Origin of the sequence: Streptomyces telluris (genome assembly GCF_024519335.1) — a bacterium.
GTDB classification, from domain to species: Bacteria; Actinomycetota; Actinomycetes; order Streptomycetales; family Streptomycetaceae; genus Streptomyces; species Streptomyces telluris.
Genome location: NZ_JANIID010000002.1, coordinates 400329 through 456571 on the forward strand (window position 1 = coordinate 400329; position 56243 = coordinate 456571).

The following is a 56243-nucleotide window of genomic DNA, read 5'->3' on the forward strand; positions in this document are numbered from 1 at the left end:
GCGCGCGGTGCCCGACAGCGAGCGGGCCTGCTGCGGCGCCGCGCCCTTGGCGCGGGCCCCGTCGCTCTTGGCGAGGCGGTTGCCGGCGAGGTCGTGCAGGGTCGCGGCGACGGCCCGCTCGACGGCCAGCTTCTCGCTCACCTCGGCCTGCGTGGCGGCCTTGAGCCCGGTGAAGTACTTGCCGGAGGTGCCGGTGACGACGCGCTTGCCGTTCTTCTTCTCCATCCGCACGACGTACTGGCCGCCCAGGACGTCGACGCCGTGGTGCTTCTGCTGCAGCCGCACGGTCTCGGTCGCGCCCGCGTTCAGCGTCTGCACGGGCTTGAGGTCCCGGGCCGGTTCGGCGATGCGGTAGCGGTCGCGCTTGCCGGCGAGGTGGCCGCGGGCCGCGTCGGCCGCGCTGCCCGAGGAGGCGGCGGCCTCGCGGATGCCGCCCACGAGCGCCGGGGTGGCGGTCCCCTTGCCCGGGATCACCTCCGCCGGGCCGCCGTCGGCGCCGCCCGCCGCCTGCGCGGGTGCCCCGGTGACGATGAGCGCGGCGGCACCGATCAGTGCCGCCGCGCCCGGTATTCCGCTCTTGATGGTCCGTCTTCCTGCTCTGCCCGAACGTGCCTTCGTCTTGCGCAAGGTTCCCCCTCCGGACGTGACTGGTCGGTCAGCGGAGCTTGGTCGGGGACCATGCAAGCGGCGGGGTTCGCGTCCGTCAACGGGGCAAAGGGGGCAGGAGTCTCTTTACGCGCTTACGCGTCGACAGGCTCCCCCGACGCGGCCCCCGCGCCGTTGCGACCGCTACGCCGCCACCGCCACGTCCGCCCCGGCCGGCTGCAGGGCCAGTGCCAGCACCTGGCGGACGTCGGAGACCGGGTGGACGTCGAGCTCGGCCAGCACCTCGGCCGGCACGTCGTCCAGGTCGGGCTCGTTCCGCTTCGGGATGATCACCGTCGTCACGCCCGCGCGGTGCGCCGCCAGCAGCTTCTGCTTGACGCCGCCGACGGGCAGGACCCGCCCCGTGAGGGACACCTCGCCGGTCATGGCCACCTCCGGGCGCACCCGGCGGCCCGACAGCAGCGACGCCAGCGCCGTCGTCATGGTGACGCCCGCGCTCGGTCCGTCCTTCGGGACGGCGCCCGCCGGCACGTGCAGGTGCACGCCGCGCTCCTTGAAGTCGCCCACGGGAAGCTCCAGTTCCGCGCCGTGCGAGCGCAGGAAGGACAGCGCGATCTGCGCCGACTCCTTCATCACGTCGCCCAGCTGGCCGGTGAGGGTCAGGCCCGCGCCGCCCGTCTCCGGGTCGGCCAGGGAGGCCTCGACGAACAGCACGTCGCCGCCCGCGCCCGTGACCGCGAGCCCCGTCGCCACGCCCGGCACCGCCGTGCGCCGCTCGGCCGGGTCCTGGGCGGACTCCGGGGTGTGGTGCGGCCGCCCGATCAGCGGGCGCAGCTGCTCCTCGCCGATGGTGAACGGCAGCTCCTGCTCGCCCAGTTCATGCCGGGCCGCGACCTTGCGGAGCAGCCGGGCGACGGCGCGCTCCAGGTTCCGCACGCCCGCCTCCCGGGTGTACTCGCCGGCGAGCTTGCGCAGGGCGGCGTCCTCCAGGACGACCTCGCCGGGCTCCAGGCCCGCGCGCTCCAGCTGGCGGCGCAGCAGGTGGTCGCGGGCGATGACGACCTTCTCGTCCTCGGTGTAGCCGTCGAGGCGGACCAGCTCCATGCGGTCCAGCAGCGCCTCGGGGACGGCCTCCAGGACGTTGGCCGTCGCCAGGAAGACGACGTCCGACAGGTCCAGTTCGACCTCCAGGTAGTGGTCCCGGAAGGTGTGGTTCTGCGCCGGGTCCAGGACCTCCAGGAGGGCCGCCGCCGGGTCGCCGCGGAAGTCCGAGCCGACCTTGTCGATCTCGTCGAGCAGGACGACCGGGTTCATCGAGCCGGCCTCCTTGACCGCCCGCACGATCCGGCCGGGCAGCGCGCCGACGTACGTGCGCCGGTGGCCGCGGATCTCGGCCTCGTCGCGGACGCCGCCGAGGGCCACGCGGACGAACTTCCGCCCCATGGCGCGGGCGACGCTCTCGCCCAGCGAGGTCTTCCCGACTCCGGGCGGCCCGACGAGCGCGAGCACCGCGCCCCCGCGCCGGCCGCCGACCACGCCCAGCCCCCGGTCGGCGCGCCGCTTGCGCACCGCCAGGTACTCGGTGATCCGCTCCTTCACGTCCTCCAGGCCCGCGTGGTCGGCGTCGAGGACGGCCTTCGCGCCGGGGATGTCGTACGCGTCCTCGCTGCGCTCGTTCCAGGGCATCTCCAGGACGGTGTCCAGCCAGGTGCGGATCCAGCCGCCCTCGGGGCTCTGGTCGGAGGACCGCTCCAGCTTGTCGACCTCCTTCAGGGCCGCTTCGCGGACCTTTACGGGCAGGCCGGCGGCCTCGACGCGGGCGCGGTAGTCGTCCGGCTCGTTCCCCGGGTCTCCGCCCAGCTCGGCGAGCTCCTTGCGGACGGCCTCCAGCTGGCGGCGGAGCAGGAACTCGCGCTGCTGCTTGTCGACGCCCTCCTGGACGTCCTTGGCGATGGACTCGGCGACGTCCTGCTCGGCGAGGTGCTCGCCCAGCCATCCGACGGCGAGCCTGAGCCGGGCCACCGGGTCGGCGGTCTCCAGGAGCTCGACGCGCTGCTGGAGCGTCAGGAAGGGCGAGTAGCCGGAGTTGTCGGCGAGCTGGCCCACGTCCTCGATCTGCTGGACGCGGTCGACGACCTGCCAGGCGCCGCGCTTGCGCAGCCAGCTGGTGGCGAGCGCCTTGTACTCCTTGACGAGCTCGGTGACGGCGCCGGGGAGCGGGTCGGGGGTGATCTCCTCCATCGCGGTGCCCTCGACCCACAGGGCGGCTCCGGGGCCGGTCGTCCCCGCGCCGATGCGCACCCGGCGGACGCCGCGGATGAGCGCGCCGGGGTCGCCGCTGCCGGAGAGCCGCCCCACCTGGTCGACGCTGCCGAGCGTGCCGACGCCCGCGTAAGTGCCCTCGACCCGCGGCACGAGCAGCACGAGCGGCTTGTCGCCGCCCCGCGCGGCGGCCTGGGCGGCCTCGACGGCGGCCCGCACCTCGGTGTCGGACAGGTCGAGGGGCACCACCATGCCGGGCAGGACGACCTCGTCGTCGAGGGGCAGCACGGGCAGGGTGAGCGGTGTGGACGTCGAAGCCATGATCTCCCCTTAGGCAGGCAAGTTGAGCTATGCCGACTCAATGCATGCCGCTCCGCGGATGTTCCCGGCCCGCCGGGCGTTCGCTCTGAGCGATCGGGCGGGCGGCGGGGCCGGGCGGCCGCCGGTGGGGCGGGCCGGGCCCCGGAGACGCCGGATACGCCGGTGGAGTTCGCGCGCCGCAGCGGCGGGGTTTCGTCGCCGCGGCGGCGGCCCGGCGGGATCGCGGACAGGGCTCGTCCTGCCAAGCAGAGGAGCCCACCGCGTTGTTCCCGCGCCGCGGCGAGCAGCCGGAGCGGCGCTGTGCGGCGGTGCCGGGCCCGGCGGAGCCGTGAACGCCGTGCGGCAGGTCAGGCCGCGGCCGCCGGCCCCGGGAACGCCCGCCGGTAGTCCGTCGGGGTCACCCCGAAGTGCAAGGTGAAGTGGCGCCGCAGGTTGGCGGCCGTGCCCAGGCCGCTGAGCTCGCTGACGCGCTCGACGGACAGGGCCGTCGACTCCAGCAGCGACTGCGCCCGGCCGAGGCGCTGGGCGAGGAGCCACTGCAGCGGGGTCGTGCCGGTGGCGGCCTGCAGGCGGCGGAAGAAGGTGCGGGTGCTCATGCCGGCGCGGGCGGCGAGGTCGTCGACGGACAGGGGGCGGTCGAGGTGCTCGCGGGCCCAGTGCAGGACGGGGGCGATGCCCTCGTCGCCGGCCTCGGGCACGGAGGCGTCCACGTACTGGGCCTGCCCGCCGGGCCGGTGCGCGGGCACCACCAGGCGGCGGGCGAGCTGGTTGGCGACGTGGGCGCCGAGGTCGCGGCGGACGAGGTGCAGGCACAGGTCGAGGCCCGCGGTGACGCCGGCGCTGGTAAGGACGTCGCCGTCGTCGACGTAGAGGACCGAGTCGTCCACGCGCACCCGCGGGTGGCGGCGCGCGAGGGCCTCGGTGTGCATCCAGTGGGCGGTGGCGCGGCGGCCGTCGAGGATGCCGGCGGCGGCGAGGGCGAAGGCCCCGGCGCACAGGGAGACCATGCGGGCCCCGGAGTCCGCGGCCCGGCGCAGGGCCTCCAGCAGGCCGGCCGGCAGTTCGCGCCCGCCCTCGATGCACGCCTCGGGCACCGACGGCACGATCACGGTACCGGCGCCCTCCAGCCCCTCCAGGCCGTGCGAGGTGCGCAGCGTGAGCCCGAAGGGGCCGGGCTGCGGCGCGTCCCCGCCGGCCGAGCACACGCGCAGGTCGTACCAGGGGTCGGCGAGGTCGTGGTGCGGGATGCCGAAGACGGTGCAGACCACCCCCAGCTCGTACAGGTCCCACATGGGGACGTCGTCGTCGATCACGGCCACGGCCACGGTTCCGGCGCTCATGATCACCAGCCTAGGCGGGCGTGGCAGGAATTTTTCGCTTGGCGTCACTTCTGCCACTGTCGCAGTCCCCGGGCCGGTGCGAGGCTGGTCGCACTTGATCAACTTCTGTGACACACGGGGAGAAACCACCCATGAAGGTGACCGTTCTCGGCCTGGGTTCGATGGGTACGGCCCTGGCCGGCGCCCTCCTGGAGGCCGGCCACGAGACCACCGTCTGGAACCGCTCGGCGGGCAAGGACGAGGCCCTCGTCGCACGGGGCGCGGCCCGCGCGGCGACGGCGGCGGAGGCCGTCGCCGCGAGCCCGCTGGTGCTCGCCTGCCTGTCGGACTACGACGCCGTGCACGGCCTCCTCGGCCCCCTGGCCGGCGGGCTGCGCGGCCGCACGCTCGTCAACCTCACCTCCGGCACGCCGGAGCAGGCCCGCGCGAGCGCCTCCTGGGCCGCAGGCCACGGCATCGGCTACCTCGACGGGGCGATCATGTCGACGCCGCCGGGGATCGGCAGCCCGGCCGTCATGCTGCTCTACAGCGGCTCGCCGCAGGCCTTCGCCGAGCACCGGGAGACCCTGGCGAGCCTGGGCGACCCCGTCGGCCTCGGGGACGACGCCGGCGCCGCCTCCCTCTACGACACCGCGCTGCTCGGCATGATGTGGGCGACGCTCGGCGGCTGGCTGCAGGGCGTGGCGCTGACGGGCGCCGACGGGGTGGACGCGGTGACGTTCACCCCCGTAGCGATCCGCTGGACGGCCGCGGTCAACGGCTTCATGAGCACGTACGCGCCGCAGGTCGACGCGGGCGTCTACCCGGGCGACGACGCCACCCTCGACGTCCACCTCGGCGCGATCGAGCACTTCGTGCACGCGAGCGCCGCGCGCGGGCTCGACCCGGCGCTGCCGGGGCTGCTGAAGTCCTCCATCGAGCGGGCGGTCGCGGCCGGCCACGGCGGCGACGGCTACGCCCGCCTGATCGAGGCCGTCCGGGCGGGGGGCCGGGCATGAGCGCGGCCGCGCCCGTGACCCCGTCCGCCGGGGTCTCCCCCGCTCCGGCCGGCGCCGGCGCCGGCACCGCGCCCCGCACCGCCGACGCCTGGGCGGCGCTCGTCACCGACGCCGCCGACCACTGCTCCGCGGTCCTGGAGGCGGGCGCGGACCGCGACTGGTCCCGGCCGGCGGCCGGCCTGGAGTGGTCCGCGGCCGCGACGCTCGACCACCTCGCGCTCGGTCTCGTCGGCTACGCGGGCCTGCTCACGGCCCGGCCCGCCGACCGCTACATCGCCCTGTTCGCCTCGCTCGACCCCCTGGCGCCGCTACCGGCCCGCCTGGAGGGCATCCGCATCGCTGCGGCGCTGCTCGCCGCGACCGTCCGCGGCGCGCGGGAGGGGGATCGCGCCTGGCACCCGTGGGGGCACTCCGACGCGCCCGGCTTCGCCGCCATGGGCGTGACCGAGCTCGTACTCCATACGGACGACATCGCGCGCGGCCTCGGGCTCGCCCCCGCCTTCCCCGGCGGCCACGACCTGCCCGACGGGCTGTGCGCGCCCGCCGTCGAACGCCTCTTCCCGGACGCCCCGGCCGGCCGCTCCCCCGCCGAGACGCTGCTGTGGTGCACCGGCCGGGCCGCCCTGCCCGGCCTCCCGCGGCGCGCGCAGTGGGCCTGGGACGGCACCGTCCGCAGCTGACGCCTCCGCCGGGCCCTTCTCGCGCAGCAGGCCCCAGCAGGCCGTGCCGGTGAGCAGGGCTATGGGGTGGCCCCAGCTGGCGAGGGGGTCGGCGAACTCGACGAGGTCCTGGGCGCACATGAGGAAGGACAGGCCGAGCACCGTCCGCTTCCCGCGCCGCCCCAGCAGCCCGGCGAGCGCACCCGTGCAGGCCATCACGCCGAAGCTGATGCCGTAGTCGAGGCGGTGCAGCGAGGCCTCGGGCAGCCGCCCCGCGGCCACGGCGCCCGCCACGGGCAGCTCGGTGGCGAGGGTGGCCAGCACGTGGCCGAGGAGGAAGACGCCGGCGGCGCGGGCGCCGCCGACCCGGCGCTCCAGCGCGGAGACGACGAGGACGAAGAGGATCCCGTGCAGCGAGTACAGGCCGCCGGCTATCCACAGGGCGCTCGCCAGCAGGACGACGAGCGGCTGTTCGGCCAGGTGCGCGGCGTCGGTGCTGGACTCGCGCAGGAGCACGTCGACCGTGGCCTCGTCGCCGTAGTGCGTGTAGAGCGCGGTGGCCAGCAGGACCAGGCCGTAGGAGAACGTGAACGGCGTGCCGAGGGGGGTGGGCAGCGCCCGCAGGATCCGGCCGGGCGAAGGGGCCCGGAGAGTCCGCCGCCGGCGCCGCAGGAGCTCGCCGTCGGGATCCACCACACTCACTCGGCCCAGCCCCTTTCTCGCGGGGTCCGTCACGGCACCCGGCGGAGCGAAAAGCGGTCCCGCTCCGGCTCCCTCCGACATTAAGGTCCATCGAGGGCAGGCGAATCAACCACAGACCGTGACTCCTGTCACGGCTCTCAACCCCGCACCCGCCTGCCGCGTCCGCCGAGTACCGACCGACACGGAGGCCACCCGATGACCACCCTCCAGCGCGACCCGTACGGCAGCGGAGGGGGGCCGGGGCCCGTCACCCTGGACCGCCGCGAGGGCCCGTACGGCGAGGTCGTCCTGCGCCGCCGGGGCGCCGGGGACGACGCGGTCCACGAGATCATCGCGAACGGCTGCTTCCTGATGGACACCTCCGACGGGCGCTCGGAGCGGCTGCTCGTGGACGCCGCGCTGGCCGCCCTCCCCGCGGACCGCCCGGAGCCCTCCGTCCTCATCGGCGGGCTCGGCGTCGGCTTCTCCCTAGCCCGGGCCGCGGAGGAGCCAAGGTGGGGCCGGATCACGGTCGTCGAGCGGGAGCGGGCGGTGATCGACTGGCACCGGGCCGGGCCGCTGGGCGCCGTCTCGGAGCGGGCGCTGGCCGATCCGCGCACCGAGGTCGCCGAGGGCGACCTGCTGCACCACCTGCGCACCGCCCCCGAGCGCTACGACGCGCTGTGCCTGGACATCGACAACGGCCCCGGCTGGACCGTCACCGACGACAACGGCGGGCTCTACTCCCCCGCCGGTCTGGCGGGCTGCCGCGAGCGCCTGACGCCCGGCGGTGTGCTCGCCGTGTGGTCGGCCCGGCCTTCGGCCGAATTCGAGGGAGCCCTCCGGAATGCCGGTTTCGAAGGGGTACGGACCGAAGAGATCGCGGTTGCCCGGGGCGTACCGGACGTAGTGCACCTCGGGCAACGTGCCGCGTAGCCGTCGCCCGCCACCTGCCCGTACCCTGCTTGCCACAGCTGAAGAGCCGGCAGAGAACGACGCGACGGAAAGACGCTAGGGGCGGGGCGCGCATGGAGCAGACACACATCGGCCCGAACGGCGCCGCAGCCTCCGCCGGGGCGCAGCGCCGGGTGCTGGTGGTCGAGGACGACCGGACCATCGTCGACGCCATCGCGGCCCGGCTGCGGGCCGAGGGCTTCCAGGTCCGCACCGCGGGCGACGGGCCGGCGGCCGTCGACACCGCGGAGGCGTGGCAGCCCGACCTGCTCGTGCTCGACGTGATGCTGCCGGGCTTCGACGGCCTGGAGGTGTGCCGGCGGGTGCAGGCGCAGCGCCCGGTGCCCGTCCTGATGCTCACCGCGCGTGACGACGAGACGGACATGCTGGTCGGCCTCGGCGTCGGCGCCGACGACTACATGACCAAGCCGTTCTCGATGCGCGAGCTGGCGGCCCGGGTGCACGTGCTGCTGCGGCGCGTGGAGCGGGCGGCCCTCGCCGCGCACACCCCGCGCAGCGGCATCCTGCGCCTGGGCGAGCTGGAGATCGACCATGCACAGCGCCGGGTGCGGGTCAGAGGCGCCGACGTGCATCTGACGCCGACCGAGTTCGACCTGCTGGTCTGCCTGGCGAACACGCCGCGCGCCGTCCTCTCCCGCGAGCAGCTGCTCGCGGAGGTGTGGGACTGGGCCGACGCCTCGGGCACCCGCACGGTCGACAGCCACATCAAGGCGCTCCGCCGGAAGATCGGCGCGGAGCGGATCCGTACGGTGCACGGCGTCGGCTATGCACTGGAGACCCCGGCGGCATGACCGGCGGCACGGCCGGCCCTGGGGGCGGCACCGGCCAGGGCGTGGCACGGGGCGCGGGCCAGGGCAGGCGGGCCCGCGAGGCCGAGCGGAGCAGGGGCACGGCGGTGCCGGCGGGCCTGGGGGGCCGCGTCTGGGAGGCGCTGCGCCCACTGGACCCCTACCGGTCGGTGAAGGCGGCGCTGGGCGCCCTCGTCATCGGCTCGGTGGTGATAACGACCTTCCTGGTCTTCGTCGCGATCCACTCGGCGACCGAGCTCCGGGTGATCACCGTCTTCTCGATCATCGCCTCGCTGCTGATAACGCAGTTCGTGGCGCAGGGCCTGACCGCGCCGCTGGACGAGATGACCGAGGTCACCCGGGCGATGGCGCAGGGTGACTACACGCGCCGGGTGGGCGCCGGGCGGCGGGACGAGTTCGGGCACCTGGCGAACGCCTTCAACCGGATGGCGGCCGACCTGGAGGCGGTGGACACCCACCGCAAGGAGCTCGTCGCCAACGTCTCGCACGAGCTGCGGACCCCGATCGCGGGCCTGCGGGCGGTGCTGGAGAACGTGGTGGACGGGGTGTCGGCCGCGGATCCGGAGACGATGCGCACGGCGCTGCGCCAGACCGAGCGGCTCGGCCGCCTGGTGGAGCAGCTGCTGGACCTGTCCCGGCTCGACAACGGGGTCGTACCGCTGCACGCCCGGCGCTTCGAGGTGTGGCCGTACCTGGCGGGCGTCCTGAAGGAGGCGAGCATGGCCAACGGCTCCGGCTCCTCTCCGCACGCCCGCAAGGACGTGCACCTGCACCTGGACGTCTCCCCGCCGGAGCTGACGGCCCACGCGGACGCGGAGCGGCTGCACCAGGTGGTGGCGAACCTCGTGGACAACGCGGTCAAGCACAGCCCCCCGCACGGGCGGGTCACGGTGCGGGCGCGCCGGGGCGAGGGGCCGCAGTCGCTGGCCCTGGAGGTGCTGGACGAGGGCCCGGGCATCCCCGAGGCGGAGCGGCACCGGGTCTTCGAGCGGTTCAACCGGGGCGGCTCCGGGCAGCAGGGCCCGGGCACGGACGGCGGCACGGGGCTGGGGCTGGCCATCGCCCGCTGGGCGGTGGATCTGCACGGAGGGAGCATCGGCGTGGCCGAATCCCCTCATGGGTGCCGCATTCAGGTCACTCTTCCGGGCGTACCGCGCGATCACGTTTGACGTATGGTCGGTGGCGGAGGCACACATTCGAGGGAGTGTGGGGCGCGCTTGAGCGAACCCTGAGACCCCTGGGACCAGCAGAACCCCGTGTGTTTCCCGCCAAGTCATGCCCCGAAACCCCGGAGCGAATGTGACTTGCGCGACTGCTGGCCCGGGTGGCCTGCATCAACCGTGCAGACAGGCGTAGCCTTTATTCCCGCTGTCCATCACCTTGTGAAGCGGAAGAGGGCGGTTGCCGCCGTGTCGCCACAGTCCCCCAACACCTCGAGCATCTCGACCGACCAAGACGGGCAGGGTAAGAGCCCTGCCGACGTCTTCGGTCCCAATGAGTGGCTCGTCGACGAGATCTACCAGCAGTACCTCCAGGACCCGAACTCGGTCGACCGAGCCTGGTGGGACTTCTTCGCCGACTACAAGCCGGGCACCGCGGCGGCAGCGCCGCCGCAGGAGGTGATCGAAGCCGCGGGCGGCCCCGCCCCGGCCGCCACCACGCCCGCGGCGCCCGCCGCGCCGGCCCCGGCCGCTCCGGCCGCCGCCGCGCAGCCCGCCGCCGCTGCCCCGGCAGCCCCGGCCGCGCCCGCCGCCGCTGCGGCCGCTCCGGCGGCCCCCGCCCCGGCGAAGCCCGCCGTCAAGGCCGCGCCCGCCAAGCCGGCGGCCGCCGCGAAGCCGGCCGAGCCGGCCGCCGGCCCCGAGCTGGTCACCCTGCGTGGTCCCGCGGCCGCGGTCGCGAAGAACATGAACGCCTCCCTGGAGCTGCCGACGGCCACGTCCGTCCGCGCCGTCCCGGTGAAGCTGCTGTTCGACCAGCGCATCGTGATCAACAATCACCTCAAGCGCGCCCGCGGCGGCAAGGTCTCCTTCACGCACCTCATCGGCTACGCCATGGTGCAGGCGCTGAAGCTCATGCCGTCCATGAACCACTCCTTCACGGAGAAGGACGGCAAGCCGACCCTCGTCAAGCCCGAGCACGTCAACCTCGGCCTGGCGATCGACCTGGTCAAGCCGAACGGTGACCGCCAGCTCGTGGTCGCGGCCATCAAGAAGGCCGAGACGCTGAACTTCTTCGAGTTCTGGCAGGCCTACGAGGACATCGTCCGCCGCGCCCGCGTCGGCAAGCTGACGATGGACGACTTCACCGGCGTCACCGCCTCGCTGACCAACCCCGGCGGCATCGGCACCGTGCACTCCGTGCCGCGCCTGATGCCCGGCCAGGGCCTGATCCTCGGCGTCGGCGCGATGGACTACCCCGCCGAGTTCCAGGGCACCTCGCAGGACGCCCTGAACCGCATGGGCATCTCCAAGGTCATGACCCTGACCTCGACGTACGACCACCGGGTGATCCAGGGCGCCGCCTCCGGCGAGTTCCTGCGGATCATGGCCCAGCTGCTCCTCGGCGAGAACGGCTTCTACGACGAGATCTTCGAGGCGCTGCGCATCCCCTACGAGCCGGTCCGCTGGCTCAAGGACATCGACGCCTCGCACGACGACGACGTCACCAAGGCCGCCCGCGTCTTCGAGCTGATCCACTCCTACCGGGTCCGCGGCCACGTCATGGCCGACACCGACCCGCTGGAGTACCGCCAGCGCAAGCACCCCGACCTCGACATCACCGAGCACGGCCTCACCCTGTGGGACCTGGAGCGCGAGTTCGCGGTCGGCGGCTTCGCCGGCAAGTCCATGATGAAGCTGCGCGACATCCTCGGCGTGCTGCGCGACTCGTACTGCCGCACCACCGGCATCGAGTTCATGCACATCCAGGACCCCAAGCAGCGCAAGTGGATCCAGGACCGCGTCGAGCGCGGCCACTCCAAGCCCGAGCGCGAGGAGCAGCTGCGCATCCTGCGCCGGCTGAACGCCGCGGAGGCCTTCGAGACCTTCCTGCAGACGAAGTACGTCGGCCAGAAGCGCTTCTCCCTGGAGGGCGGCGAGTCCGTCATCCCGCTGCTGGACTCGGTGCTGGACGCCGCCGCCGAGGCGCGTCTGGACGAGGTCGTCATCGGCATGGCCCACCGCGGCCGCCTGAACGTCCTCGCGAACATCGTCGGCAAGTCCTACGCCCAGATCTTCCGCGAGTTCGAGGGCAACCTCGACCCGAAGTCGATGCACGGCTCCGGCGACGTGAAGTACCACCTGGGCGCCGAGGGCACCTTCACCGGCCTGGACGGCGAGCAGATCAAGGTCTCGCTGGCCGCCAACCCGTCCCACCTGGAGACGGTCGACCCGGTCGTCGAGGGCATCGCCCGCGCCAAGCAGGACATCATCGGCAAGGCGGGCACGGACTTCACCGTCCTGCCGGTCCAGCTGCACGGCGACGCGGCCTTCGCGGGCCAGGGCGTCGTCGCGGAGACGCTGAACATGTCGCAGCTGCGCGGCTACCGCACCGGCGGCACCGTGCACATCGTCATCAACAACCAGGTCGGCTTCACCGCGCCGCCGGAGTCCTCGCGCTCGTCGATGTACTGCACCGACGTCGCCCGGATGATCGAGGCGCCGATCTTCCACGTGAACGGTGACGACCCGGAGGCCGTGGTCCGCGTCGCGCGGCTCGCCTTCGAGTTCCGCCAGGCGTTCAACAAGGACGTCGTCATCGACCTGATCTGCTACCGCCGCCGCGGGCACAACGAGTCGGACAACCCCTCGTTCACCCAGCCGCTGATGTACGACCTGATCGACAAGAAGCGCTCGGTGCGCAAGCTGTACACCGAGTCGCTGATCGGCCGGGGCGACATCACCCTGGAAGAGGCCGAGCAGGCCCTGCAGGACTACCAGGGCCAGCTGGAGAAGGTCTTCGTCGAGGTCCGCGACGCGGACGCGGCGACGGCTCCGGCCGCCGTCCCGGCCCCGCTGGGCGGGTTCCCGGTCGCGGTGAACACCGCGATCTCCCAGGAGGTCCTCAAGCGGATCGCCGAGTCGCAGGTCACCACGCCCGAGAACGTCACGGTGCACCCGCGCCTGGTGCCGCAGCTGCAGCGCCGCGCCGCCAGCATCGAGGACGGCACGATCGACTGGGGCATGGGCGAGACCCTCGCCTTCGGCTCGCTGCTGATGGAGGGCACCCCGGTCCGGCTCGCCGGCCAGGACTCCCGCCGCGGCACCTTCGGCCAGCGCCACGCGGTGCTCGTCGACCGCGAGACCGGCGAGGACTACACCCCGCTGCTCTACCTGTCCGACGACCAGGCCCGCTTCAACGTCTACGACTCGCTCCTCAGCGAGTACGCGGCGATGGGCTTCGAGTACGGCTACTCGCTGGCCCGCCCGGACGCGCTGGTGCTGTGGGAGGCCCAGTTCGGTGACTTCGTCAACGGCGCCCAGAGCATCGTCGACGAGTTCATCTCCTCCTCCGAGCAGAAGTGGAACCAGACCTCTGGTGTCACCCTGCTGCTGCCGCACGGCTACGAGGGCCAGGGCCCGGACCACTCCTCGGCCCGCGTCGAGCGCTTCCTGCAGCTCTGCGCGCAGAACAACATGACGGTCGCCATGCCGACGCTGCCGTCGAACTACTTCCACCTGCTGCGCTGGCAGGTCCACAACCCGCACCACAAGCCGCTGATCGTCTTCACCCCGAAGTCGATGCTGCGTCTGAAGGCCGCGGCGTCGAAGGCGGAGGAGTTCACCAGCGGCGGGTTCCGTCCGGTCATCGGTGACGACACCGTCGCCGCGGCGGACGTCCGCAAGGTCGTCTTCTGCTCCGGCAAGGTCTACTACGACCTGGCCGCCGAGCGCGCCAAGCGCGGTGCCACGGACACGGCCATCGTCCGCATCGAGCGCCTCTACCCGCTGCCGGGCGAGGAACTCCAGGCGGAGATCGCCAAGTTCCCGAACGCCGAGAAGTACATCTGGGCGCAGGAGGAGCCGGCGAACCAGGGTGCCTGGCCGTTCATCGCGCTGAACCTGATCGACCACCTGGACCTGGCCGTCGGCGCCGACGTCCCGGCCCGCGAGCGGCTGCGGCGGATCTCCCGTCCGCACTCCTCGTCCCCGGCGGTCGGCTCGGCCAAGCGTCACCAGGTCGAGCAGCAGACGCTGATCAACGAGGTGTTCGACGCCTGACGGGCGCCGTCCCCCGTACGGACCGGGCCCCCACCGCTGCGAGGCGGTGGGGGCCCGGTCCCGTATACGGGTGCCTGCGGGTGCCCGCCCTATCCTTGGCCTGACCACAGGCCCGACCACAGGCCCGACCACACCCGGCCACACCCGACTTCATGACGGAGAGAACGTTGTACTTCACCGACCGCGGCATCGAGGAGCTGGAGAACCGGCGTGGCGAGGAGGAAGTCACGCTCGGCTGGGTGGCCGAGCAGCTGCGGACCTTCGTCGACCTGAACCCGGACTTCGAGGTCCCGGTCGAGCGCCTGGCCACGTGGCTGGCGCGCCTGGACGACGAGGACGACGAGTAGTCCTCCGCCGGAAGCGCAGGTCGCCGCGCCCCGTCGGGGGCGCGGGACCGTGTCGGCCCGCGGCTCCGCCGCTTGGGCGCGGCAAGCCCCCACGGGCCCGCGGGGGCGCTCAGGCGCGGGCCCGCCACCAGTCGTAGGCGAGCGTCAGCGCACCGTCCGCGAGGAGCGTGACCCCGGCTGCCGTCATGCCCCGCCGCCCGCTCCGCCGCCCCCACAGGGCCAGCGACGCCCCGGCCGCGATCTCCGCGGCGCCGAGGGCGCGGGCGCGCGGCCCGCGGGTCCAGGCGCCGAGCCGCCCGCTCTCCGCGTCCAGCAGCCCCGTGCGCACCGCCTCGCGCCAGCCCGGCCAGTCGACCGCCTCGGCCAGGGGGTGCGCGCCCGCGGCGGCGCGCAGGCCGTCGGCCGGGACGCCCGGGGCGAGGCCGGGCGCGAGGTCCAGACCCGTCCGGGAGAGGACGGCGATCAGCCCGAGGACCCGGGACGCGGCATCGGCGTCCGCGTCCGGGCGGGCGAGCCCGTCGAGCGCGGCTCCGTCGAGCACCGGGTCGAGTCCGGTGCGGGCCCGCAGCGCGGTCATGGCCGGCTCTTCGCCGAGCGGCGTGCCGTCGGCGAGCCATGCGTACCCCACGGTCCGCCGGAAGCCCGAGGCGACCACGAATCCCGCCCCGCGCGCATCCCACCACAGGCCCACCACGGGCCACTGCTCGGCGACGGCCAGGGCGTGCGCCCAGCCGGCGGCGGCGGTGGCGAGGTCGGTGCCCTCGGTGCGCCAGGAGTCCTTGCCGGGGATCAGCGCGCTCCAGCCCTCCCCGGCCGGGACCAGGAGGAGCGGTTCGTTCAGGAGCTGGGCGGAGGGCCGGACGCGGCCGGGCTCGGCCCGGCAGAGCAGCAGGACCCCCGCCGCGCGGCTGTGATCAGTTGCGGACATGCGACCACGCTATGCCAACCGGGGGTGCTTGACTTCGCCGGACCGCGATATATCGTGTTTCACGTAAGACGCGATAGGTTGCGTCTTGTTCCGCCGTCCTGACGCAGAAGGGGGCCCGGCATGCCCGCCGAATCCGAGTGGTCACTGTCCGCACCACGGAACATCACCTTCGAGGAGCCGGTCGTCTCGCTGGACGTGCGCCTGGTCGACGGCACGGTCAACGTCGTCGGCACGGAGGGCGGCGGCCCGGCCCGCCTGGAGCTGACGGCCGTCGACGGCCCGCCGCTGAAGGTCACCCACCAAGACGGCGTCCTGACCCTCGCGTACGAGGACATGTGGCCCCCGAAGACCTTCCAGTCCCTCCGCGGCTGGCTCTCCCGCAAGCACTGGGACCGCTCGGCGGACGTGACCCTCACCGTGCCCGCGGCGGCCGGCGTCGCGGTCGCCGTCGTCGGGGCGGGCACCGTGGTCTCCGGGATCGCGGGCAGCACCAAGGTCCAGGGCGTCTCCGGCGACACCACTCTCGTCGGCCTCACCGGAGACGTCCGCACCGAGACGGTCTCGGGCCGCGTGGAGGCCCAGCGCCTCGGCGGCGACGTCCGCTGCAACACCGTCTCCGGCGACGTCACGCTCGTCGAGCACACGGGAGGCCTGGTCAAGGCCGACTCGGTCAACGGCAACGTCGTGATCGACCTGTCGCCGGCCGCGCCGGGCACCGACCTGGCGGTCACCTCCGTCTCCGGCGAGGTCGCCGTCCGGCTGCCCGCCACGGCGGACGCGACGGTGACGGCGGGCACCACCGTCGGCCCCGTCTCCTGCGCCTTCGGCGAGCTGCAGGTCCGGGACCGGTTCGGCGCCCGGGACATCTCCGGCCGGCTCGGCAGCGGCCCCGGCCGGATCAAGATCACCACCGTCTCCGGCGCTGTCGCCCTGCTGCGCGGACCGGACGCCGACGACTGGGCCGGCGCCGCCGCCGAGGCCCCCGCCCAGGGAAAGGTCCTCTGATGCCCCCCGTCTTCGCCCACGGCCGGCTGCGCCTGTACCTGCTCAAGCTGCTCGACGAGGCGCCCCGCCACGGCTACGAGATCATCCGGCTGCTGGAGGAGCGCTTCCAGGGCCTGTACGCACCCTCCGCCGGCACCGTCTACCCGCGCCTGGCCAAGCTGGAGGCCGAGGGCCTGATCGCCCACACCACCGAGGGCGGCCGCAAGGTCTACGCCATCACCGCCGCCGGCCGCGCCGAACTCGCCGGCCGGCAGGGCGAACTGGCCGAGCTGGAACTGGAGATCCGCGAGTCCGTCGCCGCGCTCGCGGCCGACATCCGCGAGGACGTCCGGGGCGCGGCGGGCGACCTGCGGCGCCAGGTCCGCGAAGCCGCCCGGCAGAACCGGGCGGCCGCGGACGCGCCCTCCTTCGACAGCGCGAAGGAGGACTTCCGCCGGGCGAAGGAGCAGTGGAAGGAACAGGCCCGCCGCGCCAAGGAGGAGAGCCGGCGCGCCCGCCGGGACGCCCAGCAGGCCCGCCACCAGGCCTGGGAGGCCCAGCAGTGGGCCCACGAGGAGGTCCGGCGCGCCACCCGGCACGTCCAGGAACAGGTGGAGGAACACCTGCGCCGCGGCGACTGGCCGACGGGCGTCGCGGAGGGCGTCAGCGCCCTGGCGAAGGAGTTCGGCGCTTTCGCGGCGCGCGCGACGGGGGCGGCGGGAGCGGGCGGGGCGGAAGGCACGGCCGGCGCGGAAGGCACGGCCGGTGCGGCGGGCCCGAACGGCACGGCCGGCACGGCCGGCGCGACCGGCACCCGGCGCCCCGAGCCCCCCGCGGGCCCCGCCCCCGAGTGGGCCGAACCCGGCGCCACCCCCTCCGCGGACCCCGCCCGCGACCTGGACCGCCTCCTGGACCGCTTCCGCGACGACATCCGCGACGCGGCCCGCGACCACGGCGTGACCCGGACCCAACTGGACGAGTCCCGCCACCACTTGGCCGACGCCGCGGCCCGCATCACGGCCCTGCTGCGGCCGGGGGGCTGAGGTGCCGACGGGGTCCACGGCTTGGTGGCTGGCGCGGCTGTTACCGGCGACGCCCCGCCGTCACCCGGCGGCGGGCAGGGCTCCCAGCACCCGGACAGCTCCGGGAACGCACAGGCCCTCCGGCCCACGGGGAGCCCCGGCCAGCCAGTAACTACCGGGTGGCCCGCCCCGTCCCGGCGCGGGCACCCCGAGAACGCACCCCATCCCCAGCGCTTCGGTACCGGGCTCGTCCCATCCGGCCGCGGTGCCGGGCGGCACGAGGGCGTAGTACCACCGCCGCGCGGAGTCCACGACCACCGCACCACCCCTCGCCCCGGCCTCGCTGAAGGCCCGCACCACGTCTTCGCGGCGCCCGCTCCCCGCATGCTGGTGCACGGCATAGGCGGGCAACCGGACCGCGTCGAAGACGATGCCGGTACGGAGCAGAGCGGGCATGCCCCGGCCCCACACCTCACGGATCTCTTGGGGATGGCGTTCCCCTGTGGTCAGCCAATGGGTTGCAGCAATCGGCACGTTCATGCCGCCGACGGTAGGCGGGCCGCCTTCGGACGAACCGAGCCGTCAGCTCGGGTGAACTACGGGCTCGGCTCAGAGCAGCCCCAAACGCTCCGCGAGCAGCTCGGCCTTCCGGGCGTGCAAGGGGCGGCCACGCCGGATGAGGCCGAGGGTCATTTCGCGTCCCACGGCCGAGCGGGCCAGATCCTCCGGGGCCAGCCGCTCAAGCTCAAGCAGCTGCAGGAGCACAGCGGGGTCCTCGCGGCGCAGGTGGTGGCAGTGAGCCACGTCGGCAGCGAAGGTGAACGCCCTTTCGAGCGACTGCGGGGCGCTCATGTCCACGGCATCCGCCATGCGCAGGGCTTCACCTGCCTCCCCCGCCTCCATCTCGACGCGGATGCTGTGCAGTTCGACGTTGGTGGGGCCGAAAGCGGTCCACATCACATTGCCCTCTCCGACCCTCAGTGCGGCCGGTCGCGCCTGGTCGCTGATGCGCGCACGAGCCGCCCACCAGTGGCGGCGGCGGGCCGCCGCCACGGCCGCCACGGCCGCCACCAAGTGAAGAGCGCCACTCATGGCGAGAAGCTCCCGGTCCACCACTGTGTGTGCAGCCAGCCGGTCGATGGCACGGACCGCGACCTCCTGCGCCTGTTCCGCATCGCCGGACCCCAGGAGTGCGTGCCCGAGATTCCACTGGGCGGCCGGGATGCGAAGCGGGTCGTCGGCGTCTTCCGCGGCCCGGGCGGCCCGGTCCGCGGCGAGCAGGGCGAGATCGGTGCGCCCCGTACGCCGCAGATACGACCGGAGCAGGAAGAACAGATCCGCGGCTGCGCGCAGCACCTCTCGCCTGGCCGGTTCGTCCGGACCGGTGCGGTGCGCGCGTACGGAATGCTCCACGTCACCGATCAGCGCCGGCAACACCGCCGTGACCTCGGTGAACCGGGTCGGGGACGTCTGCCACCTCATCCAGGCACCGTTCACTCGTCCGCGCAGCTCGACGGGGCCGACGGCCGGCCGGCCGCTACGGGGCGGCCCGGTCCCCAGCAACGCCCTTACGACACCGGGGCAAGCGCCCCCGTCCGGCGCCGTCGCGTCCGGAGGTACATCTGCGAGCAGGGCACCTGTGGGCACCCCGAGCTCGCGGGCGATCGCGTTGAGGACTGGTACCGACGGCACCTTCAGCCCGCGCTCGATCTGGGAAAGGTAGTCGGGTGAGATGCCGACAAGGCCTGCGATAACGTCCTGGCGGCGTTGTCTCCGGTAGTGGCGGATCCTGTCACCGATCGGCAGATCCGGAGCGACCATCGCCGCCCTCCGTTCACAGAGCTCGATTCCCCCGGCCAGCCTATGCTGGAGTCCCGGCGGCAAAGGGGCGCTATGACAAAGGGACTTGTTCTCTGGGACATCGACCACACCCTCGTGGACACCCGGGGCATAGGACGGTCCCTGTTCGCCGAGGCGTTTCGGGAAGTCACCGGGCGGGCGATGGAGAGGCAGGCCCGGCCCGACGGTGCCACCGACAGGGCCATCTTCCGCGAGACCGCACAGTTGCACGGACTCGCGACCGGCCACGAGGAGTTCGGTGCCTTCGCTGCGGCCCTCGCGGAGGCTCACCACCGGCGGGCCGCCGAAGTGCGCGCAGCGGGCCGCGCCCTGCCGGGTGCCGGGGCCGTGCTCAGCGCCCTGGCACGGGTGGCGAACCTGAGGCAGTCCGTCGTCACCGGCAACATCCGCCCCACAGCCGCGGTGAAGCTGGCGGCTTTCGGCCTGGACCGTCACCTCGACCTGGCGATCGGCGCCTACGGGGAGGACGACGAGGACCGCGCCGAGCTGGTGGCGCACGCACTGCGGCGAGCGATGCATGGGGCGGCCGATGCGGTCCTGGTCGGCGACACACCTGCCGACGTACAGGCCGGTCTGCGCCAGGGAGTACGCGTGGTGGCCGTGGCCACAGGCCGGAGCTCCGAACAGGAGCTCCGGTCGGCAGGTGCCGACGCCGTCCTCCCTGACCTGACCGGCACACAGCAAGTGGTCAGCCTGCTTCTGCTCTGAAAGCCGCACAAGCGTGACGTGACCGGCCGGATGCCACCTGTCGCGTAACCTGCAGGATTCGGTGTGCGTTCTCTCAGCACATTATGTTTGTTCGTTCCGCATTCTCTGACCGGGTGACGGAACCGGGCGCTCCGGGATGGCATAGAGACATGTACTCGCACGACGCTGGACTTCTGCCCGCTCTCGTAGTGGGCGGCGTGCTGGCATTTCTTTTCCTCGCGAGTCTTCAGCATGCCATCAACAAAGGTAAGCAAAGCGAGGGCTCGGCGGAGGACAGCGATCGCCACCTCAAACAGCTGGACAGCGTCGCCCTTGCTCTTGGCTTGGCCTTCGGAGCTGCAGCCTTCTGCCTGACGTTCGCCGTACTCAACCCGCTGCTACAGCTGGAGCTGATGACGTGGCCCGAGGTGAAGCGGCAGTGGTTCGAGGGCGCGGTCACACTCCGCCTGACAACGATTTATTTCACCGCACTGCTGATGTGGCGGGCCCTCTCGTACGTGCTCGACGTCAACGGGCTCGGCGGCACCGGAAAGCCTACCGAGTTCGAGACCGAGTTTCAGACGATCAATCCAGTGTTGAACGACAAGGATCGCCGCCTGCGCGACCTTTGCCAGTCGGCTATCTTCATCGGCGCGCTGGCAACTCTTTGGGGGCTATCAGCGAAGGGTGTCAGTACACCGGAAACAGCGATCCTCTCATGGGTGTTCGGCTTCTTCAGCGATGACTGGCTCATCATGCTGAGCTATTCCCGAGAGCTCAAAGGCCGGTTGTTCAAGGCGGACCGCAGACGCCTCGTAGTGGTGAATGCGCTGCTGATCGTGCCACTCGGTGCGCTTGTCTGGAGGGAATGGGGATGGCTGATCGTCCTTTGGGTTCCCGTCATGCTGGGAATCGTGGCAGTCCGCTACCAGTGGAAGCCGTGGATCGATGCCTGATGAGGCAACACTTCGGGTCACGGGCCCCGGCGCGCGGCGCCCGCGTCAGTCCGACGTCGCCGTCACCACGACCTCGCCGCCTCCGGCGCCCGCCGTCACCCGCACCGTAGCCCGCTCCACCTCAGGAACCCGCGTGGTGTCCGCCCGGGCCGGGCCCGTCACCGTGACGTGCCAGCCGCGGGGCGCCGGCGGCAGGATCAGTTCTGTGGTGCCGTGCCGCCTCGGGGCGTATATCAGGCGGTAGGCGCCCGTCATCGGGCTGTAGAACGCGGACCGCACCGTCCCCGCCACGGCGGCCGCGTACGGCTCGGCCGTCCGGGACTTGTTGGCCTGGAAGATCCCGTCGGCGTTCATGGCGCAGTAGCCGCCGCCGTAGCACCACTGCCAGCTCGCCCAGCCGCTCGCGTAGCGGGACATGGAGGTGAGTGCGTCCTCGTAGAAGTGGCCCATGTTCGGCAGGGAGCTGTCGAGCGGGCCCCACTCGCCGATGAAGACGGGGATGCCCATGGCGCGCGGGTAGTGGACGACGGCGGCCTCGTATGCGGTCAGCCAGCCCGACGCCGGGTCGTAGTCGCGCCCGGCCTCCATGGCGGCGTTGTAGAAGTGCGGGGCGTAGACGACCTTGGGGTCGTGGATGCGGCCGAGGCCGGTGGGGACGCCCTCGCCGGCGGCGGGGGTGGGCTCGACGAACAGCCAGTGGCGGCGGTCGACGCGCCGGATCGCCTCGGCGATGCGCCGGTACATGGGGGTGATCTGCGTGGACTCGATGCGGCGGGCCGCGTCGGGGATGCTCTCGCCGGGGCGTATCCGGCCCATCGGCTCGTTGATCAGGTCGTAGCCGAACACGGCGGGGTGGCCCGCGAGCCGCCCCGCGAGGACCTGCCACATGCGGGCCTGGGCGCGGCGCAGGTCCTCGTCCTGGTAGAGGTGCTCGAAGGCGGCCTGGACGGCCGGTTCGAAGTACTCGGCGAACCAGTCGTCGGGGTGGGGCCGGTAGGGCAGGCCGTCGGTGCGGGTGGCCCAGGCGGGGATGCCGCGGTGGCTGCCGAAGGCGGGCCCGTAGACGTCCTGGTGGGCGTCGATGACGACGCGGACGCGGTACTTGTGCGCCCAGTCCAGCACGCGTTCGATCTTGCGGAGGTAGGCCGTGCTGTAGTGGCCGGGCCGTGGCTCCAGGTCGTCCCAGAAGACCGCGAGGCGGGCGAGGTTGAAGCCCTCCGCGGCCATGTCGCGCAGGGAGCGCTCCGTGATGTCCGCGAGGGCCTCGTCGCCGCGGTGCTCCTTGTCGGCGAGGTTCCAGCCGCGCAGGGTGAGGGCCCGGCCCTGCTCGTCGGTGAGCGGCGGGATGCCCGTGGCCGGGATGCCCGTGGCCGGGGCGCCCGGGCCCGCGGCACCCGGGTCCGTACGGGCCTCCGCCGGGGCCCCGGGCGTCAGAAGCAGCAGGACAGCGGCAGCGGCGAGGAACGCCGCCTTGCGCAAGCGTCTCTTCGGCGAGCACATGATCATCCGGCACCTCCGAGGAGTCCCGCCCGAGGCGGGGAGGGAATCAAACTCCGGCGCAGCAGGTCATATGAACCGGCTGCAAGGGTGGATCGATCCAGGCAGTCAACTATCCGTGAAAACTCACAAGTTGACGTGCTAGCTTGTGATTCGTGACCGTGTGCGTGAAGCGGGCCTTCAGGTACCGCTTCTATCCGACGTCCGAGCAGGCTGCTGAGCTTGCCCGGACGTTCGGGTGCGTGCGCAAGGTCTACAACATGGCGCTCGCTGCCCGCACCGAAGCATGGGCGAGAGGCGAGCGGGTCAACTACAACGCCACCTCGGCGATGCTGACGGCATGGAAGAAGGCCGAGGAACTGGCCTATCTGTCCGAGGTGTCTTCCGTGCCGCTGCAGCAGTGCCTCCGGCACCTGCAAGGGGCATTCGTAGCGTTCTGGGAGAAGCGGGCCAAGTATCCGCGCTTCAAGTCCCGGAAGAGGTCGCGGAAGTCCGCCGAGTACACCAGCTCGGCGTTCCGGTTCCGGGACGGCCGTATGTACCTGGCGAAGATGAAGGATCCGTTGAACATCGTATGGTCGCGACCTCGGCCTCTCCCTGAGGGGGCGCAGCCGACCACGGTGACGGTGTCGCAGGATGCGGCGGGTCGCTGGTTCGTCTCGATGCTGTGCGAGGACCCCGGCGTAAAGCCTCTCCCCGCCACCGATTCGGCGGTCGGGATCGATGTCGGCCTGAAACACCTGCTGACCCTCTCCACCGGCGAGAAGATCGCCAACCCGAGGCACGAACGCCGCGACCGCGGCCGCCTTGCCAAAGCACAGCGGGAGCTGTCCCGCAAGGCCAAGGGTGACGGCGCCAACCGACGCAAAGCCCGGTTGAAGGTCGCAAGGATCCACGCCAGGATCAGCGACCGCAGGCGAGATCACCTCCACAAGCTCACCACCCGACTCGTGCGTGAAAACCAAACGCTCGTCATCGAGGACCTGACCGTACGCAACATGGTCAAAAACCGGAACCTGGCCCGCGCCATCAGCGACGCCGCGTGGTCGGAGTTCCGGAGCATGCTGGAGTACAAGGCCGCCTGGTACGGGCGGGAAGTGATCGCGGTGGACCGCTTCTTTCCCTCCTCCAGACTGTGCTCCGCCTGCGGCACCTTGCAGGACAAGATGCCGCTCAGCGTCCGAACCTGGACATGCCAAAGCTGCGGGACGACCCACGACCGGGACATGAATGCAGCGAAGAACCTTCGGGCCGCCGGGCTGGCGGTGTCTGTCTGTGGAGCCGGCGTAAGACCTCAACGGAGAACTCCGGGCGGGCCATCGGCGACGAAGCAGAAATCCCTACGGCGCGAGCCGTAGGACTCCCCCTCGTTTACGAGGGGGAGGATGTCAAACCGTCAGGACGACCTTGCCGAACAGGTCGCCACCGGCCATCTTCTCGAACCCCTCGCGGGCCCGGTCCAGCGGCAGGACCGAGTCGATGACGGGCCGTACGCCGCGCGCCGCGCAGAAGCTCAGCAGGTCCGCCAGTTCCTCCTTGGAGCCCATGGTCGAGCCGACGACCTTCAGTTCCAGGAAGAAGATGCGGTTGAGCTCGGCGGCCGGCGGGTTCGGTCCACTGGTCGCGCCGGAGATCACCAGGGTGCCGCCGGGCTTGAGGGACTTGACCGAGTGCGACCAGGTGGCGGCGCCGACCGTCTCGATGACGGCGTCCACCCGGTGCGGCAGCCGCGCCCCCGGCTCGTAGGCGCCCTCGGCGCCCAGCTCCACGGCGCGCTCGCGCTTGGCCGCGTCGCGGCTGGTCGCGAAGACGCGCAGGCCGGCCGCGGCGCCGAGGACGATCGCGGCGGTGGCCACGCCGCCGCCCGCGCCCTGCACCAGGACGCTCTGGCCGGGGCGCACGTCCGCGTTGGTGAACAGCATGCGGTACGCGGTCAGCCACGCGGTCGGCAGGCAGGCGGCCTCCTCGTAGCTGAGCTCCTTGGGCTTGGGCAGCACGTTCCACGCGGGGACGGCGACGCGCTCGGCGAAGGTGCCCTGGTAGCGCTCGGTGAGGATGGAGCGCGGCTCCGTCGGGCCCACGCCGTGGCCGGTCTGGCCGATGACGGAGTGGACGACGACGTCGTTGCCGTACTCGTCGACCCCGGCGGCGTCGCAGCCGAGGATCATCGGCAGCGCCTCCTCGCCGAGGCCCACCCCGCGCAGCGACCACAGGTCGTGGTGGTTGAGGGAGGCGGCCTTGACGTGGACGACCGTCCACCCGGGAGGCGCCTCCGGCTCGGGGCGCTGCCCCAACTCGAGTCCGGTGAGCGGCTGGTCACGGTCGATGCGTGCGGCGTAGGCGGCGAACATGATCCGAACCTAGCCCCGCCGCCTGCCGGGCGAAACCACGCCGCGGTGTGACGCGCGCCGCGCCGTGCGTCCCGTCCAGTCCTTCCTGTCGCAACGGCCGTATCCGCGGCGGAGACTGCGCCTCCTCGTTGACCGGGCGTGAGACCCGGGGGTTGGCTTCGGTTGCCCCGTGCCGCGCCGGCGCGGGCCGTCCCCGAGGGGGTTCAGACGATCATGCGTCATCTCAGACGGGCCGTCGTCGCCGCGGCCGTCGCAGGAACCTGCGCGGCCCTCCTGCCCGCGGTTCTCCTGCCCACGGCCCTCCTGCCCGCAGCCGGAGCCGCCTCCGCGGCGGCCCCGCGCCCCGCCCCGCGCATCGAGCGGGTGAGCGTCGCGAGCGACGGCACCCAGGCCGACGCGGAGTCCCACGGCGCCTCGCTCAGCGCCGACGGCCGCACGGTGGTCTTCCTGTCCCGGGCCGGCACGCTCGCGCCCGGCGCCGGTCCCGCCGGGCACGTCTTCGTGAGGGACCTGCGGACCGGGAGGACCGAGCTGATCAGCGCCGCGAGCGACGGCACCCCGGCCGACAGCTGGTCCTCGTCGCCGTCGATCAGCGGCGACGGGCGGTACGTCGTCTTCGACTCGGGGGCGGACCTCGCCCCCGGCAGCAACCCCGCCGGCTCCGACGTCTTCGTCCGTGACCGCCGGACCGGGCGGACCGAGGTGCTCGTCGCGAACCGCACCGGCGGCAGCGGCTCGAACCATTCGGCCGCCATCAGCACCACCGGCCGCTACGTCGCCTTCGTCTCCGGCCGCGACGACCTCGTGCCCGGCGACACCAACCAGCGGGAGGACGTCTTCGTCCTCGACCGCCGGAGCGGCACCACGCAGCGGGTCAGCGTCACGAGCGACGGCACCCAGGCCGACGGTATGTCCGGGTACCCGGTGATCAGTGCGGACGGCAGCCGGATCGGCTTCCGGACGGCGGCCCGGAACCTGGCTCCGGAGACGGCGGGGAAGCCCGGGTCGCGCAGGCCCGCCGCGGATCTCGCCCGGCCCGGTCTCTACGGCTTCTACGTGCACGACCTGCGCACCGGGCGCACCGAGCGCGCGGCCGAGACGTACGACGGCCTGCAGGCGCTGGTCACCGGCGGCACGGGGCTCAGCCCCGACGGGCGCTACGCCCTCTTCTCCAGCCCCGAGCAGGTCGTGGCGGACGACACCAACGGCGCCCAGGACGTCTACGCCAAGGACCTGCAGACCGGGACCACCCGGCGCCTGAGCCTCGCCGCCGACGGCTCGCAGGCCGACGGCGCCTCCTACGGGGGCGCCGCGATGAGCGTGGACAACGAGCGGGTGTTCTTCGCCTCCGACGCCGGGAACCTCGTGCCCGGCGACACCAACGACCGGCAGGACGTGTTCGTACGGAACCTGCGGACCGGCGCCGTGGAGCGGCTCAACGTCGCCGCCGACGGCACCCAGGACGACGGGAACGCGGGCGAGGTCAGGACCGACCTGCTCGGCCGGACCGCCGTCTTCAACAGCTGGGGCCGCAACCTGGTCCCCGGCGACACCAACGGCACGGGCGATGTGTTCGTCCGGCGGCTCGGCTGAGACGGCTACCGGGCCGCACCCCCGGCAGGGGGTGCGGCCCGGTCTCGTATCCCGTGTCCCGTATCCCGTATCCCGTAGGAGACGGCTACGGCTCTAGTACGGCGTACGGCTCTCATAGGCGTACGCCGTATCGGCGTCGGGAGCCGGCGTCAGCGTCAGCGCCGGGCCACGCCCTCCGCGCGCGCGGCCGCCGCGACGGCGGCCGTCACGGCCGGGGCGACCCGCTCGTCGAACGGCGACGGGATGACGCACTCGGCGCTCAGCTCGTCCGCGACGACGGCCGCGAGGGCCTCCGCGGCGGCGAGCTTCATGCCCTCCGTGATGCGGGAGGCCCGCACCTGCAGGGCGCCCGCGAAGATGCCCGGGAAGGCCAGGACGTTGTTGATCTGGTTCGGGTAGTCGCTGCGGCCGGTGGCGACGACGGCCGCGTACTTGTGGGCGACGTCCGGGTGGATCTCCGGGGTGGGGTTGGCCATGGCGAAGATCAGGGCGTCCTTCGCCATCGTGGCCACGGCCTCCTCCGGGACCGTGCCGCCGGAGACGCCGATGAAGACGTCCGCGCCGTCCAGGGCCACGGCCAGGGGGCCGGTGAGCCCGGCCTTGTTGGTGAAGCCGGCGAGGTCGCGCTTGACCTCGGTGAGGTCCTCCCGGTCGCCCGAGACGATGCCCTTGCGGTCGCAGACGGCCACGTCGCCGATGCCCGCTTCCACCAGGATCTTGGCGATCGCGACGCCGGCCGCGCCCGCGCCGGAGATCACGGCGCGCAGCTCGCCGAGCGTCCGCCCGGTGAGCCTGGCCGCGTTGCGCAGGGCGGCGAGGGTGACGACGGCGGTGCCGTGCTGGTCGTCGTGGAAGACGGGGATGTCCAGCCGCTCCTGGAGCTTGCGCTCGACCTCGAAGCAGCGCGGCGCGGAGATGTCCTCCAGGTTGATGCCGCCGAAGGAGGGCGCGAGGCGCGCGACGGTCTCGACGATCTCGTCGACGCCGCGGCAGTCGAGGGCGATGGGGACGGCGTCGACGCCGCCGAACTGCTTGAAGAGGATCGCCTTGCCCTCCATCACGGGCAAGGAGGCCTCCGGGCCGATGTCACCGAGCCCGAGCACCGCGCTGCCGTCCGTGACCACGGCGACGACCTGGGACTTCCAGGTGTAGTCGTGGACGAGCTCCGGCTGCTCCGCGATGGCGCTGCACACCTTGGCCACGCCGGGCGTGTAGGCGAGGGACAGATCGTCCCGGTCGCGCACGGGCACGGTCGCCTGGACGGCCATCTTGCCGCCCCGGTGCAGCGCGAACGCCGGATCGAAGAACTCGTCGCGAGTATCGTCCGGACCGCTGTCGCTGCGAGGATTCACGATCTCCGCTGCCACTTTATTTGACCCCTTTGTCGAATGTCCGTCGAGGGTATCCGCCCTGGGTTGCGGGGCGGGTCGGGCTTCACGTCCGTGTCCGGCCACCGAGATGACCTGCGCGCGGGGGGTGGTGCCGCGCGTTTCGGAGACGTATGCCGGGCGCGCCGCACACGCGCCCTTCCCCCTGGTGCGGGGTGTGGCTGGCCTTTCTATCAAATGAGCGCTACGGCCTACGAGTGAGTTCCCGCTGACTTGTCGCGGCGCGGCCGGGAGCAGCCCCTGTTCGCGGGTCGGAACGGTGTCAACTGGGGGCATAAGTCCACGGAGTGAGACAGAGCGCGCGTGACATACGTCTCGCTCGGCGGCTCATAGAAGCGGAACCCTTGAGTCCGTTACTCCGGACCGACCTGGTACCGACCTGATGCGGCACGGGGATCGCCCGTTATCCGATTTTGACATAGCGAGGCCCCCGAATGGTGCAGTCCGGATGGCAAGATGCCCCAATCACACGAGGTCGCGACATCCAAGGGTGTGTGCTCCGCGCCTCGTGCGTCATCAGCGTTTTCCTGTGTTTGTTCTGTGTCTGTCCAACAGTCGGCTCCTTGGGCCACCCCCTCACCCGCAGGAGGAACCAGCAATGACCGCAAGCACCACCCCTCGCACGGCTGCCGCCAGGAGTCGTTTGGCCGCCGCCGGCGCGATCGCGGTCGCCGGCGCCCTGCTGCTCACCGGATGCGGCGACCAGCGGGACAAGACCGGCAACGGAGCCGGCCAGAGCGCCCAGGGTTCCAAGGCCCCCCTCTTCGACAAGCTGCCGAAGAAGATCCAGGACTCCGGCGTCATCAAGGTCGGTTCGGACATCGCCTACCCGCCCGTCGAATTCAAGAAGGACGGCAAGGTCGTCGGCATCGACCCCGACATCGCCGCCGCCCTCGGCAAGGAACTCGGCGTGAGGGTCGAGTTCAACAACGGCACGTTCGACGCGCTGCTGACCGGCCTGCGGTCCAAGCGGTACGACATCGCGATGTCCGCGATGACCGACACCAAGGACCGCCAGGACGGCGTGGACCCCAAGACCAAGAAGAAGGTCGGCGAGGGCGTCGACTTCGTCGACTACTTCAACGCCGGCGTCTCGCTCTACACCAAGAAGGGCGACACCAAGGACATCAAGGGCTGGGACGACCTCTGCGGCAAGAAGATCGCGGTCCAGCGCGGCACGGTCTCGCACGACCTGGCCAAGTCCCAGTCTGAGAAGTGCGAGAAGGACGACAAGGACTCCATCTCCATCGAGGCCTTCGACACCGACCTCGAGGCCCAGACCCGGCTCAAGGCCGGCGGCGTGGACGCCGTCTCCAGCGACTTCCCGGTCGCGGCGTACGCGGTCAAGACCTCGGGCGGCGGCAACGACTTCGAGACGGTCGGCGAGCAGGTCGAGGCCGCGCCGTACGGCATCGCCGTCGCGAAGGAGAACACCCAGCTGCGGGACGCCCTGAAGGCGGCGCTCGAAGCGATCATCAAGAACGGTGCGTACGAGAAGGTCATCGCGACCTGGGGCGTCGACGCAGGCGCGGTCAAGGAAGCCAAGATCAACGGCGGTTCCTGACGAGTCGCCGCCGCGCGGGCGTGTGCGCGTATACGTACCGTCCCGCCGCGGCTGCCCCCGTCCCCCTCACCCTCGTACGGATCTGCTGAAAGGCACTCCCCGTGACTTCTTCCCCTGACTCCCCGTCGCCCGACAAGCCCGACGGGAAGGAACCCACCGAGGCGGCCGAGGCCGCGAAGACGGCGAAGGCGGCCGAAGCCGCCGAAGCCGGCAAGGACGCGGCCGCGGAGGCGGCTGACGCAGCGAAGTCCGCGGACGCGGACAAGGCCTCCGACGGCGCGAAGGCGGCCGACGCCGGCAAGTCCGCCGAGGCCTCGGATGCGGACAAGCCGGCCGACGACGCGAAGGCTGCCGACTCGGACAAGCCGGCCGACGCCGGCAAGTCCGGCAAGGACACCGATGCCGACGCCGAGGCCGAAAAGGCTGACGGCGCCGACAAGCCCGCAGACGCGGATAAGTCCGACAAGCTCGCCAAGTCCGCGGACGCCGGTGAGTCCGGCAAGGCCGACAAGCCCGCCGAGTCCGGTGACTCGGGCAAGGCCGAGAAGGCCGAGAAGGCCGGCAAGGCCGAAAAGGCCGCCGGAGACGACAAGCCGGCCGGTCCCGCCAAGGGCGAGGACGCCGCCAAGAAGGCCGCGGCCGCCACCGCGACCCTCCCCGAGGCCGTCAAGGCGATCCCCGTCCGGCACTACGGCCGGTGGATCTCCGGCGTCGCCGTCCTCGCCCTCCTCGGGCTGCTGGTCAACGCGTTCGCCTCGGCGAAGATCCACTACAGCACCATCCCGGACTACCTCTTCGACTCGACGGTCGTCGAGGGTCTCGGCAAGACGGTCCTGATCTCGGTGCTCGCCATGGTGCTGGGTCTCGTGGGCGGCATCCTGCTGGCCGTGATGCGGCTGTCGAAGAACCCGGTGACGTCCTCGGTCTCCTGGCTCTACATCTGGTTCTTCCGGGGCACCCCGGTCTACGTCCAGCTGCTGCTGTGGTTCAACCTCGCGCTGATCTTCCCGTACATCAACCTCGGCCCGATCTACCGGGACGAGATGAGCGACTTCATGACGCCGTTCATGGCCGCGCTGCTCGGCCTGGGGCTCAACGAGGCCGCCTACATGTCCGAGATCGTGCGGGCCGGCATCAAGTCGGTCGACGAGGGCCAGACCGAGGCCGCGCACGCGCTCGGCATGAGCCAGGCCAAGACGCTGCGCCGGATCGTGCTGCCGCAGGCGATGCGGGTCATCGTGCCGCCGACCGGCAACGAGTTCATCAACATGCTCAAGACCTCGTCGCTGGCAGCGGCGGCGGCCCAGTATCTGGAGCTACTGCGCTCCACGTCCGACATCGGGCAGACCACCGGCGCCCCGGTGGAGATGCTCTTCCTCGCGGCCACCTGGTACCTGATCCTCACCAGCATCTTCAGCGTCGGCCAGTTCTACCTGGAGCGGCGTTACGCCCGCGGTTCCCTGCGGACCCTGCCGCTCACCCCGTGGCAGAAGGTCAAGGCCAACCTGTCCTCCTTCAGCAACCGTCCCAAGGGAGGCGTCAGCGCATGAACGCGATGGTGAAGGCCGAGGGCGTCCACAAGTCCTACGGCGCCGTGCAGGTCCTCAAGGGAATCGACCTCGAGGTCGCCCCGCGCGAGGTGTTCTGCCTCATCGGCCCCTCCGGCTCCGGCAAGTCCACCTTCCTGCGGTGCATCAACCACCTGGAGCAGGTGAACGCGGGCAAGCTGTACGTCGACGGCCGCCTGGTGGGCTACCGCCAGCAGGGCGACAAGCTCTACGAGCTCAAGGACAGCGAGGTCGCCAAGAACCGCCGGGACATCGGCATGGTGTTCCAGCGCTTCAACCTCTTCCCGCACATGACAGCGCTCGCGAACGTCATGGAGGCGCCGGTCCAGGTCAAGGGCGAGACGAAGGCCGTCGCCCGGGAGCGGGCGAAGAAGCTGCTCGACCGGGTCGGTCTCGGCGACAAGGCCGAGAACTACCCCTCGCAGCTCTCCGGCGGTCAGCAGCAGCGCGTCGCGATCGCGCGGGCGCTGGCGATGGAGCCGAAGCTGATGCTCTTCGACGAGCCCACCTCGGCGCTCGACCCGGAGCTCGTCGGTGACGTCCTGGACGTCATGCGGGGCCTGGCCGAGGACGGCATGACCATGATCGTGGTGACCCACGAGATGGGCTTCGCCCGCGAGGTCGGCGACTCGGTGGTCTTCATGGACCAGGGCGTGGTGGTCGAGTCGGGCAACCCGCGCGACGTGCTCACCAACCCGCAGCACGACCGGACGAAGGCGTTCCTGTCGAAGGTGCTGTAGCGAACCGACACGGAAGGGGGCGGTACGGGTCCGGGACCCGTACCGCCCCCTTCCGCTTGTCACTTGAGCGCCGGCACCATCGCGTCCGACGGCGACTTCCAGACCGTCCGGGCCTCGGCGAAGCCCGCCTCGCGCAGGGTGCGCGCGTGCCACTCGGCGGAGGGGGTGTCGCCGTCGGCGTGCTCCCCGTAGATCTCGAAGCGCTCGGCGGTCGGCCCGGCGAGCACCGGGTCGGCGGCGGCGAGCTCCCACCACGCGCCCCAGTCGAGCGCGCCCGCCGCCTTGGCGCGCTCCATGCGCGCGTGGCGCAGCGCGCGTTCGGCCTCGTTGATGCGGGGCGTGCCGGCGTCCGGCATGTGGTCGGCGTTGAGGAAGACGCCGCCCTCGCGGACGACTCCGGCGAGCTGCCCGCAGAAGGTGCGCAGGGGGGCCGATTGCAGCCAGTGGAGGGCGGTGGCGGTCAGGAACTCCCTCTATACACACACTCTAGTGCCGCCCCTCCCCATGCAACAGATGAGCCCCGGTCAGTGCTCCAGGGTCCGGGGAGCGCCGACCGGGGCTGTTGCGGTCCCTCACCACGACGGGGGCGGCACCCTTGGGGTCAGCCGTCAGGGCCCTGCGTGGCTGCCTTGCGGGGCGGAGTGGGGTTCACCTGGCACTGGTCGCCAGGCTTCCCCACTTGGGGGACTGCTTTCCCGCCGGAGATGGGCGGGGAGCTATGTGCGGGCGGATACGGGGTTGTCCGGAGTGTTGAGCCAGACGCGTTCGCCGTCGCTGTCCACGGTGAGGCCGAACCGTTCGAAGCCGGGACGGCCCTTCCCTTCCCACCAGCGGTAGGCGGCCAGTACCTCGTCCCAGAGGTTCCGGGGGCCGGACTGATAGACCTCGAACTCATCCTTCCCCGGCACGTAGTCAGCCGTCGCCCATGACGTGACGGCGGTGTCCCGTAGCCACAGCGTGTAAGAGCCGTCGTCGTACGACTCCATCCACGGGAACGCGTCGGGCACCTGCACCCCGATCGCGAACATGACGTGCCACTCGCCCACGTCGTCCGGGGACAGAGACGTCATGGACTGCACGCCGTCCGCTGGCCACTTCCTCCCGCCTAGGTACTCACGGACATGCCGACGCTGGACCCGCTGAGCACGCATCCGCATGAACGCCGACGATCCCACGAATGGACCAGACGCCGAACCGTCCTCGGCGACCGTGAGACGCGCTACCGCTTCCCCGCCGTACGTCGGTCCCCATGGGGTCACGATCACCCCACCCGGCTTCACCTGCGCCCGCCATGCCGGAGGCACGCTCCCAATGGAACAGGTGGCAATCAGCCGGTCGTACGGGGCCCGCTCCGGGTACCCCTGCGCCCCGTCGCCGACGTGCACCAGCGGGCGGAAACCGGCAAGGTTCAGGCGGGTACGTGCGTCCTCGGCGCTGACCTCGTCCACTTCAACGCTGACGACGTTTTCAGCGCCCAGTCGATGGGAGAGAAGGGCAGCGTTCCATCCCGTTCCGGTGCCGATCTCCAGCACACTGTTCCCGTCCTCGATACTCAGCGCGTCCAGCATCGAGAACACCATTGTGGGCATGGAACTGGACGACGTGGGCGCCTTCCCCTTGCCCGCTCCGGTGTAGGCGCCGTCGTCCCACTGGGTCGTGATCGGCGCGTCCCGGTAGACGGCCTCCCACCACACGTCCGGTTCCTCGCTGCGGATCACCCGGTCACTCTGCCGACTCATTCCGGCGCAACCGGGCCAGATCGCATCTGGCACGAAGAGGTGACGGGACACTGCCTCGAAGGTAGGCAACCAGTCGCTTTTTAGCGCTCCGGATTCCACGAGCGCGAAGGCGAGCCCCTGTGGGCCCGCCCCCTCCATGCTGTGCGCGTTCAAGTTACTTACCGTCCGCCGGGTTCTTCCCGTCGTTGGTGTTGCCACCCTCGTCGGAGCCGCCCCCGCCGTGCTTGTTGCCGCTGTCGCTGTCGTCCTGCGGGTTCCCGCCGGTCATCATGGTCAGCCTCCAACTAGCCATCTCTGAAACTCCATTGACGATCTTTCCGGGTAACCCGTCCGGCTGTTGCGTCTCACGGGAATGAGGGGCGCGGCAGCCGGACGGGCGGTCTTCAGCGGGCCGCGCGTTCGTGCTGCGGCTCCTCGCTCGGAAAGGGCGGGATCGCGTGCCTCCCCTCGTTGAGTTCCAGACGGCGCACCAGCGCCACGTCCTCGAAGGTCCGGGCGAACGTCGGGTGTCCCGTGCGGCCCGTGTGGGTCATCATCGCCTCGTCGGCCGCCTTGAGGTCCGCCGTCGGCTCCAGTGCCCACGGACAGGCGCCATCCAGGCAGCGGGACGTCACGGTGACCTCTGCGCGCGGGTGGGTACCGATCGCGTGCTGGACGTGCCGGATCACGCTGCGGGTGCTCACAGCCGGCCCGCCCTGGCTTTGATCAGGCGAGCCCACAGCCGGTCCACCTCGTTGGGCGGCTTGTACTCGGTTGTGTCCCAGTCGCTGCCACTGCCGTCCAGCGGGGCGAGCGTGACCATGCCGTTCTCGCCGTCCCACCCCACAGCCGTACCGATCTTCCCCAGACTCGTGTCCTTCACCAGCACGCCCGGGTTTGGGACCCATGGGGGCGCGATCCCCGCTGCCGCGTCGGCAAGGTTCTGCCTGCGCTGTCGGTCGGCATCCGTTCTGTGCACCATCACTCGGCCCCTGGTCCGCTCGGCACTGGGATACCGAGAAGCTATGACCAGGGAACGACCCAATCCAGTGCAGTAGCGCGGTAGTTGGGGGCATGATCGCCCCTAACTACCGCGCTACGTAGCAGCTAGCCCAGCACGCCCAAGCGTGTGGCCATCGAACGCATGTCAGCGGTGAGCCTGCGCTTACGCCGTTGAACGATCGCAGCCATAGCGTCCTGCGCCATGCGTTGATGCCGGAGCCATTGAGGGTTCGCGTAGTCCACGGCGGTCAGTCGGTCCATGGCCTTATCGTGCTCACCCACCTTGATGTACGCCGTGGCTACGGTCAGCCGATGGCGGTTCCATTCCTTGTCGGTCTCGGCGATACGTGCCGCCTTCATCGCGTGATCCGAGAACCTTGCCTTAGCCGTTGACTCGTCGATCACGCGGTACGGGTCGCCGTTTTCCGTGATCAGTTCATCCTCTAGGCCCTTCATTCCAGCAACGGCACTGTCGAAGCGCCCGAATCGATGCCTGGAATCGGCCTGCCTACCCAAAGCGGCAGCGGCACTTTCGGCAATCCTGCGCGCTTCTGCGCCGTCGTCAGGACGGTTATTGCGGACAGCTGCGGCAGCCGCTTGCAGAGCAAGCCACCCCCATACAGCCAACCTTTCCGGAGACGCCTTTGAAATACGGGGCTCTAGGCGGTCCGCTGTCTCGACTGCGGCTCGCTCAGCGTCATCAAATCGACCTTGCCTCAACAGAAGCCACGACATGATGACGACTGCGTACCCGGCAGTGTTCAGATCCTGCACGGCTCGCGCATCCCGCATTGCCCCCGACAGCGCATGGTAGGCCAGGTCGTATTGCCGAACCTGCGTCAGGTACCGACCACCCAACAAATAGGCTTCTGCGCGCGCCGATAGGGCCTGCGCATGCTCATCGCCGCTGTCGTAGTAAGCGACGGCAGAATTTACATCCCTGATGATCTGCGGCATTTTTCCTGCCACAGAACCGAATTTGTCGGAGTCGTACGATGCTGAGCCGGTTCGGATTACCTCCAGCAGGGCGGGGAGGTCCGGTTCTTCGTCCGGCCTTTCGTTGACGCAATCTTCGATACCCAAAGGCGGAGTAAGCGCGCTCCGCAACTCGGCCAACCCGACGCGGGTTGGATCTTCACCCCGGACCGGCTCCGGTGTGTCAGAGGCCATGAGTTGGGAAGTCTTCACATGCAATGCGCGGGCAAGAATGTGAAGGGTTTCGATGCGGACGCTTCCGCCCTGTTCGAGTTTGGCCACGGTTGAAGGTGCCAGACCAGCGGCGTAGGCCAACTGTTCCTGAGTCAGACCAGCAAGCCGCCGGTGCTTCCTAACGTTCTCCCCTAGAGCGCTCATGATCCCCGCCTAGTGCGTGTGGTGCGTGCTCCTGTAGAGCCAGCGTACGCCCGGCCGTGAAGTCCGGACACGACGAAAGCCCCCGCACCCGCCGCCCCAGAGGGAGACGAGCACGGGGACTCTGGTGGCGCGGCGGGTCAGTCCCAGATATCCGAGTCGCCATCCTCGGGCTCCGGTGCGGCGATGGCGGCCCGCGCGCTCGGCGACAGACCCAACTCGCGGATGTAGCGAGCGAGTTGAGTGCGGTACTGCCCAGCTATCGTGGCAGCACCGTTCTTCACGGTGCCCCGCTCGGCGGTGACCATCAGCCCTCACTCGGACAGGTCCCGCTCGGCCTGGTCGATGCGAGCGACACACACGCACAGATCCTTGACCGTGCTGTGGTCCACCTCCCCAACCCCGGCTGCCACTTCCAAGATCGGGACGACGCGGCGCCACTCGGTCGATGCGACCTCCCGGCACCGGGCGTTCGCAGCCTCTACAGCGGGGTTGGGCGAAGACGCCCCCGCCCAATCGGGCTCGGCAAGGACGGCGCGCGGGACGATCCCACCCTCCTTGATCGCGGTCGGGGAAGTGATCCGCAACCTTGGCTTCACGGCCACACAGCCCGCACCGCGGATTGGCATACAGGAATGCGCGCCGGATGCGCGGCCGGCGAGGACCGTACGAACTCCCGCCGCGTGTTACACGCTGCTTGTTCGCTTGCTTCTCATGGTCGGCGCAGCGCCCGCCTGTCGTCAGCTCAGGACATCCGGGTATCGGGCAGGACGTGCGGGGCTTTCTCGGCACAGGGGGTCTCCACTCCAGGGCCGGAGGCTCATCTCGGATTACGGGAGTTCCCGGTGAGGACGGCGTCGTAGTGCTCGTGGGGGAGCCGCGCGGTCCGGTCCGGGTCCTTGAGGTCCGCGGTGACGGAGTGGACGAGGTCGTCGCCGGCGAAGGTGCCGCGGGCGATGGCCAGCAGGGCCGGGTCCAGGTCGGCGCCGGTGGAGACGGCTCCGGGGAAGCGGTCCGTCAGGCGGGCGGTGATGGTGCCGGTGCCGCAGGCGAGGTCGAGCACGCGGGGCGCGGGGCCCACGAGGGCCTCGACCATGTCGAGCATCACCCGGAACCGCTCCTCGCGGCCGGGCAGGTACCGCTCCTGCTGCCGGTCCCGGCTGTCCTGCCAGGCGTTCCAGTCCGTACCGACGACGGCCTCGGCCATGAGGTTCCTCCAGCGGGTCATACCGTGTAATACCCTCGGTCGTACACCGACCATTACAAGCCGGTGAGCCGACCCTGGACCGCCCTCGGTAAGGACCACAAGTGGAACTGGCCTATTACTCGGACTTCGCTGTGCGGCTGGTCAACAGCGAGGAGCCCGGCCGCGGCACGGACACGCTGACCTCCGTCGACGCCGTCCGCGAGCTCTTCGGGCCCAGCGCCCAGGGGGCCCGGCGGGCGGGCGACAGCGACGTCACCCGGCTGAGGGCCGTCCGGGCCCGGCTGCGCGCCGTCTTCGAGGCCGCCGCCGAGGGCGACGAAGTGCGCGCCGTGGACCTCCTCAACGCCCTGCTGATGGAGTATCCGGTCAGCCCGCAGGTCTCCGGGCACGAGTACCGCGACGAGGACGGCCGCCCCAAGTGGCACATGCACATCGCCGACCACGCGGCCAACGCCGGCGCCTCGTACGCCGCCACCGCCTGCATGGGCCTCGCCGTGCACCTGACGGAGTACGGCGTCGACCGGCTCGGCATCTGCCAGGCGTCGCCGTGCCGCAACGCCTACCTCGACACCTCGACCAACCGCTCGCGCCGCTACTGCTCCGACCGCTGCGCCACCCGCGCCAACGTCGCCGCCTACCGGGCCCGCAAGCGCCGGGAGAGCCGCGCGGCCGAGGCCCCGGCCGGCAGCGACCTCACCGGCCTGAGCGCCGAGGCCAGCCACGACAGCAGCGCGCCCGCCGAGCGCTGACCCGCCTGCGGGGGACGCCGCAGCCGCACCAGCGCGCGGGCCACGACGAGCTCCTGCGGCACGACCCCGAACTCCCGGCTGTCGTTCTCCACCAGCGGATTGTCCCCGCGCACCCACCAGCCGCCCTCGCGCAGCTCCACGGCGCGCTTGACGATGAGCAGGTCCTGCCGGAACGGGTGGCGCAGCACCACCACGTCACCCGGCCGCACCACCGCTCCGTACTGGACGACCAGCTGGTCCCCGGGGTTCAGGGTCGGCACCATCGACGGGTTGTAGACCTCGGCCAGCCCGATCCGCAGCAGTCCGCGACGCTCGCGGTCCAGCTCCTGCCCGCGCTCGTCCACCTGCTCCTGCACCGCGGCACCTCCCGGTCCGTAATCCTCCACCAGTCCCAGACTGACACTGGACTTTTGTCCTAAGCCCCCCGGGGCACCCGAGAAAAGCCTTCCCACACCGAGTAATCTCGCACCTGAGAAGACGATCACGAGGAAGGACAGCTCTTATGCTCTCCCGCCTGTTCGCACCCAAGGTGCGAGTCAGCGCCCACTGCGACCTGCCCTGCGGTGTCTACGACCCCGCCCAGGCCCGCATCGAGGCAGAGTCGGTCAAGGCCGTCCAGGAGAAGTACCAGGCGAACGAGGACGCGGACTTCCGCGCCCGTGCGCTCATCATCAAGGAGCAGCGCGCGGAGCTCGCCAAGCACCACGTCTCGGTGCTCTGGAGCGACTACTTCAAGCCGCCGCACTTCGAGAAGTACCCCCAGCTGCACCAGCTGGTCAACGACACCCTGAAGGCCCTGAGCGCGGCCAAGGCGTCCAACGACCCGAAGACGGGCCAGAAGGCGCTGGACTACATCGCCGAGATCGACCGCATCTTCTGGGAGACCAAGAAGGCCTGATCAGGCGGCATAGCGCTGTCCGCACCCGGTCCCCGGCCCCCGTGAGGGGAGCCGGAACGACCGGGTGCGCTGCTGTTTGCGGGCTTTTTCGCATGCGGGCCTCCAGGCCTTGCTACGCGCGGACTTTCCCGCGCGCCACCGCCAACGCCGTCCCGTACAGCGTCAGGACGACGGTCATCAGGCCGTAGTAGAGCGGCGGCAGGGCCGTCATGCCCAGGGCGGGGCCCAGGGGGGACAGGGGCAGGAGCAGGCCCGTGACCGCGAGGCCGGCGGTCGCCAGGCGGAGCGGGAGCGGGGCCCGGCGCTCGGCCGCGTCCCTGCCGGCGCGGAGCAGGAGGATGACCAGGGCCTGGGTCAGCAGGTTCTCCGTGAACCAGCCCGCGTGGAAGGCGGCCTGTCCCGCGGCGCCGGCGCCGGGGTGCACGGTCAGGGCCAGCACCCCGAAGGTCGCGAGGTCGGCGGTGGCGTTGAGCAGGCCGAAGCCCGTCATGAAGCGGAACAGGGCGCGCGGGCGCAGCACCACGGGCCGCAGGTGGGCCGTGGCCCCGGGCCGGTCGAAGGCGAGGGCGAGCTGGGCCGCGTCGAAGCACAGGTTCTGCACGAGCACCTGCGCGGGCAGCATCGGCAGGAACGGCAGGAGCAGGCCCGCGGCCAGCATCGCGATGACGTTGCCGAGGTTGGACGAGAGCGTGATGCGCAGGTAGGCGGCGATGTTGCCGGTGCTGCGGCGGCCCGCGACGACGGCCCGGTCGAGGGCGGTGAGGTCCTTCGAGGCGAGCACGACGTCGGCCGCCTCGCGTGCCGCGGCCACCCCGTCGCGCGGGCAGATGCCCACGTCGGCGGCGCGCAGTGCGGCGAGGTCGTTGACGCCGTCGCCGAGGAAGCCGGTCGTGGCGCCGGAGGCGCGCAGGGCGCGGACGACGCGGGCCTTGTGCTCGGGCGCGCAGCGGGCGAAGACGGTGGTGCGGGCCGCGAGCCGGGCGAGTTCGGCGTCGCCGGCCGCGTCGATCCGCGCGGCCGTGAGGGGTTCGCCGGGGTCGAGCCCCAGGTCCCGGCAGGCCCGGACGGCCGTGCCCGGGTGGTCGCCGGTGAGGACCTTGACGGTCACGCCGCGGCCGGCGAGGACGGCCAGGGCCTCCCCGGCGGTGGGCGCGAGGGCGTCCTGCAGTCCGACGAAGCCGGCGAAGGTGAGCTCCTGCTCGTCCTCGGGCGCGTACGGGCTCGCGCTCGCGGGCCGCTCGGCGAGGGCGACGGCGAGCACCCGCAGCCCGCTCGCGGCGAGGGCGTCCGCCCGGGCGGCGAGGGCGGAGCGGTCGGCAGCGCCGATGGCCCGGGCGCGGCCTTCCTCGCTCACGCGCGTGCACCGTTCCAGGACGTCCTCCGCGGCGCCCTTCACCACGAGCACGTACCGGCCCGCGGGGGTGCCGGCGGCCGCGGCCGGGCGGAGCAGGCGGACGTTGCCCGGCAGGGAGCCGGGCAGGGAGCCCGGCATGGAATCCGGCATGGAATCCGGCATGGAATCCGGCGGGGAGCCGGGCCGGAAGTCCGCCGGAGTGCCCGGCTCGCCGCCCGCCACCCGGACGAGGGCCGACGCGATGCGGCGCCCGGGGCCGCAGGGCAGCGCCGCGACGCCCTCGACGCCGTCCGCGCCGCCGCCCCGCTCCTCGTCCGCGTCGAGGAGCGCCTCGTCGAGGGCGTCCGGGGCGGGCAGCTCGGCGAGGTGCAGGGTCCAGAGGGCGGCCACGGCGGCCCAGTGCAGCACGGCCGGGTCCTCGCGGCCCTCCGCGTCGACCGCGCAGGCGAACACGGGCCGGTCCTGGGTGAGCGTGCCCGTCTTGTCGACGCACAGGACGTCGACGGCGCCGAGGTCGTGCAGCGCGGGCAGCCGCCTGACGATCACCTCGCCGCCGCGCGCGAGGAGGGCGGCGCCGCGCGCCAGGGCCGTCGTGACGACGACCGGCAGCATCTCGGGGGTGAGGCCCACCGCCACGGCGACGGCGAACGGCAGCGTCTCCATGCCGCGGCCGCGCACCAGCGCGCTCGCGACCAGCACCAGCGGCGCGACGAGCAGCATGCACCGCACCAGGGTCCAGGCGATCCCGTTCACGGAGCGGTCGAAGGGGCCGGGGAGCCGGCGGCCGCGGTCCTGCGGCAGGGCCCCGGACAGGACGGTGTCCGCGCCGGTGGCGACGACGACGCCGGTCGCGCTGCCGGAGACGACGCTGCTGCCCTGGAAGCACAGGTCGCCGGCCGCGCCCCTGGCGACGGGCGCGGACTCCCCGGTCAGCGCCGCCTCGTGCACGGTCAGGCCGGTCGTCCGCAGCAGTCTCAGGTCGGCGGGGACGAGGTCGCCGGGGGCGAGGAGGACCACGTCGCCCGGCACGAGCTGCTCGACGGGCAGCTCGCGGGTCACCGGCTCCTCCGTCCCCGCGGGGCGGCGGCGGACGGTCGCGGTGGTGGCCAGCAGCTCGCGCAGGGCGGCCGCCGAGCGGTCGGCGCGGTGCTCGCCGGTCGCGCGCAGCACGCAGCTGACCGTGACGAGGACGGCGATCACGCAGGCGGTGCCCCAGGCGGCGAGGCCCGCCGACACCAGGCCGAGGGAGAGGAGGACGGCGGTGAAGGGGTCGCGCAGGCTGCGGGCGAGGCGGCGCGGCCAGGGGCCGGGGCGCCGCCCGGGGAAGACGTTCTCGCCGTGGCGCGCGAGCCGCTCGTCGGCCTCCGCCTCGGGCAGCCCGCGGGGCCCGCTCTCCAGCGCGCGCAGGACCTCCAGGGTGGTGCCGGTGATGCCGGTGATGCCGGTGCCTCCTCGCGCGGCGGAGCGGTCAGGCTCCCAGGCCATGGAGGCGCCCGGTGCGGGCGGCGCCGCGCCCGCCGGCCCGGCCCGTCCCGCCGGCCTCGCGGTCGGCGAGCTGGCCGACCATCAGCCGGACGATCGCGACGACGTGCGGGTCGTCCACGAGGTAGACCATGCGGCGCCCCTCCCGGCGCGACCGCACGAGCCCGGCCAGCTTCAGCTTCGCCAGGTGCTGGCTGATCGCGGGGAGTGCGCCGCCCACCCGCTCGGCCAGGGCCGTGACGTCGCTCTCGCCCTGGGCGAGGGCCCATACCAGGTGGAGCCGGGCGGGCGAGGCGAGCAGCCCGAAGGCCGCGGCGGCCTCGGTGAGCACGTCCGCCGAGGGGTCGCCGAGGCCTTCGCCGAAGTCCTCTTCGACGTCCTCGAAGCTTCCGACACCTGCGGCCACTGTCGCTCTCCCGTTCCTGCCGCGCGTCCCTGTGCCCGGCACGACCAGTCTAGGCAGGGTGCGGGGAGCGGACGGGCGGACATGCGCCGCCCGGCGGCTGGGCAGAAGTATCGAGAGCAACCGGTCCGGAACGGCGGCAACAGGCCGCAAAAGGGGGACCCGTGGAAATCTCCGGAATTTTCAGTGCCATCGTCATCGGTCTGATCATCGGCGTGCTCGGCCGGCTCCTCGTGCCGGGACGCCAGCACATCGGGGTGCTGTGGACGATCGCGGTCGGCATCGCCGCCGCGTTCCTGGGCGCGGCCATCGCCCACTGGCTGGGCGTCGACGACACCAAGGGGGTCGACTGGATCGAGTGGCTCATCCAGATCGGGCTGGCCGCGCTGGGCGTGGCCGCGCTCGACAGGGCGAAGGCGCGGCACTGAGGCGTACGGGAGAGGCGTGCGGAAGAGGCGTGCAGGAGAGGCGGCTACGACTGCTACGTCCACTACGACAGCTTGCCGTCGTAGTCCGGCAGCTTGAAGGTCCGCTCCGCGTGGCCGCCCACGAGGTCGGTGGTGTTGTTCCCGATGTTCGCGATGATCGAGTACCCCTGCTTCTCGATCTCCGCGCGCTTGGCGGTCTTGTACGTGCTCACGTCCTGGAAGAGGTCCGGGAGGTGCCGTACGTACAGGCCGCTGACGGGGTAGCCGACCTCGCGCAGGTTGTGCTCGGTGAGCGAGTCGAGGATGCCGGGGCGGGCGGTGACGAAGAAGACCGCGGCTCCCCGGGCGTGGGCGTACCGCGTCAGCTCCAGCACGGGGGCGATGGCCGGCGTGGGGTACGTCCAGTGGAAGTCGGTCTCCAGGGAGCTGTTGTCGATGTCGAGGACGACGGCCTGCTTCCGGCCGTGCGCATCCGCGGTGCGCTCCTTGACGTAGGGCAGGGCCCTGTCGATGACGGCCTGTACGTCGCGCTGCCAGACGGCGTAGTCGACGCCCTTGAGCCCCGCGGGCCCGGAGGTCCGGGCGGCGCTCGCCGTGGCGGCGGCCGGGCGGTCGGCGGGGGCGGCGGTCGCGTCCGTCGTGGTGACGGCCGTCGCGGCCGTGGCCAGGGCGGTGACGGCGAGGGCAACTGCGGTGCGGCGGGCCGGTATCGGTGCGGTCATGAGTGGCATGTTCACGCCCGTCGGTGACGGGCGGGGAACGCGCGGGTGGCCGTCCGGCGTCGCCCGGCTGCCCGCCCCGTGCGACCGGTTCCCCCCGGTCCGCCCCGTCTCCTTCCGCTTGTGCGCGCCTTCCGTGAACCGGCATGCATGGGCCACGGGTCGCCGGGTAGGCGCTCGGAGGTCACCTACGGATCTGGGGAGGACGATGTGACCATCACGGCATCCACGGTTACGACAGGGCATTCGGGGGCTGTGCCGCAGCACCTCGAAGAAGCGGTCGGGGGGCTGCCGTACATCGAGGACGCGTCCACAGTGGCGCCTCGCGACGCCCGTGCACTGTCCGGGCTGTTTTTCGCACGCCTGCGGGAGCTGGAGGAGGGCACGCACGCGTACCAGTACGCGCGGAACACCCTCATCGAGATCAACCTTTCGCTCGTCCGCTTCGCCGCCTCCCGGTTCCGCAGCCGCGGCGACCAGATGGAGGACATCATCCAGGTCGGCACGATCGGCCTGATCAAGGCGATCGACCGCTTCGACCTCTCGCGCGAGGTGGAGTTCACCACCTTCGCCGTGCCGTACATCGTGGGGGAGATCAAGCGGCACTTCCGCGACACCGGCTGGTCGGTGCACGTGCCGCGGCGGCTGCAGGAGCTGCGGGTCGAGCTGGCGAAGGCCACCGGCGAGCTCTCGCAGGAGCTGGACCACTCGCCGACGCCCGCCGAGCTGGCCGAGCACCTCGGGATCAGCCGCGAGGAGGTCGTCGAGGGCATCGTCGCGGGCAACGGCTACACGGCCGGCTCCATCGACGTCCCCGTGGACGACGGCTCCGATCAGTCCGGCACGACCTACGCCGACCGGCTGGGCGGGCTCGACCCCGCCATCGAAGGCGTCGAGAACCTGCACGCGCTCAAACCGCTCGTCGCCGAGCTCGACGAACGCGACCGGCAGATCCTGCGCATGCGGTTCGGCGGGGAGATGACGCAGTCCGAGATCGGTGCGGAGCTGGGCATCTCGCAGATGCACGTGTCGCGGCTGCTGACGCGGATCCTGACGCGGCTGCGGGCGGGGATGCTGGGGCACAAGTAGCCGCCCGGGGCGGGCCCGGGCGGCAGGGGCTCGTGCGGGCGGGGCGGCGGGGGCCGGCCTTGACGGCTTGACGGCTTGCTTGCCGGGAAGCCGGCCCTCTCCCCCGGCCCTACGGGCGCCCTAAGCGAGGCCTAGAGGCCTGCGCGGCGGGCGGTGAGCCTACGCGGCGGGCGCGGTCGTCGCCGTCGTCGCCGGGGCCGTCGCCGGGGCCGCAGGTCCCAGCCACGTGGCCCGGACGGTCTTTCCGTCCGGCCGCCGGTCCACCTCCAGCAGGCCGGCGAGCCGTTCGACCATGTGCCAGCCCAGTCCCCCGCCGCCGCCGAAGTCCGGGGGGCGCGGCTGCGGCGGGCGCGGGCTCGCGTCGGCGATCTCCACCACCAGGCGGCCCTGCACGGCCCGCACGCACAGCCGCCACCAGCCGCCCGCGTGCCGTATGGCATTGGTGACCAGCTCCGAGACGACCAGGACGACGGCCTCGGGATCCGCCCACGGGCAGTGACGGGCCAGGAACTCCGCCGTCGCGTGACGCGCCCGGGCGGCGTCCCCGTACGGGGCTTCGATCACAACCATCCGGCGGCTCCCTCGTCGCTGCTGTGCCTGACCTGCTACGTCACCTCTGTCGACCGGCGTATACCCAGCGATCGCCGGGTCATGACCCCCGTTGCGGAGGGGTTCGTCACGGAAGGTCCGCGGCCGCGGCGCGCGACCGGCGGGCGGCGGCCGCCGGCATCACCAGCACCACGAGCGCCCCCGCCACCAGCAGTCCGCCCAGCCACAGGGCGGCCGGCAGCGACACCGCGTCCGCGGCCCGCCCGCCCAGCAGGGCCCCCAGCGCGATCGCCGCATTGAAGGCCGAGACGAACAGCGCCGAGGCCGCCTCCCGCGATCCCGGCGCCGCCGCCGTCAGCAGCCCCTGCGTCGAGACCGACACCCCGCCGTACGCCAGCCCCCACACCACGATCAGCGCACCGGCGGCGACCGCCCCGCCGGCCGGCACCGACATCGCCGGGAGCACGGCGGCCAGCGCGACAGCGATGACCAGCAGGGTGCGGCGCGGGTTGCGCGCGGCGGCCGAGCCCGCCAGGAAGTTGCCGGCCACGCCCGCCACGCCGTACGCCAGCAGCAGCCCGCTGATCAGACCGGCCCCGGCTCCGGACGCCCGCTCCAGGACTGGCCGGACGAAGGTGTAGCCGGCGAAGTGCCCGGCCACGATCAGTACGACGACCAGCAGGCCCGCCCGTACACCCGGGAGGCGCAGCAGGCCCGCCACTTCGCCCGCCCGGACGGCGCGCTCCGCCGGCAGCGGCGGCAGCAGCAGCGCGAGCGCCGCCGTCACGGCCAGGCAGACCACGCCCATGGCCGCGAACGCCGCCCGCCAGCCGCCCAGTCCGCCGGCCAGGGTTCCGGCCGGCACGCCGAGCACCGACGCGACCGCGATGCCGCTGAAGATCAGCGAGGTGGCCGGGCCCACCGACCGCTGCGGCACCAGCCGTACCGCCAGCCCCGCCGCTATCGCCCACACGCCCCCGATGCACACCCCCACCAGGACCCTCAGCCCCACGAGCACCGCGATGTGGGTCGCCAGCGCCGACAGCAGGTTGGCCACGGCCAGCAGGGCCATCAGCCCCACCAGCACCCACCGCCGGTCCAGCCGCCCGACGGCCGCCGTCACCGCGGGCGCGGCGACCGCCGCGACCAGCCCGGGCACGGTCATCGTCAGACCGGCCGTCCCGGCCGGGACGCCCAGCCCGGATCCGATCGGGGTGAGCAGCCCCACGGGGAGCATCTCGCTCGTCACGACCGAGAACGTCGCGGCGGCCACCGCGACCACCGCGGACCGGCCGCCCTTCACTTCCGCCTCTGCTGTTCCTTGCTTCACTACGCCTTGCTTCACTGCACCTTGCTCTGCTGCACCTTGCTCCATGGGCCTCAGCCTCGGCGGCGGTGCGGCCGGGAACAACGCCGGAGTTCTCATCCTTTGATGAGCAGGACTAATCGGTCGGCGGAGGGCGGAACGTGGGCACGGGCGCAGACGCAGGCGCGGGCATGGGCGTAGGCACGGGCGTGGAGTCGCGCAGGGAGGCGGGCGTGGGTGCGGACCTGCGGGAGCTCGAGTGCTTCCTGGTCCTCGCCGAGGAGCTGCACTTCGGCCGGGCCGGCGAGCGGCTCTACGTGTCACAGGGCCGCGTCAGCCAGCTCCTGCGCTCCCTCGAAGGCCGCATCGGCGCGCGGCTGTTCGACCGCACCAGCCGCCGGGTGGCCCTCACGCCGCTCGGCGAACGGTTCCTGGCGGGGCTGCGGCCGGCGTACGGGGCCCTCGCGGGCGTCGTCGACGACGCCCGGGCCGCCGCCCGCGGGGTGGAGGGCGTCCTGCGGATCGGCTTCCAGGGCACGGCGGACGGCGGGGTGATGGAGGCCGTCGGAACGTTCCAGGAGCGCCGGCCCGGGTGCGTGGTCGAGCTCGTGGAGATTCCACTGAGCGACCCCTTCGGCGCCGTACGCAGGGGCGAAGTCGACGCGGCTGTGGTGCTGTTGCCCGCGGACGAGCCGGACCTGGCCGTGGGGCCGGTCTTCTCCCGGCAGCAGCAGACGCTGGCGGTGTCCGTCCGGCACCCCTTCGCGCGGCGCGCCGAGCTCGGCGCGGAGGAGCTCGCGAACTGCCCGCTCGTCGTGCCCGCGGCCCCCGCCCCGGCGTACTGGCGCGCGGCCCAGGCCCCTGCGGTCACGCCCGGCGGGCGCCCGGTCCCCCGCGGCCCGGAGGTGACGACGCTGCAGGAAGGCATCACCCTCACCGCCGCCGGGCGCGCCGGCATGCTGCTGTGCCGGCCGACGGCCGACTACCACGGGCGCCGCGACATCGCCTTCGTCCCGGTGACCGGCCTGCCCCGCTCCGCCCTGGGGCTGGTGCGGCAGCGGGCAGCGGAGACGGAGCGGCTGCGGGCGTTCGGGCGCGTGCTGTCCGAGGTCGCCGGGCGGACCGTCAGCGGCTGAGGCCGCCAGAGGGCGGGCCCGCCGGGAAGCCGCTCGGCGGGCCGGAGGGGAACCCGCTCGGGAAGCCGGTGGGGAATCCGGTGGGAAAGTCCGTGGGGAAGCCGCTCGGGACTCCTGTGGGGAGGTCGTCCGGCGGGCCGTCCGGCGGGGACGGCAGAGCCGGCGGCGTCACCCGCGGAGTGGTCGGCGGAGCGGCCGGCGGGGCCGACGGCCACGAGTCCTCGATCCGCTCCGTGACCTTCTCCTTCGCGGGCTTGAACACGCTCAGGTAGAAGACCCCGAAGCCCACGCACCCGGCCACGAACAAGGACAGGAACCCCAGGAGGATCCCCATGCCCACCCGTGTCCTGGCGTCACCGGGCGGGAGGGCCGTGGCCCGGTCCGGGCGGCCCTGCGGGTAGCGGACGACGACGGTGTCCCCTTCGATGACCGTCGCCGACCCGCCCGCCTCCTCGAACCGCCGGTGCCGCCCGTCCCCGTCGGTGAACTCGTAGACGTGGTGCAGCGTGGTCGAGGACGACCGGTGCGTGCCCTGCCGGCGGGTGACCGTCGTCGCGTACAGGCGCAGGCAGCGCCCCGGCACCTCGATGCCGCTGCGCCACGCGGCTCGCAGGCGCCGCATCCGCACCACCGCCCACACGATGCCGGCGATGCCGCCCGCCGCCATGAGTGCGGGCAGCGCGAGGATGACGAAGTCGAACATGAACCCCCCGATGTCGGATGTGTGTGCGCATATTCAACTGTGTCGGGGGTTCTGACGCCATGAGTTAGATCTTGGTCCGCCGGCTGGTTCCGCCGGCTGGTTCCACCGCCTCGTTCCTCCGCCTCGTTCCTCCGGCTCGTTCCTCCGGCTCGTTCCTCCGGTTCGTTCCTCCGGCTCAGTCCGCGGGGTCCTTGGCGGGGCAGGGGTCCGCGACCGGCAGCGTGGTGGTGAACCGGGCGCCGCGCGGGCTGTCGGTGATCTCCAGGGTCCCGCGGTGGACGGTCGCGATGTGATGGGCGATGGCGAGGCCGAGGCCCGTGCCGCCCGTCGCGCGCGTACGGGCGTCGTCGAGCCGGGTGAAGCGTTCGAACACGCGCTGCCGGTCGTCCGGGTGGATGCCCGGCCCGTCGTCCTCGACGTGCAGGACCGCGACCCGCCTCGCGGCGTCGCAGCCGGAGCCGGGACCGAGACCGAGGCGCACGGTGACGGCGCGGACGGCGTGCCGGTCGGCGTTGTCTAGGAGGTTGCCCAGGAGGCGGGCGATGAGCGTGTGGCGGCCCTGCACGATGACGGGGGCCCCTCCCTCGATGCGGACCTCCAGGGCCCGCCGCCCCTCCGGCCGGCGCCGGACCTCCTCGCGGACCAGGGCGGCGAGGTCGAGGGGCTGGGCCCCCGGCAGCCCGTCGGTGCCGGTCGCGTCCAGCCGGGCGAGCAGCAGCAGGTCCGACGTGATGCTCTGCAGCCGCCGGGTGTCGCCGAGCGCGGCCTCCGCGACCGCCGTCCACTCGGCGTCCCCGGGGTGGGCGAGGGCGATCTCCAGCTCGGCCCGCAGGGCGGCGAGCGGGCTGCGCAGTTCGTGCGAGGCGTCCCCGACGAACCGGCGCTGCAGGTCGACGGCCGCCTGCAGCTGGTCGAGGGTCTTGTTCATCGTCGCGGCCAGCCGGGCCACCTCGTCGCGCGTGCGGGGCACCGGCACCCGGCGTTCCAGGTGGTGCGCGGTCAGCTCGGCGAACTGGGTGCGGATCGCCTCCACGGGGCGCAGCACCCGCCCGGCCACGAACCACGTTGCGCCCGCGAGGGCGGCCGTCACCAGCAGCACGGCGCCGGCGAGGAGGCGGCCCATGTGGTTGAGGCGGCGCTGCTCGACCTGGAGCCGGTTGGCGACGTGCAGGTAGCGGCCCTCGGTGCCGGACTGGACGTAGTCGAGGCCGGGGCTCCGGCTGCCGGGGTCGGTCCACGGCCACAGCGACAACAGCGCGTCGCCGTGGGAGGGTTCGTGCTCGGGCGGCCGGGAGTCGGGCTCCCAGCGCGGCGGGGCGGGCCTGATGCCCGTGGACACCGCCAGCCGCGGGTCGTCGCGGAGCTTCTCGGCCGTGTAGTACAGCTGCGCGTCCGGGTCGCCGTCGGCGAGCCGGGGGACGCCGGCGACCGAGCGGACCGTGTAGTCCCGGGCCTCCCGCGCCAGGTAGTCGCGCAGCGAGCCCGCGGCCAGCGCCGCGCCGGCGATCAGCGGGAGCAGGGCCGAGACGGCGACGAGCCACGTCAGCCGGCCCCGGATCGAGGCGGGCCGCAGCAGCTCGCGCACCCGGCCGGGCCGCCGTTTCACCCTGCGGGGGCGTCGGCCGCCAGCCGGTAGCCCACGCCGCGCACGGTCTGGATGGTGTGCCGCCCGAACGGCGCGTCGATCTTCCGGCGCAACGCGCTGACGTGCACCTCCACGATGTTCACGTCGCCCTGGAAGGCCTCGTCCCACACATGGGCGAGGATCTCGGCCTTGGCCACGACCTCGCCGTCGCGCCGGGCGAGGTACTCCAGGACCGCGAACTCCCGGGCGGTGAGGGTGAGATCGACGGAGCCGCGCCGGCAGCAGCGGCTCGCGGGGTCGATCTGCAGGTCGCCGATCCGCAGCAGCACCGGCCGCTCGGGCCGGCCGCGGCGCACCAGGGCGCGCAGCCGGGCGACGAGGGCCACGTAGGAGAAGGGTTTGGTCACGTAGTCGTCGGCGCCGGTGTCCAGGCCCTCGGCCTCGTCGTACTCGCCGTCCTTCGCGGTGAGCATGAGCACCGGCGTCCAGACGCCGGCCTCGCGCAGCCGGGCGCACACACGGTAGCCGTTGAGGCCGGGCAGCATGACGTCGAGCACGATCACGTCGTAGGCGTCCTCGGCCGCGAGGTGCAGGCCCGTGTGCCCGTCGTGCGCGACCTCCACCGCGAACCCCTCGGCGACCAGGCCGCGGCGCAGCAGTTCAGCGAGCCGCCGGTCGTCCTCAACCACCAGTATTCGCATGCCTTCAGCATGGCGCGGAGCGCGGGTCCGTGACCTGAAGACCCCTTAAGGAATCCTCAGCGCTGCTTCAGCTCCCGGGTGCGAACATGCTCGTGTGTCCTCCCCGGCACTCAGGCCCACCGGGCGCGTTCCGGCGGCACACGGGGGTGGGGCCCGTTCGCTTCTCCGGCCGGGCCCGACCGCCGGTCCGCGCCCTCTCCGGCCGCGGCCGGCCGCTCTGCTCCGGAGGCGGCCGGTCCGCGGCCCCGCGGCGTGCCGCGGGTGGGGCTCCGGCCGGGTCCGGGGCGCGCGGCCGTCACCAGTCCCCGCCGCCGAACCCTCCGCCGTCGCCGCCGAAGCCGCCGCCTCCTCCGCCGCCCCAGCCGCCGCCGAAGTCGTCGGAGTTGAAGTCGCTGCCGGTGTAGTCGCCGCCATCGGGGCCGGCGTCCGCGGGGGCGGCGTAGGCGGGGCCGGAGAGCATGCCGCCCAGCATGGTGCCGACGAGGAGGCCGGGCAGGAGGCCGCCGCCGAAGTAGCCGCCGGCCCAGGGGGCGTAGGCGGGGCCCGCGTTCCAGTAGGGCTGGCGGCCGTCGGCGGTGTCGACGGTGCGGGACAGGGGCTCCTGGCCGTCGGCCACCCTGGCCGCGTCGGCCGCGCAGGCGGGCACGGTGCGCGGCGCGCCGCCCGGGGGCGCCCATTCGACGTCCTGGACGGACGGCCCGTGGCGCGGGTCGAAGAAGCAGGGCACGCGGCGTTCGGGCAGGGGGGCGCCGCTGCGGCGGGCGGCGAGGGTGGCGAGGGCGAAGCGGCCCTTGTCGAGGGTGGCGGTGACGGCGGTGACGTCCTCGGGGTGCGCCGCGGCGGCCATCTTCGACTTGGCCTCCTCGTAGGCGTCGAGGGCCTCCTCGTAGTCGCGCCGCATGGCGTCGTCGGCGCCGGGCTCGGAGGGGTGGAAGTCGAGCCGGTCGAGCTCCTCGCCGAAGGCGGTGATGTCCTCGTCGACGACGACGCGCAGGGCGTCGAGCTCGGCCCGCTCGCGCTCCTCGCGCTTGCGCTTGTTGCGCCGGTAGAGGGCGTACGCGCCCGCGCCGCCCGCGACCACGACGGCGCCGCCGGTGATCAGCCCCGCGGTGCCGACGCCGGACTCCGCGCCGTCCCAGGAGCCGGGGGCCCGGCCGCGGGCCTGCCGGTCGGCCTGGTCGACGAAGCTGTTGAGCATGGTCGTGGCGTCGCCGCCGGAGCGCTGGACGGAGCCGACGAGGTTGCCGATCGCGTTGCGGGACATGACGCGGGAGTCGGCGTGGGCGTTGAAGTCGTCGCCGAGCCGGATGGCGTAGACCCCGGCGATGCCGACCTTGGTGCGCAGGTCCCGGAAGACGGTGGCCTTGGGGAACTCGGGGCTCTCGGGCAGGACGGCCACGAAGACCGGTTTCCCGGCGTCCTCGATCTTCTTGGCCAGGGCCTCGGCGTCGGCCGCGGGCAGCTGCCCGGCCGCGCGCGGGTCCACGTAGACGGGGTTCTCGCGCAGCGCCTCGGCGACGGTGTCGAGGCCGGTCGCGGCGTGCGCAGGGGCGGGGGCGTACAGCGCCGAGCCGGCCAGGGCGATCAGGGCGGCGATCAGGGCCAGCAGCGGCCTGGGAAGCGCCCGGGTGGTGGCGGGCATGGCGTTGCTCCTCGGATCGAGGTCGGTCGGGTTCCTACCTACAGCGAAATTTACTCCCAAAACGGATTAATCAGGCATTGGGTTCCCCCGCCTCCTCCGGCTCATCCCCGGCTCATCCGTACGAGAGGTTCGCGCAGGGGTCGTCGTCCGCCGACCGGGCCGTGGCGGCGACGTCGGTGGAGAGGGTCCCGGGGGCCGGGGCGGAGGGCTCCGCGGACGACCCGCCGGACCCGGCCGCACCCGGGGAAGCACTGCCGGAGGTGCTCCCGGACGCGCTTCCGGATGCACCGGCGGAGGCGCTCGCCGAGGCGCTCGCGGACGCGTAGTCGCGGCCCACCGTCACCGTGACCCCGTCCGCCGCCACGCCCCGGATGAACGCCCCGGGGAAGAGCCGGGCGACCGTCCGCGCGTCCGCCGCCCTCCCCGGACCGAACTCGATCACGGTGGTGCCCGCGTTGCGGACCACCGCGTTGCCGGTGCCGTCGACCGCGAACCCGTGCCTTTCGAGGGCGGCCGCGGCCCGCGCCGCGAGCCCGGTCACCCTGGTGCCGTTGGCGACCGACACGCTCACACCCTCGCCCGAGACCGGCTCCTGCGGGGCGGGGGCCCGCGAGGCCGGGGCCGGGGACGCCTGGGCCCCACCCGCCGGCCGGCCCTTGGAGCGGTCGCCGCCCGCATCCTTGCCGTCGATGGTGCGGTCGGCCTTCAGGGAGGCCCACAGGGCGTCGGCCTCGGGCCGGACGATGTCGACGCGGTCCCCCTCGTAGCGCCAGGGGACGGTGATGAACTTGATGTCGTGCAGGCCGATGTCCTTGAGCGACATCGCGAAGGACAGCAGCTTGTCCGCCGAGCCCAGCCCCGGGTCGACGGTCATCGACCGGGTGGCGGCGTCGGCCAGCGGCAGCAGCGCGGCGGGGTTGAAGCCCTGCGCCCGCACCTTCTTGATCAGCCCGGCGAGGAAGGCCTGCTGGCGCTGGATGCGGCCTATGTCGGAGCCGTCGCCGATGCCGTGCCGCACGCGCACGTAGTCCAGGGCCTTCTGCCCGGAGACGGTCTGCTGCCCCTTGGCGAACAGGAGCCCGCCGCGCGAGCCGCGGTGCGGGTCGAGGTCGCCCTGGTAGACGTCCTTGGGCAGGCACACTTCCACCCCGCCGACGGCGGAGGTCATCGCGGAGAAGCCCTCGAAGTCGACGACGACGGTGTGGTCGACGCGCAACCCGGTGAGCTTCTCCACGGTGTTCTGCGTGCAGGCCGGGTTGCCCTTCGCCGACTCCCCCACCGAGAAGGCCGAGTTGAACATCGCCCGCGTCCGCCCGGACGTCCAGCTGCCGTCGGGCCGCCGGCACGGGGGGATGTCCACGAGCGTGTCCCGCGGGATCGAGACGGCGATGGCGTGCTCGCGGTCGCGGTACACGTGCAGCAGGAAGGCGGTGTCCGAGCGGCCCACGTCGCCCTCGCCCCCGCCGAGGCCGCTGTTGCCCCCGGCGCGCGAGTCCGAGCCGATGACCAGGACGTTCTGGCCGGCGACCCCCGCGCCCGGGCGGTTCTTGGACAGCCCGTCCGCGTCGAAGGTGCTGATGTTGCCGTTCAGCCGGAGCCAGAGCCAGCCGGCACCGGCGGTCAGCAGCACCACGAACGCCATCGCGACGAACGTCGCCGTCCGCACCCGGTGATGCGTCCCGCCCCCTCGGCTGCCACTCATCTGCGAGCCCTCATCCATTCCCCCCGCGTGCCCGGCCCCTTGCCGCCTCACCCCGATAGACGGCCGGGCAGCCACTTTGGTTGTCCAGTTGCGCAATCTGGCAAGTATGGTGAACACAACGGTTACGGAAGAGAGCGGAAGAGAAAGGTGCGCCGACCATGCTGCGCAATGCCCTGGAGCCGTGGCACATCCTCGTGGTGGTGCTCGTGATGGTCGTCCTGTTCGGGTCGCGGAAGCTGCCGGACACCGCCCGCGCGCTCGGCAAGTCGATGCGCATCCTCAAGAGCGAGGCCAGGGCCATGAAGGCGGACGCACCGGCCGAGCAGGCGGGCGGGCAGGCCGCGAAGGCGGACGGCCACGCCGTGCGGACCGGTGATCAACCGGCCGACAACCCCCGGTGAACCACAGGACACCTGTACGACTCTTCCGGTACACCCGCCCCTGGTGAGCTTCCTCTCGGCCGGGCATCCCCGCCCGGCCTGCGAGGAGGAAAAAACCATGGGTTCTCGTCCGTACCGGCGCCGTCTCGCCTGGGGCGCCGCCGCGCTGCTCGCCGCCGGCGTCGCGGTGCCGGCCGTGGCCGCCGCGTCCGAGGCGGGCGGCGGCTCGGACGTCCCCGCGCTCAGCGCGGGCCACGGCGCGAAGAAGGCCAAGAACGTCATCCTGCTCATCGGTGACGGCATGGGCGACTCGGAGATCACCCTGGCCCGCGACTACACCGTGGGCGCGGCCGGCCGGCTGAACATGGACAAGTTCCCGCTCACCGGCGCGTACACGACGTACTCCGTCGACAAGGACGGCAAGCCGGACTACGTCACCGACTCCGCGGCCAGCGGCACCGGCTGGGCCACCGGGCGGAAGACGGTCAACGGCCGGATATCCAAGACGCCCGGCACGGACAAGGCGATGCCCACCATCCTGGAGCTGGCCCAGAAGAACGGCCTGGCCACCGGCAGCGTCACCACCGCCGAGCTGACCGACGCCACCCCGGCCGTCCTCGCCGCGCACGCCACCGACCGCAGCTGCGCGGGCCCGGCCGACATGAAGGCCTGCCCGAACGACACCGTCGCCAAGGGCGGCCCCGGCTCGATCGCCGAGCAGAGCGTCAACCACAAGGTGGACGTCCTCCTCGGCGGCGGCAAGGCCCGCTTCGACCAGAAGGTCACCGAGGGCCGCTTCGCGGGCCGGACCGTCACCCAGCAGGCCGAGCAGCTCGGCTACCAGGTCGTCACCGACGACAAGGGCCTGAAGAACGCCAAGCCCGGCAAGCCCGTCCTCGGCCTCTTCGCCGACGGCAACGTGCCGGTCGAGTGGACCGGCAAGGCCGCCGCCCGGGGCGGCACCGAGCCGCAGCGCTGCGTGACGAGCAACCCCGAGCGCAAGGCCGGCACCCCGAGCCTGGAGAACCAGACCCGCAAGGCGCTGCAGCTCCTGGAGGCCAAGCAGAAGGGCGCGGGCTCCAAGAAGGGCTTCTTCCTGCAGGTCGAGGGCGCCTCGATCGACAAGCGCGACCACGCCGCCGACCCGTGCGGCCAGATCGGCGAGACCGCGGCCCTCGACCGCGCCGTGAAGGTCGCCCGCGACTACGCCGCACAGCACCCGGACACCCTGGTCGTCACCACCGCCGACCACGCCCACACCAGCCAGATCGTCCCGCTGGAGGCCACCCCGCCCGGCCTGTCCTCGACCCTGGTCACCGACGAGGGCGGCAAGCTGAAGGTGAACTACTCCACGAACACGCCGGGCAAGGCGCAGGAGCACACCGGCACCCAGGTGCGCATCGCGGCCCAGGGCCCGCAGGCGGAGAACGTCCTCGGCCTCACCGACCAGACGCAGCTCTTCACGACGATCCGCAAGGCGCTCTCGCTGCGCTGACGCCGGAGCGTGGCCGGCGCCGCACCGAGCGGCACCGGCCGCGCCACCGCCGGGACACCGTGGGTAACACCACGGCCGACAACGTCACAGATCACCACAGGGGGGACAGGGCCCGGCCGCTCCAGCGGCCGGGCCCTGCGGGTTGTGCCAGTTATCCCGGCAGAACATTGGGCGGATCACATACCCGGTTGCGGGCGTCAAGCGTCAAGACTGTGACTTCCGTACTGGATGCCCGCAGGCCGATCCCCCACTCTGGTCTCGTACATCCCGTCCCGTACACCTTCTCCCCCCACATCCCTTTCGTACCACCCCGCCAGCCCTCGCAGGAGGAACCGCCGATGACCGGGTCCCGCGTCCTCGCCCTCGGCCACTACCAGCCCGCCCGGGTGCTGACCAACGACGAGCTGGCGGCCATGGTCGACACCAGCGACGAGTGGATCCGCTCCCGCGTCGGCATCCGCACCCGCCGGGTCGCCGCGCCCGACGAGACGGTCGCCGACATGGCGGCCGAGGCCGCCGGGAAGGCGCTGGCGAACAGCGGGCTCGCGACGGAGGAGATCGACCTCGTCCTCGTCGCCACCTGCACGGCCGACGACCGCAGCCCGAACACGGCCGCCCGGGTCGCGGCCGCCCTGGGCCTCGCCACGCCCGCCACCATGGACGTCAACGTCGTCTGCTCCGGCTTCACCCACGCGCTGGCCAGCGCCGACCACGCCATCCGGGCCGGCGCGGCGACGAACGCCCTGGTCGTCGGCGTGGAGAAGTTCACCTCGGTGACCGACTGGACCGACCGGACCACGTGCGTCCTGACCGGCGACGGCGCGGGCGCCGCCGTGGTCACGGCCTCGGCCGAACCGGAGATCGGCCCCGTGGTGTGGGGCTCGGTGCCCGGCATGGGGCACGCCGTGCGGATCGAGGGCACGCCGTCCCGCTTCTCCCAGGAGGGCCAGTCGGTCTACCGCTGGGCCACCACGCAGCTGCCGCCCATCGCCCGCCGGGTCTGCGAGCGGGCCGGGGTCGCGCCGGAGGAGCTGGCCGCGGTCGTCCTGCACCAGGCCAACCTGCGGATCATCGAGCCGGTCGCGCGCAAGCTCGGGGCGGTCAACGCGGTCGTCGCGACGGACGTCACCGAGTCCGGCAACACGTCCGCCGCGAGCATCCCGCTCGCGCTCTCCAAGCTGGTCGAGCGCGGGGAGGTGCCGTCGGGCGCGCCGGTCCTGCTCTTCGGCTTCGGCGGCAACCTCTCGTACGCGGGCCAGGTCATCCGCTGCCCGTAGGGGGCGCGGGGCA

At 72.5% G+C, this 56243-nt stretch carries 48 protein-coding genes and 5 pseudogenes (1 of these 53 only partly in view); 23 read left to right on the top strand and 30 right to left on the bottom strand.

The window, feature by feature from the left end; all coding sequences use genetic code 11:
- From NQU55_RS03805 to NQU55_RS03815, 3 genes are all read right to left on the bottom strand, one after another.
- Positions 1 to 627, bottom strand: the 5' portion of a protein-coding gene (locus tag NQU55_RS03805; RefSeq protein ID WP_206328973.1) for a M4 family metallopeptidase. 2241 nt of this gene lie to the left of the window's left edge; the window shows 627 of its 2868 coding nt (coding positions 1–627); its start codon is at positions 625 to 627; the stop codon falls past the left edge of the window.
- A gap of 162 nt (positions 628 to 789) precedes the next feature.
- Positions 790 to 3189: an endopeptidase La gene (gene lon, locus NQU55_RS03810; protein ID WP_256789694.1), complete on the bottom strand. Its 2400-nt coding sequence runs from the start codon at positions 3187 to 3189 to the stop codon at positions 790 to 792.
- 347 nt (positions 3190 to 3536) lie between these two features.
- Positions 3537 to 4529, bottom strand: coding sequence for a helix-turn-helix domain-containing protein (locus NQU55_RS03815; protein ID WP_256789696.1), 993 nt, complete (start codon positions 4527 to 4529; stop codon positions 3537 to 3539).
- Between the two features lie 131 nt (positions 4530 to 4660).
- Here NQU55_RS03815 and NQU55_RS03820 point away from each other — a divergent pair, with 131 nt between their 5' ends.
- Positions 4661 to 5527 carry an NAD(P)-dependent oxidoreductase gene (locus NQU55_RS03820; RefSeq protein ID WP_168095965.1) on the top strand — a complete coding sequence of 289 codons (867 nt, stop codon included), beginning with the start codon at positions 4661 to 4663 and terminating at the stop codon, positions 5525 to 5527.
- 308 nt (positions 5528 to 5835) lie between these two features.
- Here the strand turns inward: NQU55_RS03820 and NQU55_RS36740 are convergent, their stop codons facing one another.
- Positions 5836 to 6888 carry a rhomboid-like protein gene (locus tag NQU55_RS36740; protein ID WP_206330031.1) on the bottom strand — a complete coding sequence of 351 codons (1053 nt, stop codon included), beginning with the start codon at positions 6886 to 6888 and terminating at the stop codon, positions 5836 to 5838.
- Between the two features lie 195 nt (positions 6889 to 7083).
- Here NQU55_RS36740 and NQU55_RS03835 point away from each other — a divergent pair, with 195 nt between their 5' ends.
- From NQU55_RS03835 to NQU55_RS03855, 5 genes are all read left to right on the top strand, one after another.
- Positions 7084 to 7803, top strand: a complete 720-nt coding sequence (locus tag NQU55_RS03835; RefSeq protein WP_168095964.1) for a spermidine synthase family protein — start codon at positions 7084 to 7086, stop codon at positions 7801 to 7803.
- Positions 7804 to 7895: 92 nt separating this feature from the next.
- Positions 7896 to 8633: a response regulator transcription factor gene (locus NQU55_RS03840; RefSeq protein WP_030366311.1), complete on the top strand. Its 738-nt coding sequence runs from the start codon at positions 7896 to 7898 to the stop codon at positions 8631 to 8633.
- On the top strand, positions 8630 to 9820 hold the full coding sequence (locus tag NQU55_RS03845) for a HAMP domain-containing sensor histidine kinase (protein ID WP_240977018.1): 1191 nt from the start codon (positions 8630 to 8632) through the stop codon (positions 9818 to 9820). The genes NQU55_RS03840 and NQU55_RS03845 overlap by 4 nt, the downstream gene beginning before the upstream one ends.
- Positions 9821 to 10060: 240 nt before the next feature.
- Complete coding sequence (locus NQU55_RS03850; RefSeq protein ID WP_256789701.1) at positions 10061 to 13870, top strand: multifunctional oxoglutarate decarboxylase/oxoglutarate dehydrogenase thiamine pyrophosphate-binding subunit/dihydrolipoyllysine-residue succinyltransferase subunit; 3810 nt, start codon at positions 10061 to 10063, stop codon at positions 13868 to 13870.
- A 167-nt stretch (positions 13871 to 14037) separates the two neighbouring features.
- On the top strand, positions 14038 to 14217 hold the full coding sequence (locus NQU55_RS03855; RefSeq protein WP_004937694.1) for a DUF6104 family protein: 180 nt from the start codon (positions 14038 to 14040) through the stop codon (positions 14215 to 14217).
- A 109-nt stretch (positions 14218 to 14326) separates the two neighbouring features.
- Here NQU55_RS03855 and NQU55_RS03860 read toward each other — a convergent pair whose 3' ends face one another.
- Complete coding sequence (locus NQU55_RS03860; protein ID WP_168092442.1) at positions 14327 to 15145, bottom strand: hypothetical protein; 819 nt, start codon at positions 15143 to 15145, stop codon at positions 14327 to 14329.
- 120 nt (positions 15146 to 15265) lie between these two features.
- On the opposite strand from NQU55_RS03860, the gene NQU55_RS03865 reads away from it, so the two are divergent.
- Together NQU55_RS03865 and NQU55_RS03870 are read left to right on the top strand one after the other, a co-directional pair.
- Positions 15266 to 16150, top strand: a complete 885-nt coding sequence (locus tag NQU55_RS03865) for a DUF4097 family beta strand repeat-containing protein (protein WP_168092443.1) — start codon at positions 15266 to 15268, stop codon at positions 16148 to 16150.
- Positions 16150 to 17172, top strand: a complete 1023-nt coding sequence (locus NQU55_RS03870) for a PadR family transcriptional regulator (protein ID WP_168092444.1) — start codon at positions 16150 to 16152, stop codon at positions 17170 to 17172. The genes NQU55_RS03865 and NQU55_RS03870 overlap by 1 nt, the downstream gene beginning before the upstream one ends.
- A 60-nt stretch (positions 17173 to 17232) precedes the next feature.
- On the opposite strand, the gene NQU55_RS03875 is transcribed toward NQU55_RS03870, so the two are convergent.
- The 3 genes and pseudogenes from NQU55_RS03875 to NQU55_RS03885 all read right to left on the bottom strand — a co-directional run.
- Positions 17233 to 17607, bottom strand: a complete 375-nt coding sequence (locus NQU55_RS03875) for a hypothetical protein (RefSeq protein ID WP_168092445.1) — start codon at positions 17605 to 17607, stop codon at positions 17233 to 17235.
- Positions 17608 to 17760: 153 nt separating this feature from the next.
- Positions 17761 to 18633 carry a transcriptional regulator gene (locus NQU55_RS03880; RefSeq protein ID WP_240976293.1) on the bottom strand — a complete coding sequence of 291 codons (873 nt, stop codon included), beginning with the start codon at positions 18631 to 18633 and terminating at the stop codon, positions 17761 to 17763.
- 153 nt (positions 18634 to 18786) lie between these two features.
- Positions 18787 to 18972: pseudogene (locus tag NQU55_RS03885) on the bottom strand (helix-turn-helix domain-containing protein); the annotation flags it as partial.
- 72 nt (positions 18973 to 19044) lie between these two features.
- Between NQU55_RS03885 and NQU55_RS03890 the strand changes: the two are divergent.
- Both NQU55_RS03890 and NQU55_RS03895 read left to right on the top strand, forming a co-directional pair.
- Positions 19045 to 19719, top strand: coding sequence for an HAD family hydrolase (locus tag NQU55_RS03890; protein ID WP_168092446.1), 675 nt, complete (start codon positions 19045 to 19047; stop codon positions 19717 to 19719).
- A gap of 149 nt (positions 19720 to 19868) precedes the next feature.
- Positions 19869 to 20654 (top strand): hypothetical protein, encoded by a 786-nt coding sequence (locus NQU55_RS03895; RefSeq protein WP_168092447.1) that lies wholly within the window; start codon positions 19869 to 19871, stop codon positions 20652 to 20654.
- 45 nt (positions 20655 to 20699) lie between these two features.
- Here NQU55_RS03895 and NQU55_RS03900 read toward each other — a convergent pair whose 3' ends face one another.
- Positions 20700 to 22154, bottom strand: a complete 1455-nt coding sequence (locus tag NQU55_RS03900; protein WP_168092448.1) for a cellulase family glycosylhydrolase — start codon at positions 22152 to 22154, stop codon at positions 20700 to 20702.
- Positions 22155 to 22306: 152 nt separating this feature from the next.
- Here NQU55_RS03900 and NQU55_RS03905 point away from each other — a divergent pair, with 152 nt between their 5' ends.
- Complete coding sequence (locus NQU55_RS03905; protein ID WP_168092449.1) at positions 22307 to 23509, top strand: RNA-guided endonuclease InsQ/TnpB family protein; 1203 nt, start codon at positions 22307 to 22309, stop codon at positions 23507 to 23509.
- Between the two features lie 30 nt (positions 23510 to 23539).
- Here the strand turns inward: NQU55_RS03905 and NQU55_RS03910 are convergent, their stop codons facing one another.
- Complete coding sequence (locus NQU55_RS03910) at positions 23540 to 24502, bottom strand: zinc-binding dehydrogenase (RefSeq protein ID WP_168092450.1); 963 nt, start codon at positions 24500 to 24502, stop codon at positions 23540 to 23542.
- A 213-nt stretch (positions 24503 to 24715) separates the two neighbouring features.
- Between NQU55_RS03910 and NQU55_RS03915 the strand changes: the two genes are divergently transcribed.
- The gene (locus tag NQU55_RS03915; RefSeq protein WP_168092451.1) at positions 24716 to 26095 is read left to right on the top strand and encodes a TolB family protein; all 1380 of its coding nucleotides are present in this window, start codon (positions 24716 to 24718) and stop codon (positions 26093 to 26095) included.
- 155 nt (positions 26096 to 26250) lie between these two features.
- Here NQU55_RS03915 and NQU55_RS03920 read toward each other — a convergent pair whose 3' ends face one another.
- Positions 26251 to 27462, bottom strand: a complete 1212-nt coding sequence (locus NQU55_RS03920; protein WP_168092452.1) for an NAD(P)-dependent malic enzyme — start codon at positions 27460 to 27462, stop codon at positions 26251 to 26253.
- 619 nt (positions 27463 to 28081) lie between these two features.
- Between NQU55_RS03920 and NQU55_RS03925 the strand changes: the two genes are divergently transcribed.
- From NQU55_RS03925 to NQU55_RS03935, 3 genes and pseudogenes are all read left to right on the top strand, one after another.
- On the top strand, positions 28082 to 29047 hold the full coding sequence (locus NQU55_RS03925) for an ABC transporter substrate-binding protein (protein WP_168092453.1): 966 nt from the start codon (positions 28082 to 28084) through the stop codon (positions 29045 to 29047).
- A 584-nt stretch (positions 29048 to 29631) separates the two neighbouring features.
- Positions 29632 to 30597, top strand: a pseudogene (locus NQU55_RS03930) (amino acid ABC transporter permease); the annotation flags it as partial.
- On the top strand, positions 30594 to 31355 hold the full coding sequence (locus tag NQU55_RS03935; RefSeq protein ID WP_168092454.1) for an amino acid ABC transporter ATP-binding protein: 762 nt from the start codon (positions 30594 to 30596) through the stop codon (positions 31353 to 31355). The pseudogene NQU55_RS03930 and the gene NQU55_RS03935, both read left to right, overlap by 4 nt.
- A 59-nt stretch (positions 31356 to 31414) precedes the next feature.
- Here NQU55_RS03935 and NQU55_RS03940 read toward each other — a convergent pair.
- The 8 genes and pseudogenes from NQU55_RS03940 to NQU55_RS03975 form a co-directional block, all read right to left on the bottom strand.
- A pseudogene (locus NQU55_RS03940) lies at positions 31415 to 31819 on the bottom strand (SAM-dependent methyltransferase); the annotation flags it as partial.
- A 252-nt stretch (positions 31820 to 32071) separates the two neighbouring features.
- Entirely contained in the window at positions 32072 to 33232 is a 1161-nt protein-coding gene (locus tag NQU55_RS03945; protein ID WP_168092457.1) for a methyltransferase domain-containing protein, read from the bottom strand.
- Positions 33233 to 33248: 16 nt separating this feature from the next.
- On the bottom strand, positions 33249 to 33386 hold the full coding sequence (locus NQU55_RS03950; protein ID WP_168092440.1) for a hypothetical protein: 138 nt from the start codon (positions 33384 to 33386) through the stop codon (positions 33249 to 33251).
- 91 nt (positions 33387 to 33477) lie between these two features.
- On the bottom strand, positions 33478 to 33777 hold the full coding sequence (locus NQU55_RS03955; RefSeq protein ID WP_256789704.1) for a DUF7848 domain-containing protein: 300 nt from the start codon (positions 33775 to 33777) through the stop codon (positions 33478 to 33480).
- On the bottom strand, positions 33774 to 33956 hold the full coding sequence (locus NQU55_RS03960; RefSeq protein WP_256789706.1) for a hypothetical protein: 183 nt from the start codon (positions 33954 to 33956) through the stop codon (positions 33774 to 33776). Before NQU55_RS03960 ends, NQU55_RS03955 begins: the two co-directional genes overlap by 4 nt.
- A 224-nt stretch (positions 33957 to 34180) precedes the next feature.
- Positions 34181 to 35428 carry a helix-turn-helix domain-containing protein gene (locus tag NQU55_RS03965; protein WP_168096909.1) on the bottom strand — a complete coding sequence of 416 codons (1248 nt, stop codon included), beginning with the start codon at positions 35426 to 35428 and terminating at the stop codon, positions 34181 to 34183.
- Positions 35429 to 35565: 137 nt separating this feature from the next.
- A pseudogene (locus NQU55_RS37040) lies at positions 35566 to 36054 on the bottom strand (phage terminase small subunit P27 family).
- 206 nt (positions 36055 to 36260) lie between these two features.
- Positions 36261 to 36632 (bottom strand): annotated as a pseudogene (locus tag NQU55_RS03975) (class I SAM-dependent methyltransferase); the annotation flags it as partial.
- Between the two features lie 101 nt (positions 36633 to 36733).
- Between NQU55_RS03975 and NQU55_RS03980 the strand changes: the two are divergent.
- Complete coding sequence (locus tag NQU55_RS03980) at positions 36734 to 37381, top strand: CGNR zinc finger domain-containing protein (RefSeq protein WP_168095047.1); 648 nt, start codon at positions 36734 to 36736, stop codon at positions 37379 to 37381.
- On the opposite strand, the gene sodX is transcribed toward NQU55_RS03980, so the two are convergent.
- Positions 37267 to 37737 (bottom strand): nickel-type superoxide dismutase maturation protease, encoded by a 471-nt coding sequence (gene sodX / locus NQU55_RS03985; RefSeq protein WP_058046223.1) that lies wholly within the window; start codon positions 37735 to 37737, stop codon positions 37267 to 37269. The two genes, NQU55_RS03980 and sodX, sit on opposite strands and share 115 nt — an antisense overlap.
- Before the next feature lie 146 nt (positions 37738 to 37883).
- Here sodX and sodN point away from each other — a divergent pair, with 146 nt between their 5' ends.
- Positions 37884 to 38279, top strand: coding sequence for a superoxide dismutase, Ni (gene sodN / locus NQU55_RS03990; RefSeq protein ID WP_168095046.1), 396 nt, complete (start codon positions 37884 to 37886; stop codon positions 38277 to 38279).
- A gap of 112 nt (positions 38280 to 38391) precedes the next feature.
- On the opposite strand, the gene NQU55_RS03995 is transcribed toward sodN, so the two are convergent.
- Both NQU55_RS03995 and NQU55_RS04000 read right to left on the bottom strand, forming a co-directional pair.
- A complete protein-coding gene (locus NQU55_RS03995; RefSeq protein ID WP_168095045.1) occupies positions 38392 to 41118 on the bottom strand; it encodes an HAD-IC family P-type ATPase in 2727 nt (908 codons plus the stop codon).
- Positions 41102 to 41521 carry an ArsR/SmtB family transcription factor gene (locus NQU55_RS04000; protein WP_168095044.1) on the bottom strand — a complete coding sequence of 140 codons (420 nt, stop codon included), beginning with the start codon at positions 41519 to 41521 and terminating at the stop codon, positions 41102 to 41104. Before NQU55_RS04000 ends, NQU55_RS03995 begins: the two co-directional genes overlap by 17 nt.
- A gap of 161 nt (positions 41522 to 41682) precedes the next feature.
- On the opposite strand from NQU55_RS04000, the gene NQU55_RS04005 reads away from it, so the two are divergent.
- Positions 41683 to 41946, top strand: coding sequence for a GlsB/YeaQ/YmgE family stress response membrane protein (locus NQU55_RS04005; protein WP_168095043.1), 264 nt, complete (start codon positions 41683 to 41685; stop codon positions 41944 to 41946).
- Between the two features lie 62 nt (positions 41947 to 42008).
- Here NQU55_RS04005 and NQU55_RS04010 read toward each other — a convergent pair whose 3' ends face one another.
- Entirely contained in the window at positions 42009 to 42668 is a 660-nt protein-coding gene (locus tag NQU55_RS04010; protein WP_168095042.1) for an HAD family acid phosphatase, read from the bottom strand.
- Between the two features lie 213 nt (positions 42669 to 42881).
- Between NQU55_RS04010 and NQU55_RS04015 the strand changes: the two genes are divergently transcribed.
- Entirely contained in the window at positions 42882 to 43754 is an 873-nt protein-coding gene (locus tag NQU55_RS04015) for an RNA polymerase sigma factor SigF (protein WP_372504623.1), read from the top strand.
- A gap of 159 nt (positions 43755 to 43913) precedes the next feature.
- Here the strand turns inward: NQU55_RS04015 and NQU55_RS04020 are convergent, their stop codons facing one another.
- The gene (locus NQU55_RS04020; protein ID WP_168095920.1) at positions 43914 to 44324 is read right to left on the bottom strand and encodes an ATP-binding protein; all 411 of its coding nucleotides are present in this window, start codon (positions 44322 to 44324) and stop codon (positions 43914 to 43916) included.
- 106 nt (positions 44325 to 44430) lie between these two features.
- Positions 44431 to 45648: an MFS transporter gene (locus tag NQU55_RS04025; RefSeq protein ID WP_256789714.1), complete on the bottom strand. Its 1218-nt coding sequence runs from the start codon at positions 45646 to 45648 to the stop codon at positions 44431 to 44433.
- 152 nt (positions 45649 to 45800) lie between these two features.
- Here NQU55_RS04025 and NQU55_RS04030 point away from each other — a divergent pair, with 152 nt between their 5' ends.
- The gene (locus tag NQU55_RS04030) at positions 45801 to 46745 is read left to right on the top strand and encodes a LysR family transcriptional regulator (RefSeq protein ID WP_168095922.1); all 945 of its coding nucleotides are present in this window, start codon (positions 45801 to 45803) and stop codon (positions 46743 to 46745) included.
- Here NQU55_RS04030 and NQU55_RS04035 read toward each other — a convergent pair.
- The 5 genes from NQU55_RS04035 to NQU55_RS04055 form a co-directional block, all read right to left on the bottom strand.
- Positions 46735 to 47448 (bottom strand): DUF3592 domain-containing protein, encoded by a 714-nt coding sequence (locus tag NQU55_RS04035; RefSeq protein ID WP_168095918.1) that lies wholly within the window; start codon positions 47446 to 47448, stop codon positions 46735 to 46737. The genes NQU55_RS04030 and NQU55_RS04035 overlap by 11 nt on opposite strands.
- A 175-nt stretch (positions 47449 to 47623) precedes the next feature.
- Positions 47624 to 49054: a sensor histidine kinase gene (locus tag NQU55_RS04040; protein WP_256789716.1), complete on the bottom strand. Its 1431-nt coding sequence runs from the start codon at positions 49052 to 49054 to the stop codon at positions 47624 to 47626.
- Positions 49051 to 49734, bottom strand: coding sequence for a response regulator transcription factor (locus NQU55_RS04045; RefSeq protein ID WP_256789718.1), 684 nt, complete (start codon positions 49732 to 49734; stop codon positions 49051 to 49053). The genes NQU55_RS04040 and NQU55_RS04045 overlap by 4 nt, the downstream gene beginning before the upstream one ends.
- A gap of 295 nt (positions 49735 to 50029) precedes the next feature.
- On the bottom strand, positions 50030 to 51376 hold the full coding sequence (locus tag NQU55_RS04050) for a hypothetical protein (protein WP_168092935.1): 1347 nt from the start codon (positions 51374 to 51376) through the stop codon (positions 50030 to 50032).
- 112 nt (positions 51377 to 51488) lie between these two features.
- Positions 51489 to 53078 (bottom strand): LCP family protein, encoded by a 1590-nt coding sequence (locus NQU55_RS04055; RefSeq protein WP_168092934.1) that lies wholly within the window; start codon positions 53076 to 53078, stop codon positions 51489 to 51491.
- A 158-nt stretch (positions 53079 to 53236) separates the two neighbouring features.
- Here NQU55_RS04055 and tatA point away from each other — a divergent pair, with 158 nt between their 5' ends.
- The 3 genes from tatA (at position 53237) to NQU55_RS04070 (ending at position 56230) form a co-directional block, all read left to right on the top strand.
- Positions 53237 to 53479: a Sec-independent protein translocase subunit TatA gene (gene tatA / locus NQU55_RS04060; RefSeq protein ID WP_168092933.1), complete on the top strand. Its 243-nt coding sequence runs from the start codon at positions 53237 to 53239 to the stop codon at positions 53477 to 53479.
- 97 nt (positions 53480 to 53576) lie between these two features.
- Positions 53577 to 54953, top strand: coding sequence for an alkaline phosphatase (locus NQU55_RS04065; protein ID WP_168092932.1), 1377 nt, complete (start codon positions 53577 to 53579; stop codon positions 54951 to 54953).
- Positions 54954 to 55291: 338 nt separating this feature from the next.
- The gene (locus NQU55_RS04070) at positions 55292 to 56230 is read left to right on the top strand and encodes a beta-ketoacyl-ACP synthase III (protein WP_168092931.1); all 939 of its coding nucleotides are present in this window, start codon (positions 55292 to 55294) and stop codon (positions 56228 to 56230) included.
- Positions 56231 to 56243 lie beyond the last annotated feature (13 nt).

Bases quoted from the DNA above. Each gene is read 5' to 3' on its own strand.
- lon (WP_256789694.1), bottom strand. From the start codon at position 3,189: ATGGCTTCGACGTCCACACCGCTCACCCTGCCCGTGCTGCCCCTCGAC.
- NQU55_RS03815 (WP_256789696.1), bottom strand. From the start codon at position 4,529: ATGAGCGCCGGAACCGTGGCCGTGGCCGTGATCGACGACGACGTCCCC.
- NQU55_RS03820 (WP_168095965.1), top strand. From the start codon at position 4,661: ATGAAGGTGACCGTTCTCGGCCTGGGTTCGATGGGTACGGCCCTGGCC.
- NQU55_RS03835 (WP_168095964.1), top strand. From the start codon at position 7,084: ATGACCACCCTCCAGCGCGACCCGTACGGCAGCGGAGGGGGGCCGGGG.
- NQU55_RS03840 (WP_030366311.1), top strand. From the start codon at position 7,896: ATGGAGCAGACACACATCGGCCCGAACGGCGCCGCAGCCTCCGCCGGG.
- NQU55_RS03845 (WP_240977018.1), top strand. From the start codon at position 8,630: ATGACCGGCGGCACGGCCGGCCCTGGGGGCGGCACCGGCCAGGGCGTG.
- NQU55_RS03860 (WP_168092442.1), bottom strand. From the start codon at position 15,145: ATGTCCGCAACTGATCACAGCCGCGCGGCGGGGGTCCTGCTGCTCTGC.
- NQU55_RS03865 (WP_168092443.1), top strand. From the start codon at position 15,266: ATGCCCGCCGAATCCGAGTGGTCACTGTCCGCACCACGGAACATCACC.
- NQU55_RS03870 (WP_168092444.1), top strand. From the start codon at position 16,150: ATGCCCCCCGTCTTCGCCCACGGCCGGCTGCGCCTGTACCTGCTCAAG.
- NQU55_RS03875 (WP_168092445.1), bottom strand. From the start codon at position 17,607: ATGCCCGCTCTGCTCCGTACCGGCATCGTCTTCGACGCGGTCCGGTTG.
- NQU55_RS03880 (WP_240976293.1), bottom strand. From the start codon at position 18,633: ATGAGGTGGCAGACGTCCCCGACCCGGTTCACCGAGGTCACGGCGGTG.
- NQU55_RS03890 (WP_168092446.1), top strand. From the start codon at position 19,045: ATGACAAAGGGACTTGTTCTCTGGGACATCGACCACACCCTCGTGGAC.
- NQU55_RS03895 (WP_168092447.1), top strand. From the start codon at position 19,869: ATGTACTCGCACGACGCTGGACTTCTGCCCGCTCTCGTAGTGGGCGGC.
- NQU55_RS03900 (WP_168092448.1), bottom strand. From the start codon at position 22,154: ATGTGCTCGCCGAAGAGACGCTTGCGCAAGGCGGCGTTCCTCGCCGCT.
- NQU55_RS03910 (WP_168092450.1), bottom strand. From the start codon at position 24,502: ATGTTCGCCGCCTACGCCGCACGCATCGACCGTGACCAGCCGCTCACC.
- NQU55_RS03915 (WP_168092451.1), top strand. From the start codon at position 24,716: ATGCGTCATCTCAGACGGGCCGTCGTCGCCGCGGCCGTCGCAGGAACC.
- NQU55_RS03925 (WP_168092453.1), top strand. From the start codon at position 28,082: ATGACCGCAAGCACCACCCCTCGCACGGCTGCCGCCAGGAGTCGTTTG.
- NQU55_RS03935 (WP_168092454.1), top strand. From the start codon at position 30,594: ATGAACGCGATGGTGAAGGCCGAGGGCGTCCACAAGTCCTACGGCGCC.
- NQU55_RS03945 (WP_168092457.1), bottom strand. From the start codon at position 33,232: ATGGAGGGGGCGGGCCCACAGGGGCTCGCCTTCGCGCTCGTGGAATCC.
- NQU55_RS03950 (WP_168092440.1), bottom strand. From the start codon at position 33,386: ATGGCTAGTTGGAGGCTGACCATGATGACCGGCGGGAACCCGCAGGAC.
- NQU55_RS03965 (WP_168096909.1), bottom strand. From the start codon at position 35,428: ATGAGCGCTCTAGGGGAGAACGTTAGGAAGCACCGGCGGCTTGCTGGT.
- sodN (WP_168095046.1), top strand. From the start codon at position 37,884: ATGCTCTCCCGCCTGTTCGCACCCAAGGTGCGAGTCAGCGCCCACTGC.
- NQU55_RS03995 (WP_168095045.1), bottom strand. From the start codon at position 41,118: ATGGCCTGGGAGCCTGACCGCTCCGCCGCGCGAGGAGGCACCGGCATC.
- NQU55_RS04010 (WP_168095042.1), bottom strand. From the start codon at position 42,668: ATGACCGCACCGATACCGGCCCGCCGCACCGCAGTTGCCCTCGCCGTC.
- NQU55_RS04020 (WP_168095920.1), bottom strand. From the start codon at position 44,324: ATGGTTGTGATCGAAGCCCCGTACGGGGACGCCGCCCGGGCGCGTCAC.
- NQU55_RS04030 (WP_168095922.1), top strand. From the start codon at position 45,801: ATGGGCGTAGGCACGGGCGTGGAGTCGCGCAGGGAGGCGGGCGTGGGT.
- NQU55_RS04035 (WP_168095918.1), bottom strand. From the start codon at position 47,448: ATGTTCGACTTCGTCATCCTCGCGCTGCCCGCACTCATGGCGGCGGGC.
- NQU55_RS04045 (WP_256789718.1), bottom strand. From the start codon at position 49,734: ATGCGAATACTGGTGGTTGAGGACGACCGGCGGCTCGCTGAACTGCTG.
- NQU55_RS04050 (WP_168092935.1), bottom strand. From the start codon at position 51,376: ATGCCCGCCACCACCCGGGCGCTTCCCAGGCCGCTGCTGGCCCTGATC.
- NQU55_RS04055 (WP_168092934.1), bottom strand. From the start codon at position 53,078: ATGAGTGGCAGCCGAGGGGGCGGGACGCATCACCGGGTGCGGACGGCG.
- tatA (WP_168092933.1), top strand. From the start codon at position 53,237: ATGCTGCGCAATGCCCTGGAGCCGTGGCACATCCTCGTGGTGGTGCTC.
- NQU55_RS04065 (WP_168092932.1), top strand. From the start codon at position 53,577: ATGGGTTCTCGTCCGTACCGGCGCCGTCTCGCCTGGGGCGCCGCCGCG.
- NQU55_RS04070 (WP_168092931.1), top strand. From the start codon at position 55,292: ATGACCGGGTCCCGCGTCCTCGCCCTCGGCCACTACCAGCCCGCCCGG.